This is a genomic window from Acrocarpospora catenulata (genome assembly GCF_018476525.1).
Classification (GTDB): domain Bacteria; phylum Actinomycetota; class Actinomycetes; order Streptosporangiales; family Streptosporangiaceae; genus Acrocarpospora; species Acrocarpospora catenulata.
Window position 1 is genome coordinate 1 of the sequence record NZ_JAHCST010000065.1, and the last position, 52,546, is coordinate 52,546.

The 52,546-nt window shown below is 70.4% G+C and carries 44 protein-coding genes; 26 read left to right on the forward strand and 18 right to left on the reverse strand.

Translation table 11 applies throughout. The features are described 5' to 3' along the window. Positions 1–123: 123 nt before the first annotated feature. Positions 124–1,260, reverse strand: coding sequence for a S1C family serine protease (locus tag KIP79_RS38635; protein WP_214109972.1), 1,137 nt, complete (start codon positions 1,258–1,260; stop codon positions 124–126). A 124-nt stretch (positions 1,261–1,384) separates the two neighbouring features. Between KIP79_RS38635 and KIP79_RS38640 the strand changes: the two genes are divergently transcribed. The 3 genes from KIP79_RS38640 (at position 1,385) to KIP79_RS38650 (ending at position 5,673) form a co-directional block, all read left to right on the forward strand. Beyond that, positions 1,385–2,245, forward strand: a complete 861-nt coding sequence (locus tag KIP79_RS38640; RefSeq protein ID WP_214109973.1) for a hypothetical protein — start codon at positions 1,385–1,387, stop codon at positions 2,243–2,245. A gap of 83 nt (positions 2,246–2,328) precedes the next feature. Next, positions 2,329–4,509, forward strand: a complete 2,181-nt coding sequence (locus KIP79_RS38645) for an acyl-CoA dehydrogenase family protein (protein ID WP_214109974.1) — start codon at positions 2,329–2,331, stop codon at positions 4,507–4,509. 42 nt (positions 4,510–4,551) lie between these two features. After that, positions 4,552–5,673 (forward strand): NAD(P)H-dependent flavin oxidoreductase, encoded by a 1,122-nt coding sequence (locus KIP79_RS38650; RefSeq protein WP_214109975.1) that lies wholly within the window; start codon positions 4,552–4,554, stop codon positions 5,671–5,673. On the opposite strand, the gene KIP79_RS38655 is transcribed toward KIP79_RS38650, so the two are convergent. Further along, on the reverse strand, positions 5,654–6,463 hold the full coding sequence (locus KIP79_RS38655) for a crotonase/enoyl-CoA hydratase family protein (protein ID WP_214109976.1): 810 nt from the start codon (positions 6,461–6,463) through the stop codon (positions 5,654–5,656). The two genes, KIP79_RS38650 and KIP79_RS38655, sit on opposite strands and share 20 nt — an antisense overlap. A 98-nt stretch (positions 6,464–6,561) precedes the next feature. Between KIP79_RS38655 and KIP79_RS38660 the strand changes: the two genes are divergently transcribed. Genes KIP79_RS38660 through KIP79_RS38680 form a run of 5 tightly spaced genes read left to right on the forward strand, consistent with a single transcriptional unit; the run spans position 6,562 to position 12,751 of the window. Next, the gene (locus tag KIP79_RS38660; protein WP_214109977.1) at positions 6,562–8,100 is read left to right on the forward strand and encodes an acyl-CoA synthetase; all 1,539 of its coding nucleotides are present in this window, start codon (positions 6,562–6,564) and stop codon (positions 8,098–8,100) included. Beyond that, positions 8,090–8,989 carry a Zn-ribbon domain-containing OB-fold protein gene (locus tag KIP79_RS38665; protein ID WP_214109978.1) on the forward strand — a complete coding sequence of 300 codons (900 nt, stop codon included), beginning with the start codon at positions 8,090–8,092 and terminating at the stop codon, positions 8,987–8,989. The genes KIP79_RS38660 and KIP79_RS38665 overlap by 11 nt, the downstream gene beginning before the upstream one ends. Continuing rightward, positions 8,989–9,990 carry a thiolase family protein gene (locus tag KIP79_RS38670; protein WP_214109979.1) on the forward strand — a complete coding sequence of 334 codons (1,002 nt, stop codon included), beginning with the start codon at positions 8,989–8,991 and terminating at the stop codon, positions 9,988–9,990. The genes KIP79_RS38665 and KIP79_RS38670 overlap by 1 nt, the downstream gene beginning before the upstream one ends. Beyond that, positions 9,990–11,138, forward strand: coding sequence for a thiolase family protein (locus KIP79_RS38675; RefSeq protein ID WP_214109980.1), 1,149 nt, complete (start codon positions 9,990–9,992; stop codon positions 11,136–11,138). The genes KIP79_RS38670 and KIP79_RS38675 overlap by 1 nt, the downstream gene beginning before the upstream one ends. A gap of 35 nt (positions 11,139–11,173) precedes the next feature. Continuing rightward, on the forward strand, positions 11,174–12,751 hold the full coding sequence (locus KIP79_RS38680; protein ID WP_214109981.1) for an acyl-CoA synthetase: 1,578 nt from the start codon (positions 11,174–11,176) through the stop codon (positions 12,749–12,751). Positions 12,752–12,755: 4 nt separating this feature from the next. Here the strand turns inward: KIP79_RS38680 and KIP79_RS38685 are convergent, their stop codons facing one another. The 5 genes from KIP79_RS38685 to KIP79_RS38705 form a co-directional block, all read right to left on the reverse strand. Then, positions 12,756–15,254: an ATP-binding protein gene (locus tag KIP79_RS38685; RefSeq protein WP_214109982.1), complete on the reverse strand. Its 2,499-nt coding sequence runs from the start codon at positions 15,252–15,254 to the stop codon at positions 12,756–12,758. A 9-nt stretch (positions 15,255–15,263) separates the two neighbouring features. Beyond that, positions 15,264–15,806, reverse strand: coding sequence for a DUF6879 family protein (locus tag KIP79_RS38690; RefSeq protein ID WP_214109983.1), 543 nt, complete (start codon positions 15,804–15,806; stop codon positions 15,264–15,266). A 1-nt stretch (position 15,807) separates the two neighbouring features. Further along, entirely contained in the window at positions 15,808–16,008 is a 201-nt protein-coding gene (locus tag KIP79_RS38695; protein WP_214109984.1) for a hypothetical protein, read from the reverse strand. A 285-nt stretch (positions 16,009–16,293) separates the two neighbouring features. Then, complete coding sequence (locus KIP79_RS38700; protein WP_214109985.1) at positions 16,294–16,602, reverse strand: DUF3817 domain-containing protein; 309 nt, start codon at positions 16,600–16,602, stop codon at positions 16,294–16,296. Between the two features lie 6 nt (positions 16,603–16,608). Then, on the reverse strand, positions 16,609–17,400 hold the full coding sequence (locus tag KIP79_RS38705) for an SURF1 family protein (RefSeq protein ID WP_214109986.1): 792 nt from the start codon (positions 17,398–17,400) through the stop codon (positions 16,609–16,611). 191 nt (positions 17,401–17,591) lie between these two features. Here KIP79_RS38705 and KIP79_RS38710 point away from each other — a divergent pair, with 191 nt between their 5' ends. After that, positions 17,592–17,765, forward strand: a complete 174-nt coding sequence (locus tag KIP79_RS38710) for a hypothetical protein (RefSeq protein ID WP_214109987.1) — start codon at positions 17,592–17,594, stop codon at positions 17,763–17,765. 157 nt (positions 17,766–17,922) lie between these two features. Here KIP79_RS38710 and ggt read toward each other — a convergent pair whose 3' ends face one another. After that, on the reverse strand, positions 17,923–19,659 hold the full coding sequence (ggt, locus tag KIP79_RS38715) for a gamma-glutamyltransferase (protein ID WP_214109988.1): 1,737 nt from the start codon (positions 19,657–19,659) through the stop codon (positions 17,923–17,925). Between the two features lie 146 nt (positions 19,660–19,805). On the opposite strand from ggt, the gene KIP79_RS38720 reads away from it, so the two are divergent. Next, a complete protein-coding gene (locus KIP79_RS38720; RefSeq protein WP_214109989.1) occupies positions 19,806–20,690 on the forward strand; it encodes a sulfite exporter TauE/SafE family protein in 885 nt (294 codons plus the stop codon). A gap of 18 nt (positions 20,691–20,708) precedes the next feature. Here the strand turns inward: KIP79_RS38720 and KIP79_RS38725 are convergent, their stop codons facing one another. The 3 genes from KIP79_RS38725 to KIP79_RS38735 all read right to left on the reverse strand — a co-directional run bounded on the left by KIP79_RS38725 (position 20,709) and on the right by KIP79_RS38735 (position 24,729). Continuing rightward, positions 20,709–21,380, reverse strand: a complete 672-nt coding sequence (locus KIP79_RS38725; RefSeq protein WP_214109990.1) for a hypothetical protein — start codon at positions 21,378–21,380, stop codon at positions 20,709–20,711. Between the two features lie 70 nt (positions 21,381–21,450). After that, positions 21,451–23,271 carry a substrate-binding and vWA domain-containing protein gene (locus tag KIP79_RS38730; RefSeq protein ID WP_214109991.1) on the reverse strand — a complete coding sequence of 607 codons (1,821 nt, stop codon included), beginning with the start codon at positions 23,269–23,271 and terminating at the stop codon, positions 21,451–21,453. 87 nt (positions 23,272–23,358) lie between these two features. Continuing rightward, a complete protein-coding gene (locus KIP79_RS38735) occupies positions 23,359–24,729 on the reverse strand; it encodes a M20/M25/M40 family metallo-hydrolase (RefSeq protein ID WP_250214547.1) in 1,371 nt (456 codons plus the stop codon). A 195-nt stretch (positions 24,730–24,924) separates the two neighbouring features. Between KIP79_RS38735 and KIP79_RS38740 the strand changes: the two genes are divergently transcribed. The 3 genes from KIP79_RS38740 to KIP79_RS38750 all read left to right on the forward strand — a co-directional run bounded on the left by KIP79_RS38740 (position 24,925) and on the right by KIP79_RS38750 (position 30,032). Then, positions 24,925–26,304, forward strand: a complete 1,380-nt coding sequence (locus tag KIP79_RS38740; protein WP_214109992.1) for an aspartate aminotransferase family protein — start codon at positions 24,925–24,927, stop codon at positions 26,302–26,304. A 67-nt stretch (positions 26,305–26,371) separates the two neighbouring features. Next, positions 26,372–27,487 carry an alanine dehydrogenase gene (gene ald, locus KIP79_RS38745; RefSeq protein ID WP_214109993.1) on the forward strand — a complete coding sequence of 372 codons (1,116 nt, stop codon included), beginning with the start codon at positions 26,372–26,374 and terminating at the stop codon, positions 27,485–27,487. 1,585 nt (positions 27,488–29,072) lie between these two features. Further along, the gene (locus KIP79_RS38750; RefSeq protein WP_214109994.1) at positions 29,073–30,032 is read left to right on the forward strand and encodes a tetratricopeptide repeat protein; all 960 of its coding nucleotides are present in this window, start codon (positions 29,073–29,075) and stop codon (positions 30,030–30,032) included. Here KIP79_RS38750 and KIP79_RS38755 read toward each other — a convergent pair. After that, entirely contained in the window at positions 30,029–30,970 is a 942-nt protein-coding gene (locus KIP79_RS38755) for a threonine ammonia-lyase (protein ID WP_214109995.1), read from the reverse strand. The genes KIP79_RS38750 and KIP79_RS38755 overlap by 4 nt on opposite strands. A gap of 151 nt (positions 30,971–31,121) precedes the next feature. Here KIP79_RS38755 and KIP79_RS38760 point away from each other — a divergent pair, with 151 nt between their 5' ends. Together KIP79_RS38760 and KIP79_RS38765 are read left to right on the forward strand one after the other, a co-directional pair. Continuing rightward, the gene (locus tag KIP79_RS38760) at positions 31,122–31,793 is read left to right on the forward strand and encodes a response regulator (protein ID WP_214109996.1); all 672 of its coding nucleotides are present in this window, start codon (positions 31,122–31,124) and stop codon (positions 31,791–31,793) included. Continuing rightward, entirely contained in the window at positions 31,790–32,947 is a 1,158-nt protein-coding gene (locus KIP79_RS38765; protein ID WP_214109997.1) for a sensor histidine kinase, read from the forward strand. The genes KIP79_RS38760 and KIP79_RS38765 overlap by 4 nt, the downstream gene beginning before the upstream one ends. Here the strand turns inward: KIP79_RS38765 and KIP79_RS38770 are convergent. After that, entirely contained in the window at positions 32,889–33,572 is a 684-nt protein-coding gene (locus KIP79_RS38770; RefSeq protein WP_214109998.1) for a hypothetical protein, read from the reverse strand. The two genes, KIP79_RS38765 and KIP79_RS38770, sit on opposite strands and share 59 nt — an antisense overlap. 245 nt (positions 33,573–33,817) lie before the next feature. On the opposite strand from KIP79_RS38770, the gene KIP79_RS38775 reads away from it, so the two are divergent. Next, on the forward strand, positions 33,818–34,408 hold the full coding sequence (locus KIP79_RS38775; RefSeq protein WP_250214548.1) for a LysE family translocator: 591 nt from the start codon (positions 33,818–33,820) through the stop codon (positions 34,406–34,408). Positions 34,409–34,414: 6 nt separating this feature from the next. On the opposite strand, the gene KIP79_RS38780 is transcribed toward KIP79_RS38775, so the two are convergent. From KIP79_RS38780 to KIP79_RS38790, 3 genes are all read right to left on the reverse strand, one after another. Further along, positions 34,415–34,606 carry a tail-anchor membrane protein gene (locus KIP79_RS38780; protein ID WP_214110000.1) on the reverse strand — a complete coding sequence of 64 codons (192 nt, stop codon included), beginning with the start codon at positions 34,604–34,606 and terminating at the stop codon, positions 34,415–34,417. A gap of 103 nt (positions 34,607–34,709) precedes the next feature. Beyond that, on the reverse strand, positions 34,710–35,654 hold the full coding sequence (locus KIP79_RS38785) for an LLM class F420-dependent oxidoreductase (RefSeq protein ID WP_308170110.1): 945 nt from the start codon (positions 35,652–35,654) through the stop codon (positions 34,710–34,712). Continuing rightward, positions 35,651–37,096: a carotenoid oxygenase family protein gene (locus KIP79_RS38790; RefSeq protein ID WP_214110001.1), complete on the reverse strand. Its 1,446-nt coding sequence runs from the start codon at positions 37,094–37,096 to the stop codon at positions 35,651–35,653. The genes KIP79_RS38785 and KIP79_RS38790 overlap by 4 nt, the downstream gene beginning before the upstream one ends. Positions 37,097–37,193: 97 nt before the next feature. On the opposite strand from KIP79_RS38790, the gene KIP79_RS38795 reads away from it, so the two are divergent. Both KIP79_RS38795 and KIP79_RS38800 read left to right on the forward strand, forming a co-directional pair. After that, complete coding sequence (locus tag KIP79_RS38795) at positions 37,194–38,147, forward strand: winged helix-turn-helix transcriptional regulator (protein WP_214110002.1); 954 nt, start codon at positions 37,194–37,196, stop codon at positions 38,145–38,147. A gap of 106 nt (positions 38,148–38,253) precedes the next feature. Continuing rightward, a complete protein-coding gene (locus KIP79_RS38800; RefSeq protein ID WP_214110003.1) occupies positions 38,254–39,894 on the forward strand; it encodes a class I adenylate-forming enzyme family protein in 1,641 nt (546 codons plus the stop codon). On the opposite strand, the gene KIP79_RS38805 is transcribed toward KIP79_RS38800, so the two are convergent. Continuing rightward, positions 39,851–41,860 (reverse strand): S9 family peptidase, encoded by a 2,010-nt coding sequence (locus KIP79_RS38805; RefSeq protein ID WP_256447655.1) that lies wholly within the window; start codon positions 41,858–41,860, stop codon positions 39,851–39,853. The genes KIP79_RS38800 and KIP79_RS38805 overlap by 44 nt on opposite strands. A gap of 71 nt (positions 41,861–41,931) precedes the next feature. Here KIP79_RS38805 and KIP79_RS38810 point away from each other — a divergent pair, with 71 nt between their 5' ends. The 6 genes from KIP79_RS38810 to KIP79_RS38835 all read left to right on the forward strand — a co-directional run bounded on the left by KIP79_RS38810 (position 41,932) and on the right by KIP79_RS38835 (position 48,639). Then, the gene (locus KIP79_RS38810; RefSeq protein WP_214110005.1) at positions 41,932–43,797 is read left to right on the forward strand and encodes an ABC transporter substrate-binding protein; all 1,866 of its coding nucleotides are present in this window, start codon (positions 41,932–41,934) and stop codon (positions 43,795–43,797) included. A gap of 4 nt (positions 43,798–43,801) precedes the next feature. Continuing rightward, positions 43,802–44,761, forward strand: a complete 960-nt coding sequence (locus KIP79_RS38815) for an ABC transporter permease (RefSeq protein ID WP_214110006.1) — start codon at positions 43,802–43,804, stop codon at positions 44,759–44,761. 95 nt (positions 44,762–44,856) lie between these two features. After that, positions 44,857–45,645, forward strand: coding sequence for an ABC transporter permease (locus tag KIP79_RS38820; RefSeq protein ID WP_372453745.1), 789 nt, complete (start codon positions 44,857–44,859; stop codon positions 45,643–45,645). Then, positions 45,642–46,622, forward strand: a complete 981-nt coding sequence (locus tag KIP79_RS38825) for an ABC transporter ATP-binding protein (protein ID WP_214110008.1) — start codon at positions 45,642–45,644, stop codon at positions 46,620–46,622. The genes KIP79_RS38820 and KIP79_RS38825 overlap by 4 nt, the downstream gene beginning before the upstream one ends. Continuing rightward, positions 46,619–47,590 carry an ABC transporter ATP-binding protein gene (locus KIP79_RS38830; RefSeq protein WP_214110009.1) on the forward strand — a complete coding sequence of 324 codons (972 nt, stop codon included), beginning with the start codon at positions 46,619–46,621 and terminating at the stop codon, positions 47,588–47,590. Before KIP79_RS38825 ends, KIP79_RS38830 begins: the two co-directional genes overlap by 4 nt. After that, positions 47,587–48,639 carry a histone deacetylase family protein gene (locus KIP79_RS38835; protein ID WP_214110010.1) on the forward strand — a complete coding sequence of 351 codons (1,053 nt, stop codon included), beginning with the start codon at positions 47,587–47,589 and terminating at the stop codon, positions 48,637–48,639. Before KIP79_RS38830 ends, KIP79_RS38835 begins: the two co-directional genes overlap by 4 nt. Positions 48,640–48,802: 163 nt before the next feature. Here the strand turns inward: KIP79_RS38835 and KIP79_RS38840 are convergent, their stop codons facing one another. Next, the gene (locus KIP79_RS38840) at positions 48,803–49,648 is read right to left on the reverse strand and encodes an arylamine N-acetyltransferase family protein (protein WP_214110011.1); all 846 of its coding nucleotides are present in this window, start codon (positions 49,646–49,648) and stop codon (positions 48,803–48,805) included. 133 nt (positions 49,649–49,781) lie between these two features. Between KIP79_RS38840 and KIP79_RS38845 the strand changes: the two genes are divergently transcribed. Next, entirely contained in the window at positions 49,782–50,471 is a 690-nt protein-coding gene (locus KIP79_RS38845) for a response regulator transcription factor (protein ID WP_214110012.1), read from the forward strand. After that, on the forward strand, positions 50,468–52,546 hold a 2,079-nt coding region (locus tag KIP79_RS38850; protein ID WP_214110013.1), incomplete at its 3' end, for an ATP-binding protein. The genes KIP79_RS38845 and KIP79_RS38850, both read left to right, overlap by 4 nt.

A 52,546-nucleotide genomic window follows, 5' to 3' on the forward strand; every position in this document is an offset into this window, starting at 1 on the left:
GGAGCCGGGCCCCCGACCGGAGGTCGAACAAGGGTGGGTGGGTGGGAGTTCCACGGCAACCACTCGCCCAGGTGGAAGCCGGGCCTGGAGGGTCGGAAGGGTGGGTGGGGCCTCACGGCTGTTTCATGGGCCGCCGGGGAGTTGGCCCAGGGTGACGGTTAGCGTTTCGGTCTGGCCGTTGGGGCGTTGGAGGGTTACTTTTGCCTGTTTGCCGGGGGTGAGGGTGGCGAGGAGTTGGGAGAGGGCGGTGGTGGTGGGGGTGGGGGTGTCGTTTACGGCGGTGATGACGTCTCCGGGGCGGATGCCGGCCTTGGCTGCGCCGCCGCCTGGGGTGACGGTGCCGACTACTACTCCGGCCGGTTCTCCGTTGGAGCCGATGGCTGTGCCGACCCGTACACCGAGCGCGGCCCGCCGGGAGTTGACGACTCGGCCGTTCTTGATCAGCTGATTGGCGATGTCGCTCGCGGTGGCGCTGGGGATGGCGAAGCCGATGCCGGGGGCCGCGCCCAGTTGCGGGTCGACGGCGGCCAGGGTGGGGATGCCGACCACCCGGGCGGACAGGTCCACCAGGGCGCCGCCGCTGTTCCCCCGGTTGATCGCGGCAGAGGTCTGGATGGCGTCGGCGATGGTGGCCCCGGGCACGCCGTTCTCCTCCTCGCCCGACACCGTGCGCCCGAGCGCGGAGACGATGCCTTGGGTGACCGTGCCGGAGAAGCCCAGCGGATTGCCCATGGCCAGCACCATCTGGCCGACCTGAAGCTTGCCGGAGTCGCCGAAAGCGGCCGGGGCCAGCCCCGAGGGATCGGCGACCTTGATGACCGCCAGATCCCCGGCCGGGAACGTGCCGACCAGAGTGGCGGGCCTGGCCTGACCGCCGGTGGCCAGGGACACCTGGAAACGCTGGGATTCGCCCACCACGTGGGCGTTGGTGACGATGTGCCCGTCGGTGTCGAAGACCACGCCGGAGCCCAGCTCGTTGCCGGTGGTGATCTGCACGATGGACGGCAGCACCTTCTTGATCACCTGTTCGTACGCCGCCTCGACCGCCGCCGCCGCGCTGGGCACGTCCACCGGGCTCTGACTGCGGGCCTTACTGTGCGCCTGGCCGGTACGCGGTGAGGCCCCTGCGCCGGGAGTGGCGCCGCCACCGCCGTACGAGCCGGCACAGGCGGCGCAGGCGCCCCCGAGGAGTGCGGCCGTGACCGTCACGGTCAGCGCCGACCTGGCCGCCACCTGGGTGATCGCCGGTGAGAATGTCATAGCGGAGTGTCTATCCAGGTGACCGGCGGGATGCCAGGACCCCCGCCCGGACACCGGAAATCCGGTCTTGATGGAGCGTGACATGGGGCGGGCGTGATCATGACTATTGACGTAATCTGCGGACATGGCGGACGAACAGGGCAACCCCCGGCGGATGTTCATCCGTTCCTATGACGCGCCGACCACGCCGCTTCCGAAAGTCAGCCCCGAGGAGCTGCGCCGGCTCACCTCACCGGAACGGGTGACGCCCCCGTCACGCCGCAATTTCGGCGACATCCCGATGCGGTTCGTCTACGTCGTCTGCGCGGTGACCATGGGCATCGCCGTCGTCCTGTTCGTGTACGCGCTGCGCGCCGACGACGAGCCGCCGGGCTCGGTCAAGGTCGAGCAGGCCCAGGCCACCGCACCGGCCGCGCCCGCCCAGCCCACCCTGGAGCCGGAGCCCAGCCCATCCCCCACCGTCGTGTTACCCAGGGTCCCCACGTCCAGAAATATGACGATCTATGAGGGGCCAGGGTCGGTGGTGGCCTCCGTGGTCAGCGACCAGAAGTCCGGCATCAGCTACGCGAAGTTCGGCGCCCCTTGGCGCAGCGCCAAGCCCGACCCCTTCCAGTTCCGCCAGCGGGCCGGGGCGGCGCTGATCGCCTCCAGCCCGCTCCCTGGCGAGGCCCCCGGCGAGCTCGCCACCCAGGCCGACTACCGCCGGGTGGCCGCCCGCGCCGCCAAGTGGACCCTCCGCCACCAGCCCGCCGGCAGCACCCTGAAGTGGACCGCCTCCCAGCCGCTCAGGTACGGCACCGGCTGGCTGCTCGCCTACCGCGTCACCTACGAGGTGGACGGCGAGGAGCGCACCTCGGACGCGATCGTCGCCCTGGTGGACACGGGCCGGAGCAAACCGGCCATGCTCTTCGCCACCGTCCCCGACACCAGGGACGAACTCCGCCGCGACCTCAACATGCTCTTCTGGACCCTCCGCCCGATCTGAACGATCCAAGCCGCCACGATCTAGCTCGGGGCCGAAGCTTTTTCTAGAATATGATTCTGCATCGGCCGAGGGTGGAGGATCATATGGCGATCGGGCTGAGCGAGGAGCACGAGGCGCTCCGGGAGTCGGTGAGCGGATGGGCCGAGCGGTTCGTCCCCTCCGGCGTGGTGCGAGGCGCGGTCGGCGCCGAGTCCGAGGAGCGCCCGCCCTTCTGGTCCGGCCTCGCCGATCAGGGCCTGCTCGGCCTGCACCTGCCCGAGGAGTACGGCGGCTCAGGCTACGGCCTGCTGGAGGCGGCGGTGGCCGTCGAGGCGCTCGCCGAACGGGCCACCCCGGGGCCGTACGTGCCGACCGTGCTGGCGAGCGCGGCACTGCTGAGCGCCTCGGAGAAGACCCGCCAGGAGTTCCTGCCCGGCCTGGCCGACGGCACGCTGGTCGGCGCGTTCGCCCTGACGGGGAACCTCACCGGGGAACACGCCGATGGCGTGCTGCTCGTCACCGGCACCGCCGAACCCGTGCTCGGCGGCGCCCTCGCCGACGTGCTGGTGCTGCCGGTCGCCACCGACCGGGGGACGGAGTGGGTGGTGGTGGAGTCCGCCCAGGTCACGATCACCCCGATCCCGGCGCTAGACCTCACCAGGGGAGCGGCCAAGGTGGAGGCCGTGGCCGTACCGGTGGAAAGGGTGCTGGACGGGCCGGAGGTACAAGACCTGGCGGCCGTGCTGCTGGGCGCGGAGGCGGCCGGGCTGGCGCAGTGGTGCGTGACCGCCGCCGCCGAGTACGCCAAGGTACGGGTCCAGTTCGGCCGCCCCATCGGCCAGTTCCAGGGCATCAAGCACAAGATCTCCCGGATGCTGGTCGCGCTGGAGCAGGCCCGCGCCACCGTCTGGGACGCCACCCGCGCCGAAGGCGGCGAACGGGCCTTCGCGGTCGCCGTCGCCGGAATGACCGCGCCCGACGCCGCGGTCCAGTGCGCCAAGGACGCCGTCCAGACCTTCGGCGGCATCGGCTACACCTTCGAGCACGACGCCCACCTCTACCTGCGGCGCGCGCTGAGCATCCGCGCCCTGCTGGGCTCCTCGGCGGAGTGGGCCGAGCGGGTGGCCGCGCAGACCATCGCCGGGGTGCGCAGGGAGATGCACCTGGACCTGCCGGACGAGGCCGAGCCGCTCCGCGAGCGGATCAGGGCGGAGTTGGCCGAGATCGGCGCGCTGGAGGGCGTCGAGCAGAAGCGGGCGCTGGCCGCCGCCGGGTTCGTCATGCCGCACCTGGCCCGGCCCTGGGGGAGGGGCGCCAAGCCGCTGGAGCAGGTGCTCATCCACCAGGAGCTCAGGACCGCCGGGATCAAGCTGCCGCAGATGATCATCGGGGCCTGGGTGGTGCCCTCCATCGCCACCTACGGCACGGCCGAGCAGCAGGAACGTTTCCTGCCGCGCACGCTCAGCGGGGAGCTGATCTGGTGCCAGCTCTTCTCCGAGCCGGGCGCCGGATCCGACCTGGCCTCGGTGCAGATGAAGGCCGAGCGGGTGGAGGGCGGCTGGCGGCTGAACGGCCAGAAGATCTGGACCTCGGTGGCGCACGTGGCCGAGTGGGGCATCTGCATCGCCCGCACCTCCAGCGACGGCCCCAAGCACGACGGGATCACCTACTTCCTGGTGGACATGAAGGCCCCCGGCGTGACCGTGCGCCCGCTCACCGAGATGACCGGCGAGAACCTGTTCAACGAGGTCTTCCTGGACGACGTGTTCGTCGCCGACGAGCTGGTGGTGGGCGAGGTCGGCCAGGGCTGGAAGGTGGCCAGGCACACCCTCTCCAACGAGCGGGTCTCGCTCTCCTCGGGGGCGGGCGGCACCGGCTCCTCGGTGCCCGACCTGCTCGGGCTGGCCTCCCGGCTGGGCCGGGAGCTCACCCCCGCGGAGCGGCAGACCCTGGCCCAGGTGGTCGCCGAGGGGCACTCGATCAACGCGTTGTCGCTGCGGGTCACCCTCAAGCAGCTGGCCGGGACCGACCCGGGCGCGGACGGCTCGGTGCGCAAGCTGCTGTCCACCACGCACGCCCAGCACGTGGCGGAGTGCGCGGTGGAGCTGCTCGGCCCGGCCGCGACGACGGCGGCCGACTGGAAGCTCGGCGACGCGGGGTACTGGAACCGGGCGATCCTGGCCACCCGCGCGATGACCATCTACGGTGGCACCACCGAGGTCCAGCTCAACATCATCGGCGAGCGCATGCTCGGGCTGCCCCGCGACCCGGAGCCGGGAAAATAAGAACACGTTGCAGTTCGATCAGCCGCGACCTACCGTGAGGGCATGCGGACGCGGGTCACGGACATGTTCGGGATCGAGTTCCCGATCTTCGCATTCAGTCACTGCCGGGACGTCGTCGCGGCGGTCACCCGGGCCGGGGGCATGGGCGTGCTTGGCGCCCTCTACTTCACGCCGGAGGAACTGGAGTCCGAGCTGCGCTGGCTGGACGCGCACGTGGACGGCAGGCCGTACGGGGTGGACGTGGTCATGCCGGCCTCGTACGCGGGGTCGGAGCTGGGCGTGGACTCCCCGGAGGAGCTGCTGGCCCGGCTGCGCGGGATGATCCCGGACGGCCACCGGGCCTTCGTGGACGACCTGCTGGCCCGGCACGGCGTGCCCCCGCTGGCCGGGGAGGACGCCGGGCGCGCCCTGCTCGGCTGGACCGACGCCACCGCCCGGCCGCAGGTCGAGGTGGCGCTCCGCCACCCGATCGCGCTGCTGGCCAACGCGCTCGGCCCGCCCCCGGCCGACGTGGTCGAGCAGGCGCACGCCAAGGGCGTCAAGGTGGCCGCGCTGGCCTCCACCCCCCGGCACGCGGTCAAGCAGGTCGAAGTGGGCGTGGACGTGGTGGTCGCGCAGGGCACCGAGGCGGGCGGGCACACCGGCGAGATCTCCACGATGGTGCTGATTCCGCAGGTCGTGGACGCGGTTCAGGTGCCCGTGCTGGCCGCGGGCGGGATCGGCGACGGGCGGCAGATGGCGGCCGGCCTGGCACTGGGCGCCGAGGGCGTGTGGACCGGCTCGATCTGGCTCACCGTGGAGGAGGCCGACACCCCCGAGGTGGCCAGGAACCGCATCCTGGCCGCCACCTCGCGGGACACCGTGCGCTCCCGGTCCTGGACCGGCAAGCCCGCCCGGCTGCTGAAGACCGGGTGGACCGACGCCTGGGAGGCCGCCGACTCGCCCGGCACGCTGCCCATGCCGCTGCAGTTCATGCTGGTCTCCGACGCGCTGCGGCGGATCGGGCGCGCGGGTTCTGCCGAGCTGACCACCTTCCCCGCAGGTCAGATCATCGGCACGATGAACCAGGTCAAGTCGGCCAAGCAGGTGGTGTTCGAGCTGGTCGAGGGGTATGTGTCCGCGATGGAACGCCTCGATGACATCACTAACGACCCTCGTACCTAGCCGGGCGCTTCTCCCGGAAGGCCCTGGCTCCCTCCTTGGCGTCCTCGGAGCCGATGACCGGCCAGCCGAGCGCGTCCGAGATGGGCAGCGCCTCCTGCTCGCCGAGCCCGATCGTGTCCCGGTAGACGCGCAGGATGGCCTGGACCGCCAGCGGCCCGGAGGCCGCCACGTCCTCGGCCAGCGCTCTGGCCCTGGTCAGCGCCTCGCCGTCGGGCACCACCTGGTTGACCAGGCCCATCCTGTACGCCTCTGGAGCGTTCACCGGGCGGCCCGTGAGCAGCAGGTCCATCGCGAAGGCGTACGGGATCTGCCGGGGGAGCCGGATCGCGCTGCCGCCCATCGGGAACAGGGCGCGCTTGGCCTCGAAGAGGCCGAGCACCGCGCTCTCGGCCACCACCCGCAGATCGGTCCCGATCAGCAGTTCGGTGCCGCCCGCCACCGCGTACCCTTCCACGGCGGAGATGATCGGCTTGGTGGGCAGGTCCTCGCGGAGCAGGCCCTTCCAGTGGAAGTCGGGAATCTCGGCCGCCCGCCGCCTGACCCGTTCGTCCTCGGAGGGCTGGGCCATCGCCTTCAGGTCGGCGCCCGCGCAGAACGTGCCGCCCGCGCCGGTCAGGATGCCCACCCGGACCTCCGGTTCGGCGGAGATGTAGGCCCACGCCTCGGCCATGCCGACCAGCATGTCGGTGGAGAGCGCGTTCTTCGCCGCCGGCCGGTCCATGGTGACGATCACCAGGTGCCCGTCCCGTTCCACCCGGCAGTGTGCGGTACTGATCGGCAGTAGCTCCACCGGACCTCCTGATAACAAGCGCTTGTTGGGTTACGGGCCCCGAGTTAACCTGCTCGCAAAGTAGAACAGATTCTCGTTCGCGGACAAGGGAGTTCCGAATGGGCTCGCTCGGCTTCTGGCGGCTCGCACAGGACGACCCCGAGTGGATCGCCGCCATCGACCCGGACGGCACGGAGCACACCGCCGGGGATCTGCTCGCCCGGGCCAACCGCCTGGTGCACGGGCTCCGCGAGCTCGGCCTCCGGCGGGGGGACGGCATCTGCGCCCTGGTGCCCAACGGGGTGGACGGGCTCACGCTCTACCTGGCCGCGCTCCAGGCGGGTTGGTACTATACGCCGATCAACTGGCACCTGACCGGCCCGGAGATCGCCCACATCGTGGCCGACAGCGAGGCCAAGGCGTACTTCGTCCACGAAAGGTACGCGGCGGAGGGCGTTCGCGCGGCGGCCGACCCCGCGCGGTGCTTCGCGTTCGGCCAGGTCCCGGGCTTCCGCCCGGCGGCCGAACTGACCGCGGGACGCCCTGACTCCCCGCCCCCCGACCGTACGGCGGGCGTCACCATGCACTACACCTCCGGCACCACCGGCAAGCCCAAAGGCGTACGCCGCCCGCTCACCGGCCTGGACCCGGACGACGCCGCCGAGCTCATGACCGCCCTGCTCGCCTTCTTCGGCATCACCCCGGGCCACCCCAACGCCCACCTGGTCACCTCGCCCAACTACCACACCGCGGTCACCCAGTTCGGCGGCACGGCCCTGCACATGGGGCACACCCTGGTCTACATGGACAGGTGGGACGCCGAGGAGACGCTCCGCCTCTGCGAGCGGTACCGGATCACCAACTCGCACCTGGTGCCCACGCACTTCAAACGCCTGCTCGCCCTCCCCGAGGAGACCCGCCACCGGTACGACCTGTCCTCGCTGCGGTGGATGATCCACGCCGCCGCGCCCTGCCCGATCCCCGTCAAGCAGCAGATGCTCGACTGGTGGGGCGACGTGGTCTACGAGTACTACGCGGCCACCGAGGGCGGCGGCACACTGGCGACCCCCGGGGACTGGAAGGCCCACCCGGGCACGGTCGGCAGGCCCTGGCCGATCAGCGACCTGCTGATCGTGGACGACGCACTCGACGAGGTCCCGGCCGGCACTCCCGGCACGATCTACATGCGGATGCGCGGCCTCGGCTTCGAGTACAAGGGCGACCCCGCCAAGACCGAGGCCAACCGGCTCCGCGACTACTTCACCGTGGGCGACGTCGGCTACCTCGACCAGGAGGGCTTCCTCTACCTGTGCGACCGCAAAGCCGACATGATCATCTCAGGCGGGACGAACATCTACCCGGCCGAGATCGAGAACGAACTGCTGGCCCACCCCAAGGTCGCCGACGTCGCGGTCTTCGGCATCCCCGACGAGGAGTGGGGGGAGCAGATCAAGGCGGTCGTGGAGGCCGCCCCCGGCGCCACCCCGGGGCCGGAGCTGGCCGCCGAGCTCCTGGAGTCGCTGCGGGGCAGGCTGGCCACCATGAAGTGGCCGAAGACCGTCGACTTCATCCCCGAGATGCCCCGCGAACCCAACGGCAAGCTGCTCAAGCGCAAACTCCGTGACCCCTACTGGGAGGGCCGCGACCGTGCCATCTGACCTGTCCGCACGGCACATCCTGGAGTTCCCCGGCGGCTACACCCGGACCACAGGACCGGTGATCGGCCGCTTCCTCACCGAACTCCGCGACGGGCGCATCGTCGGGGTGCGGACCGCCGACGGTCGCACCCTGGTCCCGCCGCTGGAGTACGACCCGCACACCGGCGACCCGGTCACCGGCGAGTACGTCCAGGTCGGGCCCGCGGGCACGGTCGCCGAATGGACCTGGGTGACCGCGCCCCGCGCCGCGCACCCGCTGGACCGGCCCTTCGCCTGGGCGATGATCAGGCTGGATGGCGCCGACACCGCGCTGGTGCACGCGGTCGACACCGGGCACCCCAAGGCGATCCGCGCCGGGCTGCGGGTGTGGCCCCGGTGGCGGGCCGAGCGGGTCGGGCAGATCACCGACATCGAGTGCTTCGTGCCGGAGGTGACGATGATCGTCTCCCCGGTGCGGACCGAGTACACGGTCACCCCCGGGCGGGCGCTCACCCGCTTCCTGGAGGGCGTGCGGGACGGCATCCTGCTGGGCGGGCGCTGCGCCACCTGCGACAAGGTGTACCTGCCGTACCGGATCTCCTGCCCGGAGTGCGGCTCCCCGATCGAGGAGGAGCGCCAGGTGTCCGACACCGGGACGGTCACCACGTTCGCCATCAACAACCTGCCCGACCCGCGGGCCCCCGAGGTGCCGTTCGTCTCCGCGTACATCCTGCTGGACGGGGCCGACACGCCGATGATCGCGCTGGTCGGCGGCGTCCCCGCGCACGAGGTGCGGCAGGGCATGCGGGTGCGCGCGGTCTGGGTGCCCGAGGCCGAGCGCACTCTGTCCATGACGAACATCACCTGGTTCGCGCCCACCGGCGAGCCCGACGCCGAGCTGGAGGCCTGATGCGTGCGGTGGCCGTCGCGGCGTTCGCCCAGACCGTGCACACCGGCCACGACACCGGCCTGAGCGAACCGGAACTCCTGCTGCCGGTGCTGGCCGAGGTCCGCGCGAAGTCCGGCCTGCGCGCCTTCGGCTTCACCTGTTCGGGCAGCTGCGACTACCTGGCGGGAGCGCCGTTCTCGTTCGTGTCCGCGCTGGACGCGCTGGGCGCCTGGCCGCCCATCTCGGAGAGCCACGTGGAGATGGACGCGGCCTTCGCCCTGTACGAGGCGTGGGTGCGCCTCCAGCACGGCGACGTGGACTCCGCCCTGGTGTACGGCTTCGGCAAGAGCTCCCTGGGCGACCTCAGGGAGATCATGACCTTGCAGCTGGACCCGTACTACCTGGCGCCGCTCGGCCTGGACCAGCTCTCCTACGCCGGCCTCCAGGCCGCCGCCCTCGGCGCCGACCGGGCCGAACTGGACGCCATCGTCCGGCGCTGCCGGGCCGACGGCCGGCGCAACCCGTACGCGCTGGACCTGCCCGACCCCACCGAGCAGGACGACGGCCACGCCGCCCCGATCACCGACGGCGCGGCGGCCGTGGTCCTGGTCGCGGGCGACCTGCTCCGCGAGTATCCCCGCCTGGCCTACCTCACCGGCATCGCGCACCGCATCGAGCCCCACTACCTGGGCATGCGCGACCTCGCCCGGTCGCCCTCGGCCGCCGACGCGGCGACGGCGGCGGGGGTCGGCAAGGGCAGGGTGGACGTGGCCGAACTGCACACCCAGTTCAGCCACGAGGAACTCATCCTGCGCGAGGCCCTCGGGCTGCCCCCGGACACGCTGATCAACCCCTCCGGCGGCCCGCTGGCCGCCAACCCGGTGATGGCCACCGGCCTGATCCGCGTCGGCGAGGCCGCCCAGCGCATCCTGGACGGCACCGCCGGCCGCGCCGTCGCGCACGCCACCGGCGGCCCCTGCCTCCAGCAGAACCTGGTCGCCGTCCTGTCCGAGGAGGCCTGATGGGCAACCGCTGCGCGGTCATCGGCGTCGGCCAGACCCACTACACCACCAAACGCCGGGACGTCTCGATGGCCGGGCTGGTCCGCGAGGCCGCGCTGCGCGCACTCGAAGACGCCGAGCTCACCTTCAGGGACATCGACGCCGTCGTGATCGGCAAGGCCCCCGACCTGTTCGAGGGCGTGATGATGCCGGAGGCGTACCTGGCGGACGCGCTGGGCGCGGCGGGCAAGCCGGTGACGCGGGTGCACACCGCCGGTTCGGTGGGCGGCTCGACCGCGCTGGTGGGCGCGTCGCTGATCCAGGGCGGAGTGCACGACCGGGTGCTCGTGGTCGCCTACGAGAAGCAGTCGGAGTCCAACGCGACCTGGGCGCTCTCCACCCACCTGCCGTTCACCGCCTCGCTGGTGGTCGGCGCGGGCGGCTACTTCGCCCCGCACATCCGGGAGTACGTGCGCCGCTCCGGCGCGCCCGCCCACATCGGCGCCCTGGTCGCGGTCAAAGACCGGCGCAACGCTCTCAAGAACCCGTACGCGCACCTGAGGATCCCCGGCATCGACCGGGCCATGGTGGAGTCCACCCCGATGCTCTGGGAGCCCATCCGCTACCTGGAGACCTGCCCGTCCTCCGACGGCGCCTGCGCCCTGGTGCTCGCCTCCGAACGCGCCGCCACCGGCCGCCCCGCCTGGGTGCACGGTACGGCCATGCGTTCAGAACCCATCTTCCGGGCCGGCCGGGACACCGTGAACCCGCGGGCCGGCCAGGACTGCGCCGCCGACGTCTACCGGCAGGCCGGGATCACCGACCCGCGCCGGGAGATCGACGTCGCCGAGGTCTACGTCCCGTTCTCCTGGTACGAGCCGATGTGGCTGGAGAACCTGGGCTTCGCCGACCTGACCGAGGGCTGGAAGCTCACCGAGTCCGGCGCCACCGCGCTGGACGGCGACATCCCCTGGAACGCCTCCGGTGGCGTGCTCAGCAGCAACCCGATCGGCGCCTCCGGGCTGATCCGGTTCGCCGAGGCCGCGCTCCAGGTGCGCGGCCTGGCGGGGGAGCACCAGGTGGCGGGGGCGCGGACCGCGCTCGGGCACGCGTACGGCGGAGGCGCCCAGTTCTTCGCGATGTGGATCGTCGGAGCCGACAAACCCTGATCCCCCATGGCCTGATCCTCACGGAAGGAGTCCGCATGGAGTTCAACCACGCCGACCTGTTCGAGGGGCTCGCCGACGTGGTCGGGGAGCGCGTCGCCGCCGTCTGCGGCAGCGAGCGGGTCACCTACGCCGAACTGGAAGCCCAGGCCAACCGGCTGGCTCACCACCTGGCCGCGCACGGGATCGGCGCGGGGGACCACGTCGGGATCCAGCTCTACAACGGCATCGAGTACCTCACCGGGCTACTGGCCACGCTGAAACTCCGGGCCGTCCCGATCAACGTGAACTACCGCTACGTCGAGGCCGAACTGCGCTACCTGTACACCGACTCCGACATGGCCGCCCTCATCTTCGACGCGGAGTTCGGCCCGCGGGTGGCCGCCGCGGCCGCGCAGGCCCCCCGATTACGGCACCTGATCGCGGTGGGCGGGCCCGCGGAGTCCGCGATCCCATGGCCGACCGCCTTGTCCGGAATGCCGGACACGCGGGACTTCCCGGCCCGGTCCGGCCAGGACGTCTACATCATCTACACCGGAGGCACCACCGGCCTGCCCAAAGGCGTCATGTGGCACACCGAGGACCTCTTCATGGCCTTCGGCGGCGGCAACCCGTGGGGCGCGCCCCTGACCTCCCCCGACGCCGTCATCGAACAGGCCAGGAACGCCGGACCGCTCACCATGATGGCCGCCGCGCCGCTCATGCACGGCGCCGCCCAGATGGGCACCTTCATCACCTGGTGGATGGGCGGAACCATGGTGTACGTCCCGAAGTTCGACGCCCAGGAGGTGCTGGCCGCGATCGAACGCGAGAAGGTGATAACCCTCAACATCACCGGCGACGCCATGGCACGGCCGCTCGCCGACGCCATCGCCACCGGCGCGTACGACCTGTCCTCGCTGTTCGTGATGAGCTCCACGGGCGCCATCCTGACCGGCACGGTCCGCGACCGCCTCCAGGAACTCCTCCCCAACACCATGATCATGGACAGCTTCGGCTCCACCGAATCCGGCTACACCGCCGCCGCCGTCGCCGGCTCCTCCCCGGAATCCGGCCTCAAGTACCAGCCCAACGCCAACTCCACGATGGCCGTCCTGGACGCCGCGCTCCAGCCCGTACGCCCCGGCTCCGGCGAGATGGGCACCGTCGCCAAAACCGGCCGCATCGCCTTCGGCTACTACAACGACCCGCAGAAGACCGCGGAAACCTTCGTCACCGACCCCGCCGGCGTGACCTGGCTCCTCACCGGCGACCTCGCCATGGTCGAGGAGGACGGCACCATGCGCGTCTTCGGGCGCGGCTCCCAGTGCATCAACACCGGCGGCGAGAAGGTCTTCCCCGAAGAGGTCGAAGCCGTGCTCAAAGGCCACCCCGCCGTCTTCGACGCCGTGGTCACCGGCATCCCCGACGACCACTGGGGCCACCGCGTGGCCGCCGTCGTCGAACCCCGCCCGGACCTCCCGGTCACCGCCGACGACCTCACCGCCCACTGCCGCACCCGCCTGGCCAGCTACAAGATCCCCCGCACGTACGCCTTCGTCCCCCAGATCCACCGCTCCCCGGCGGGCAAGGCCGACTACCGCTGGGCCAGAGAACAGGCCCAGGCCGCGAAGTAGGCCATCAACCAAGATCTGCCAGCAGCGCGCCGACGGCGTCCGCCTGCGGGTCTTCGAGGTCGCGGAAGAGTGCGAGGCACTGTTGCCACGCCTCCCGCGCCCGCCCGTCGTTCCCGGACGCCCGGTACGCCTTGCCCAGATCGACCAGGACAACCGCCACGTGCCGGCGGTCACCCAGTTCGCCGAACGTCTCGACGGCCGTCCGGAACATGGCGACCGCGCTGTCGAGATCGTCCGCGGCGGTCCGGACCAGCCCGATCTGGTGGAGACAGAGGGCCTGGCTCCACCGATTGCCGAGCTCTTCGAATATCTGGAGGGCCTCCATGTAGTACGCGTGGGCGACCGCGTACTCCGTCAGGCCCGCGTGACCGCCGGCGATGCTGAGCAGGGCCATTCCCTCACCCCGCCGGTCACCGATCCTCCGCAGCAGCGGGAGCGCCGCCTGGGAGCGTTCGATGGCCCGGCCGTAGTCTCCGGTGGACTGGGCGACCAGAGCACCGCCACGCAGCGAGAACGCCTCCCCCCACTCATCGCCGGAGTCCCGGCTGATGTGCAGGGCGTCTTCATAGTGGACGGCGGCCCCCGGGAAATTCCCCATGTCCCACTTCGCGTCACCCAGCAGGATCAGCACCCACGCCTCGGCGCCACGATCGCCGATCCGCCGGGCGGCGCGCAGCCCCATCTCATGACTGGATATCCAGTCGCTCCAGTACGAGAAACGCTCGAAAAAGGCCATCAACGCGACGGCCATCTTCCACACCAGATCGTCCTGCCCGGCCTCCGCCGCCTGCCGCAGCGCGTCCATGAGGTTCGCCCGCTCGCGCTCACACCAGGCCAGGGCGTCATCGATACCCGAGAACGACATCGGAGGGACGAGCTCGTCCTCCGGATCGAACGGAATGGGCCGCCCCTGCGGCAGCACGATCCGGTAGACGCCCGAGCAACTCCGCAGATACCAGAGCAGAATCCGGCGCTCAGTCGAGGCACGGACCTCGGCCGGCTCCTCGGCCTGCGCCCGCTCGACCGCGTACGCGCGAAGGAGATCATGGAATCGGTATCGTTCCTCGTGCGTCTCCTGAATCATGTGCAGGCCGGTGAGCGCATCCAGCAGCCGGCGCGCCTGGTTCGGCGCGGTGTCGGCGAGCACGGCGGCCGCGGCCAGGCTGACCTCGGAACCGGCGTGCATCCCCAGCAGCCGGAACATGCGCGCAGCGTCCGCCGGCAGGGCGCGATACGACCAGGACAGCACCGATCGCACCTCGGCCAGCTCGTCGTCGCCGGAGGAGAACGCGTCAAGACGGTCGCGCTCCGCGGCCAGCTCCGCCGACAGCCCGCTCAGCGTGAGGTAGCCCCTGAGCACCGCGCGCTCCGCCACGATACGGATGGCGAGCGGAAGGTAGGAGCACTGTTCGGCCAGTCTGAGCGCCGCGGCGGGCTCGGCGTCCACTCTCGCGGCGCCGATGATGCTGCCCAGCAGTCGGATGGATTCTTCGGGTGAAAGAACGTCAATGACCATACGTTTCACACCATCCCTGATCACTAGTCCGGACAGGAGGCTGCGACTCGTGATAACAACCATCGATGTCGGCGACCCGGGCAAAAGCGGACGCACTTGCTCCGCGGTGGCGGCGTTGTCGAGCACCACCAATATGCGTTTTCCTTCCATCGCGGACCGATAGAGAGCGGATCTCGCGTCCAATCCGGCCGGTATCTTCGCAGCCGGAATGTTCAGGTATCGCAGGAGGGTATCAAGCGCCTGCTCCGCCGAGAGCTGCGGCATTCGGTCGTAGCCGCGCAGATTGATATAGAGATCCCCGTCGGGAAACCTGTCCTTGACCCGGTGCGCCCAGTGCACGGCCAGCGCGGTCTTCCCGACACCGGCCTCCCCGGCGATCGCCGAAATTATTATCGGCGCCGGCCGTGCGCTCGCCGGCTCGGCCAACGCGGCCAGATTGTCGTCGAGTTCTTCCAGGGAGTTCTCGCGGTTGACGAAAGGGCTGATCGCGGGTGGCAGCTGCCGGGGAGTGGGCAGGCGCCCTTCCCGGGTGAAGCCGAGCCTCTCGTGCAAGGCGAGCGAGGCCGTGTTGAAGTCGTATATTTCAACGGTGCACTTGTGAAAGCGCCGCTCCGTGAACATGTAGCGCAGCACCAGTCGCGCGGCCTGCGTCGCGAAGCGCCGCCGCTGGTATTCCTGGAGTATCGCGATGCCGTATTTGAAGCTGCCCGCGCGCGGGTCGGCGTCGAACGTGGCCAGCGCACCGGCCAGGCGGGTTTCGCCGAGCGGTTCGATGCCCAACGCGAAGCTGTCCCCATCCGTGCCCCGATCGGCGAGTTCCCTGGTCTCCCGCTGGTAGGTCTCGACGGACTTGGGCGGGCCCAGCGCGCTGACCCCGCGAACCCCTGGGCTGTACTGGTCGAAGGCGTGGTAGTAGGGCCAGTCCGACGCCTCGATCGCGCGCAGCCTGACCAGGTCACCGGCCCAGTACGAGTGAGGCGAATCCACCGCCGGCCCCTATCGGCCCACGGGGAAGGCATCCAGGTACCGGTCGAACGTGAGGGCGTGATGCCAGGTGGCGTCCCGCCATTGGAGGTGCCGCACGACCTCGGCCGGATCCTCGGTGCTTTCGAAGCCGAGAAACCGGTCGTCGGATTCGTTGAATCTCAGGAAAACCAGGAGGCGACTGTCGAATACCCAGTAGTCGTAGTCGGGAAGCTTCAGTTCGTGCGCGGTGTCGCGGAGCAGATAGCGGATGTCCTCGCCGGCGTCGAGATTGAGCCGGGTGTTCGCTATTTCGAACCGGAGAAAGTCGCTGGGTGGATCGTCGACGACCCGGACCCTTTCCACGCGCTTGCCCGTCGCCGTCTGCTCGGACATGAGATCGAGCCAAGGGCGTAGCCATTCGCTGCCCGGGTCCGCTCCGGTGAGAAAGCGCTGGAACGGCGCGTCCTCGCTGGCGACGCCGTACATACGCCGTACTTCCAGCCGGTAGGCGGTGTGTTGGAATCCGGAGAACAGGGAAACAAAGGCATCGTTGTCGGTGATGAGACCGCCCATGTCAGACCGTGAAGTCGTACCCGGCCAAGAGGCTTCGGGGGACGACGACGAAGGTCTCGCCAGGGAGGACGTCACGCAATTGTCCGAGGGCTTCCTCGTCGGTCAGCCGGTAGCCCTGGACAACGATTTCACCGGTATCGGTCTCGTACAGGCTGGGACATGATCCAGCATTGCTGGACGTCGCCAGAAAACGCAGCCTCATGAGCTCTCCCCCACACGGTTTTTGACCTTGCCGCAGATAATAACTTATCCGTGGTTCTTTACCAATGGCCCGCGTAGTAGGTATAGGACTGCCCTAAGGTTGATCATCTAGTTCTAGTGGTGCCCCCGCGCTTTAGGTCTCTTGTGATGGTGTGGCGACCAAAGAGGCTTATGTGCTGCCACCTGTGGCTGGTGCGTGTCCGAGAAATCCGGCCCGCCGCATTCTACTGATTTCGCGCATACCGAATTATTGTTGGAATAATTCCTTCAAATTCGCCTGAACGGTTCAGACGGCCGTGGCCAGTTCGCGGTGGACGCGGTCGGTGACCCTGCGCTCGAAGAGGAAGGAGAGGAAGGGCACGGTTCCGGCGAGCATCACGCCCAGGATGTACGGCCAGGACCAGCGGGCCTTCATGCCGAGGTTGACGGCGGCGACCAGATAGACCATGTAGAGGAAGCCGTGGATGGGGGAGACGACCCGGGAGGGGCCTTCGATGTCGAAGCCGTAGCGGAGGACCATGCAGGTCACCAGGACCAGGAGCATGACGCCGACGACGTAGGCCATCACTCGGAAGGGCTTCAGGGCGGATTCCACGGTCGTTTACCTCGGGAGGGGTTCGGGGTCGGGCACGGAGAGCTCGGGGGCCTTCGACTTCGAGCGGCGGACCTCGTCGCGGACGAAGTGCCACCACATGAAGACGGCGAACAGGGCGAAGATCCACCACTGTGCCGCGTAGGCGAGATTACGCCAGGTCAGCGTGCCTCCCTGGGTGGGCGGGGGCACGGCCACGGCGCGGGCGGTGAGCGGGGGGTCCTGGCTGGTGGCGATCAGGTAGCCGTCGTGCAGGCGGCCTTCCCACAGGTTGAGCAGGTGGGCGGTGGACACCATGGCCACCTGCCCGGCGGGCAACGCCCCGTCGTGCTGCACGGCATCGCTCTGGTCGGGGGGTCGCAGCCGCCCGGTCACCCGTACCGTGCCCTCGGGTACGGCCACCGCCTGGTCGGCGGCGTCGGCCACCCAGCCGCGGACGACCGCCAGCGTGCTGCCGTCGGCGAGTTGCAGCGGAGTGAGCAGCCAGTAGCCCTGACCGCTGTCGGCCCGCCCGCCGGGTGCCTCCACATCCGGCCTGCGGTTGGCGACCAGGAGTTGGTCGGTGGCCGTGTAGCGGCCTTCCGCGGTCACCTGGCGTCCGACGGCCTCGGCGGAGAGCCGCTCGCCGAGCTTGCTCAGGGTGCCGACCGGGACCGGCGCGGGGTCGGCGGTGGAGGCAGGGCGGCCGGAGTCCTCGAAGACGGCCAGCTGCCAGCGGCCGAGCAGGGTGAAGGCGATGAGCACCCCGATCACCAGCAGGTGCAGGGCCACCATGCGGGGGGAGAACAGGGCGCGGAGCATGGCTATCACGGTATCCGGCGGTGGGCGCGGTCCGGTCGGCGGGCGTGGCCTCGCGAGGCGCCGGCGGGTCACGGCCGGGCCGTGGGCGTCGGGCTTTCCGGGCCGGATCGATGATCGACACCCCAGGTGAGCTTTCGCAATTCCGACAAACAGGTGTCATGTGCGCAGGGTGTGTCGCTAGAGTTCGTGGCATGTCCGACCCTCAGGTTGACCCGGCCGGGAACACGCAGCAGTTCAAGGCCTTCGCCCGCCAGCAGGACACGGCGTCCGCCAACGAGCAGCCGTCCCGCCTGCCGATCTGGATCGGCGTCGGTGTCACGCTGCTTGTCGTGATCGCCGTCGTCGCGTACATCGCGATCGGCTGACAACCCAAGAGCAAACCGCCGACGACCGCGCCCGTCGGCGGTTTTGAGCTACCCATTTAATGAGAAACCCGTCCCAGAGACAGCCGCAGAGCCTCCGTTCAGGGGACTCGCCGCTGCGGCTATCCAGATCACGCCTTTCTCATTAAAAACGGCGGAGCTACCCGGCCCTGACCACAAGGGCGCTCCCGCCGCCCCGGCGGACCGGTTCGGCTACGGCCTGGACCCTGCCCCGGCCGAGGAACTCCAGCGCGGTGGCCGCCCCGATCTCCGAGGTGACCGCGAACACGTGGCCCTTGGCGGTGAGTTCGTCCCCGTACTGGGCGATGAACGCCTGTTCGGCCTGGGTCGCGGGGATGTTCCGCTGCGAGGCGCGCGGCGCCTCCACCGCCTCCGGCAGGGACATGCCGAAGTCCAGCCGGTTGAGCAGGATCTGCAGCACGGTCGTGATGATCGTCGCGCCGCCGGGGGACCCGACCGCCAGGAACGGCTTGCCGTGCTTGAGGACGATGGTCGGCGCCATCGAGGACCGCGGCCGTTTGCCGGGCGCGGGCAGGTTGGGGTCGCCCGGCGCCGGGCCGAAGGTGAAGTCGGTCAACTGGTTGTTGAGCAGGATGCCCCGCCCGGGCACCACGATCCCGCTGCCCCCGGTCTGCTCGATCGTGATGTTGTACGCGGCCACGTTGCCCCACTGGTCGGTCGCCACCAGATGAGTGGTCTCCGGGCCCTCCGGCAGCGGCTCGGCCTTGGTCCCGGGGGCGGCGGACGGGCAGGGGCCGTACCGGCCGTCGGGGGAGCCGGGCGCGGCCGGGTTGGGGAGGGCGGTCTCGCCGATCAGGCAGGCGCGCTCCTTGGCGTACTGCTGGGAGAGCAGCTCGCGCAGGGGCACGTTCACGTACGCGGGATCGCCGACGTAGGCGTTGCGGTCGGCGAAGGCGAGGCGGGAGGCGTCCAGGTAGGCGCTCAGGGTGACCTTCCCGGTGGCCTCCAGGATGTTGAGCGCCTCGCCGACGGTGGAGCCGCCCGAGGAGGGCGGGGCCATGCCGTACACGTCCAGGCCCTGGTAGCGCACGTGGGTGGGCTCCGGGGTGAGCGCGCGGTAGGCGCGCAGGTCGGCGAGCTCCATCAGGCCGGGGCGGACGTTCCTGGTGGAACCAGGGGTGACCGGGGGGTTCTTCACGGTGGCCACGAGATCCTGGCCGAGCGGCCCGCCGTACAGCCAGGAGGGGCCGCGCCGGCCGAGCTCGCGGTAGGTGCGGGCCAGGTCGGGGTTGCGGAAGGTGGAGCCGACCGCGGGCGGCTGCCCGCCGGGCAGGTAGAGGGCGGCGGTCGAGGTGAAGTCGGCGAACCTGGCGGCGTTGGCGGCGGTCTGGTCGTAGAAGGTCTGGTCCACGACGAAGCCGCGGTCGGCCAGGTCGGCGGCCGGTTTGAGGGCCTCGCGGAGGGAGAGCGTGCCGTACCGGCGCAGCGCCAGGTCCCACTGGGCGACGCTGCCGGGCACGCCCACCGAAAGGCCGCTGGTGACCGCGTCCGCGAACGGGATGCCCTCGAAGGTGGTCGCGGTCATCGCGGCGGGGGCGGTCTCCCGGCCGTCAATGTTGATCACTTTGTTGCGTTTGGCGTCGTAGTAGACGATGAACCCGCCACCGGCCAGACCCGCGGAGTAGGGCTCGGTGACGCCCAGCGCGGCGGCGCCCGCGACGACCGCGTCCATCGCGTTCCCGCCCTGTTTGAGCACGCCGAGGGCCACCTTGCTAGCGTCTAGGTCCACGGTCGCCACCGCGCCCCCGTACCCCTCGGCGACCGGCTGCTTGACCGCGGGGGCGGCCGTCGCCGGGGGCGCGACGAGCCCGGCGGTCACGACCACTCCGAGAATCGATCCGGCTAAACGCTTCATTGCCGCTCCTCACTAGGAATGATCACTTAGCATGACTCAGCCAGTCAGATCAGCCGACCCTTTGTCCACATCCGGACAATGTCCGTGCCGGACAGTCACAAAACTGTTACTGGTGGCATCCAGGGGACCACGTTACGTTGCGAAGCATGTCGGCCGGCGCACTCTTCGGTAGTGGACTGGCCGCCGGCCTGCTGGCCGGCACAGCGTCGTGCACGGCCATGCAGGGCGGGCTCCTGACCGGCCTCGCCCGGGTTCGCGGGGATGTGGCGCTCTTCCTCGGCGGCCGGCTGGGCGGCCATGTCCTGATCGGCGCCGCCCTGGGCCTGATCGGCTCGGCGGCCAAGATCGGCCCCACGGTCCGCGCGGTCCTGCTCATCCTGGCGGGCCTGCTGGTCCTCTTCTTCGGCGTACGAGCTCTGCGACGCGACCATTGCGCTCCGGCCGACATTCCGGCCACGCCAGGACGGTGGCGGGCATTCCTCCTGGGTGTCGCCACCGTGCTCATGCCCTGCGGCGTGACGATCAGCATGGAGATCGTCGCCATCTCCACCGGTTCGGCCGTCGAGGGCGCCGCCGTGATGGCCGGTTTCGTCCTCGGCTCCACCCCCGGCTTCGCCCTCCTCGGCGTCCTGATCCGCCTCGCCGGCGCCAAACTCATCGCCGTCGCCGCCCTGCTCGCGGCGTTCGTCACCATCGGCGCGGGCCTGCGCCTCGGCGGCTGGCTCCCCTCCTGGGATTCCCCCGCCGTCGCCGCCACCCTCGCCGCCGACGGTTCCCAGCACCTGACCATCTGGGCCACGGAAGCCGGGTTCCGGCCGTCCATAGCCGCCGCCAGCGCGGGTCACCCCATCGAGATCACCTTCCGCACCCAGGACAACACCGGTTGCACCCGCACCCTCACGATCAACGGTCAGGACCTCGCCCTCCCCGAATCAGGCTCCACCGAAATCCGGCTCCCACCCCACGGACCCGGCACCCTCCGCTACACCTGCGGCATGGGCATGTACGCCGGAGTGATCCGGATCAACTGACCTCGCCAAATGGGTAGGTCAGTCGGGGATGGTGTCCTGGCGGGTCAGGGTCTCCAGTTCGTGCAGGCTCTGCCGGGTCAGTTCCAGTTCGGTGCTCAGGTCGTCCAGGGCCAGCGTGCTCTCCGGAGTGAGGGTCGCCGTCATGGTGGACACCTCGACCACCCGGGCGACCAGGGTCTCCAGGCTCAGCGTGCCGGACTGGAGCCGGGCCAGGACGCGCTCGTGCACGCCCCGCAGCCGGGCCACCACCTGCTGCTGCGTGGTCACCGCCGCGAGCGCGTGCTCCAGTTCGGCGGCCACGTCGGGGGCGGCCGACCGGAGGGCCTGCCCGAGCCGGGCGTGTTCCCGGGAGAGGAACACCGGGTCGAAACGGGATAGCGCGGTCGCGGTCAGCGATGCCTGGCCGGCCAGCCGGTGCAGGGTGGCGACCGTGTCGTCGATCTGGGGGCGCATGGTCGCCACCCGGTCGAGCAGGAGCTCGCCGCGCATGCCGTCGGCGAGGTCGGCGAAGCTCGCGGCGGCGCGCCGGGCCCGCAGCAGCCAGCCCTCCTCCGGGCTCCCCTTGGTGACCTTGGGTAGCTCGGCGGAACCGGGCTCGTCGGGGGCGGTGTTCTGCCAGGCCGAGGTGAAGGCCTTGACCGCCCATACGGTGACGCCCACGGTCGCGGCGGCGGCCGGGTGCACGCCCACCGCCCAGGCGGCGCCCGCCGCGGTGGCCCCGATGAGCAGGCCCCACGGGTCGCGCAGCTCCTGGCTGAACCTAGAAATTCGAGATCACCGCCGTGAACACCTGGTCGATACTTCCTGCTTCGCGGGAATCGTATGCTGCGGCGTTGGTGGTCTGCGAGATCTGGCGGAGCACGTCCAGGTCGGCGTCCTCACCGTAGGCGATGGTGAAGATCCGTACGGTGTCCTGGCCCGGCTCCTTGCGCAGGTCGGGGAGGAGGTTGTCCAGGGAGATGGAACCCTCGTCCTCGTTCCGGCCGTCGGTGAGGAAGACCACGGCGTTGATCGCGTCGCTGTCCTGGTTGGCGAGCACGTGGCGGTAGGCGGCGCGGGCGGTGTCGTACAGGCCGGTGCCGCCGCCCGGGATGAGGGATTCGATGCGGGACTTGAGGTTCTTGGTGTTGGTTCGGGAGATGGGGAGGAGTTCGCGGTAGTCGCGGTCGCCGTCCAGTTTGGTGGAGAAGATCCAGAGGCCCACGTGGTCGTTGGGGCCGAACTGCGGGAGGGCGTTGACGGCCGCCTGTTTGGCGAGCTCCAGCTTGCTCTGACCGGTGCCGGACACCTCGGCGGACATCGAGCCGGAGACGTCCATGACCATCAGCACGTTGGCGGGTTTGCGGATGGACGCCCAGCTGGTGAGGACCTGGTCAAGCACGGCGGGCACCGGCACGCTCAGCTTGGTGGCCGGCTGCTTCGGGTCGAGGCCGTTCTCCGAGGTGATGAGTTTCCCGGCTTCACCCTGGTAGGAGCGGAAGGCGTACGAGGCGAACGCGGCCTGCTGGTCGTCCTCATGGAGATATTTCAGGAAATCGGTGGCGGCGGCGCGCTTGGGGCCCTCGGCCCAGGACAGGATCGCGTACGGGTTGTCCGAGAAGAGGGTGCCCTCCTTGGGGTAGATCGCGACAAGCGGGACCTTGGGCTTGGCGTGCTCGCCGAGGGTGGCCGGATCGCCGGTCGGGTTGCCCTGGTTGTAGTCCCAGACCGACTTCTCCTCAACCGTCACCGCCGAGATGTACGACATGGCGGCGCCCGCGTCGTCCGCGCGTTGCAGGTTCGACAGGAAGGTCAGCGTGGTGTCCCCGTAGTGCACGATCGAGCGTTCCACCCCCTTGACGAACGCCTGGGTCTTCGGGTCGGTCACGTTCTGCTTCAGCAGGTCCCCGGAGAGCCCGGTGGCCGCGAAATACGCTCCGACCGTGGCGTTCAGCCCAGAAGTCGAAAAATTGGGATTTGTTTTACCTAACCGGAAGGCCCCCCACTCCGGGTGCCCGTACCTGGCCCAGCCCTTCGGGTCGGCGCCCAGCTCCAGGATGTCCGACCAGCCCAGCTTCTTGCCCGGCCAGCCCATCGCCTCGGCCATCGGCCTGGGCATCGCGATGACCAGCGGCGTGTTGGCGATGGACGGGTTCTCCTCGCCGATCGGGGCGGGCTTGTCGGCGGCCTGGGCGCGCTGCCGGAGCAGGGTGAGCCAGCCGGCGGCGGCCGGGGACCAGACGTCGGGCCGGGGCCCGTCGGCCCGCTCGTCCCAGCCCCGGGCCAGCGCCTGCATGGCGCCGCCGGACGCCTTGGAGTTGACCACCACGTCCACGCAGTGCCCGTCCACCTTCCGGCCGCTGTACTCGCCGGCGATCTTCCGCAGCAACTCGGACTTCTCGCTGGAGGCGGCGACGACCAGCCGCACGCCGCCGTCCCCGCAGGCCCCGCTCGCCTCACCCCCGGAGTCGCCGCCCCCGATCCCAGGAAGGTCCACCCCGCCGAACACGGTACGGAGCACCACGATCAGCGCTCCCGCGAGAATGATCGCGACAATGAACGGGGCTAAGCTGCGCCGTCGTCGTTGCGGCTGCTGGTTCACACGAGCTCCTGTGATCGGAAATGTCAGGCCGACGTCTGAAATTTCCGACGAATGGGGGCCTGCGTTAGTTGCCGATCCTGGCAGAGGTCATTCCGCGGCGCCGTACTCGGCCAGGAAGAGGGCCTCGGCGGTCGCGATCCGACGCAGCTCCGCCAGCACCACCCGCTCGTTGGGCGCGTGGATCGAGGCGTCGTCGTCCTCCGCCCCGTACAGCAGGATCTCGGCGGCGGGGAACTGCCGCACCAGCGTGGCCACCAGCGGGATCGACCCGCCCTGCCCGACGTCGCGCGGCGCCCGCCCGAAGGCGCGCTCCATCGCCCGGTCGAGCGCGGCCCGCGCCCGGCCCCCGGTGTCGGCCAGGTACCCGGAACCCACGGTGAAGTCGGAGAAGCTGACCTGCGCCCCCCACGGCGTGACCTGCTTGAGGAAGTCGGTCACGTCGTTCAGCGCGGTCTTCGGATCCCCGGCCGGGGGCACCCGCACGGTCACCCGCGCCCGGGCCACCGCCTGCACCGCGTTGATCGCCTCGGACACGCTGGGCACGTCCAGCCCGGTCACGGTCACCGCGTACGACGCCCAGAGCCGGTCGGCCATCGAGCCGGAGCCGACCAGGGAGACGCCGTCGAGCACGCCGGCGGTGACCCGGAAGTCGTCGGCCGATTCGCCCTGCCCGCCGAAGGCGCCGCGCGGCAGGCCGGGGACCCGCACGTCGCCGCTGTCGTCGTGCAGCGCGGTGAGCATGCGCATCAGGGCGGCCAGCGCGTCCGGCGCGGCGCCGCCGAAGGAGCCGCTGTGCACGGCCTCGCGCAGGGTGCGCACCTCGACGGTGAAGGCGGCCAGGCCGCGCAGGCTGGTGGTCACGGCGGGGTCGCCCACCCGGGGGTTGCCGGAGTCGGCGACCACGATCGCGTCCGCCCGGACCAGTTCTGGGTTGGCCTCGACGAAGGACTCCAGGCGCTCGCCCGCGTACTCCTCCTGTCCTTCGAGCAGGACCTTGATGCCGACGGGGAAGCGGCCCTGGAAGGCGCGGAGCGCGGCGACGTGGGCGATGAGCCCGGATTTGTCGTCGGCGGCGCCCCGGCCGTACATCGCGCCGTCGATGATCGTCGGCTCGAAGGGCGGGGTGCGCCAGAGCGCGGGGTCCCCCGGGGGCTGCACGTCGTAGTGGGCGTAGAGCAGCACGGTGGGGGCGCCGGGCGGGGCGGGGGCCTCCGCGTACACGGCGGGGAAGCTGCCCTCGATCGGGATGAGGCGGACATCCTCCAGCCCGGCCGAGCGGAGCAGTTCCTCGGCGATGGCGGCGGCCGCCAGCACCGGCTCCTCGGGGTGGCCGGGGAAGGCCACGGACGGGATGGCGACGAGCCGCCTGAGGTCCTCCACCGCCTGGGGCATGCCCGCGCCGACGGCGCTTTCGATCTCCTCGGGTGTCACGTCGTCTTCCTCATGGTGTCTCAGCATTCGGTCGTTCCCATTGGATCACAACACGCGTCAAGGGTCGGAGATGCCCCCGATTCTCCTCACGGATTTCGTTGCTGTTGCAGGAAGACATCACGGAATCCGATGCCTTGCCAGATTGACACCACGCAATCGCTTGGCAATTGGCGAAGTCACGATGCACACTGTGGAGAAGTCAGCGACCGAGGGAAGCATGAGATGACGCACGCCGACGACCTTCAGAAGGCCGCGCAGGACAACCTCTGGATGCACTTCACCCGGCACGGCTCCTACGCCGGCGGAGAAGTGCCCATGATCGTTCGGGGCGAGGGCGCCTACATCTTCGACATCCACGGCAAGCGTTACCTGGACGGGCTGGCCGGCCTGTTCGTCGTCCAGGCGGGCCACGGGCGCAGCGAACTGGCCGAGGCCGCCGCCAAGCAGGCCCAGGAGCTGGCCTTCTTCCCCCTCTGGTCGTACGCGCATCCCAAGGCGGTGGAACTGGCCGCCCGGCTGGCCGAGGCCGCCCCCGGCGACCTCAACCGGGTGTTCTTCACCACCGGCGGCGGCGAGGCGGTGGAGACCGCCTGGAAGCTCGCCAAGCAGTACTTCAAGCTGACCGGCAAGCCGCTCAAGCACAAGGTGATCAGCCGCCAGATCGCCTACCACGGCACTCCGCACGGCGCCCTCTCGATCACCGGCATCCCGCCCTTCAAGCAAGCCTTCGAGCCGCTGGTGCCGGGTTCCGTCCGGGTGCCGAACACCAACTACTACCGGGCCGACGAGATCAGCGGCGTGCCCGGCATGACCCCCGAGCAGTACGGCCGGTGGGCCGCCGACCGGGTGGCCGCCGCGATCGAGATGGAGGGCCCCGACACGGTGGCCGCCGTCTTCGTCGAGCCCGTGCAGAACGCCGGCGGCTGCTTCCCGCCCCCGCCCGGCTACTTCCAGCGGCTGCGCGAGATCTGCGACCGCTACGACGTGCTGCTCGTCTCCGACGAGGTGATCTGCGCGTACGGGCGGCTCGGCACCATGTTCGGCGGCCAGAAGTTCGGCTACGTGCCCGACATCATCACCTCCGCCAAGGGCCTGACCAGCGGCTACTCCCCGCTGGGCGCGATGATCTGCAGCGACCGGCTGTTCGAGCCGTTCAAGGCCCCCACCGAGATGTTCGCGCACGGCTTCACCTTCGGCGGCCACCCGGTCTCCGCCGCGGTCGCCCTCGCCAACCTCGACCTGTTCGAGCGGGAGGACCTGCTCGGCCACGTCCTCCGGAACGAACCGATCTTCCGCGCCACCCTCGAACGTCTGCTCGATTTGCCGATTGTCGGAGATGTCCGCGGGTCCGGGTATTTTTGGGGTATCGAGCTGGTCAAGGACAAGGTCACCAAGGAGACCTTCACCCCCGAGGAGTCCGAGCGCATGCTCCGCGGCTTCCTCTCCAAGGCCCTGTTCGACGCGGGTCTCTACTGCCGCGCCGACGACCGTGGGGACCCCGTCGTGCAGCTCGCCCCGCCTCTGATCGCGGGCCCCGAGGAATTCGACGAGATCGAGTCGATCCTGCGGGGCGTGCTCACCGAGGCCTGGGCGCGGCTCTAAGACTCCTGGCGCACCTTCTTGTCCGGCTCAGGCGCGCCAATCCCATATTTGGAAAGGATCATCCGCCATGAAGATCGGCGTGCCTGCCGAGGTCAAAAATCACGAGTACCGGGTCGCCGCGACCCCTGCCGGGGTCCACGAGCTGGTCCGGCACGGGCACGAGGTGCACGTGCAGCGAGGCGCGGGCCTCGGCTCGCACATCGTCGACGAGGAGTACCTGGCGGCCGGCGGCAAGATCCTGGACAGCGCGGACGAGGTCTGGGCCGAGTCCGACATGATCCTCAAGGTCAAGGAGCCCGTCGCCGAGGAGTACCACCGCCTTCGCGCCGGCCAGGTGCTCTTCACCTACCTGCACCTGGCGGCCTCCCGGGAGTGCACCGACGCGCTGCTGGCCAGCGGCACCACCGCGATCGCCTACGAGACCGTGCAGGCGGGCGGCACGCTGCCGCTGCTCGCGCCCATGTCGGAGGTGGCCGGGCGGCTCGCGCCGCAGGTCGGGGCGTACAACCTGATGCGCTTCAACGGCGGGCGCGGCGTGCTGCCCGGCGGGGTGCCCGGGGTGGCGCCGGCCAAGGTCGTGGTGATCGGCGGAGGCGTGTCCGGGCTGCACGCGGCGCAGATCGCCGTGGGAATGGGGGCGGACGTCACCATCCTCGACGTCAACCTGGACCGGCTGCGGTTCATCGACGCGATCTACCAGGGGCGGCTGAAGACGCTGGTCTCCACCTCGTACGCGATCGAGCAGGCCGTGGTGGAGGCGGACCTGGTCATCGGGGCGGTGCTGATCCCCGGGGCCAAGGCGCCGACCCTGGTCTCCAACGAGCTGGTGTCCCGGATGAAGCCCGGCTCCGTCCTGGTGGACATCGCCATCGACCAGGGCGGCTGCTTCGAGGACTCCCGCCCGACCACGCACGCGGAGCCGACCTTCCTCGTGCACAACTCGATCTTCTACTGCGTGGCGAACATGCCCGGCTCGGTGGCGAACACCTCCACCTACGCGCTGACCAACGCGACGCTGCCGTACGCGGTGAAGCTCGCGAACCAGGGCTGGCAGGAGGCGCTCCGCCACGACCCGGCGCTGGCGGGCGGGCTGAACGTCCACGCAGGCGCCATCACCAACGAGCCGGTCGGGGTGGCGCACAGTCTCCCCTACACCCCGGTCGCGGAGCTTCTCGCCGCCTGATTCCATCCTTTACGGCTGTCGCCACCTCCCGCCGACCGCCGTAATCCCTGCTGGTCCGCGTTTCGGCGCTCCTCCCCGATCCGGGCGGGGCGCCGTTACGTTTCTCGGTCACCAAATGGGTGGGCTTGCGTGAGTCGGGTTGCGTGAGTCGGCTTGCGTGAGTCGGCTTGCGTGAGTCGGCTTGCGTGAGTCGGCTTGCGTGAGTCGGGTTGCGTGAGTCGGGTTGCGTGAGTCGGGTTGCGTGAGTCGGGTTGCGTGAGGTGGCTTGACTGAGTGGGCTTGCCGTTTTCCGCGTATTCGGGGTGTGGGTCAGTGATGCTTCCTGTGTGGGTGATGAGGGGAAGGTGCGGGGGCGGCTCTATGTCGTCTTGATGGGGATTGCGGGGGTTGTTGCGGCCGGGGCGGTGTTGATTCAGCTTCCTGGGGCTTTGGCGGAATTGGTCGTTGGGGTGGTGGGGGTTGTCGCGGCGGGGGCGGTTGGGTCCTTCGTGAGTGAGGTGATCGCGGCGCGGCGGTTGGTCCGGGCTGGGGAGGAGGGGGACGCGGCTGCTCTGGTGGGGCGGCGGGCGGCTGTTGCCGAGGGGCGTGAGCCCGCGTTTGTTGATGAATCGCATGCGTCGTTGCTCCGGCCGGAGCGGGGGGTTGTTCCGTTTGTTGGGCGGGCTGAGGAATTGGCTCGCTTGGTGGATTGGTGTGGGTCGGGGGCGGCGAATCCGGTTTTTCTGCTTACCGGTAGGGGTGGGGTGGGGAAGACCCGGCTGGCCCTGGAACTGGGTGAGGAAATGCGGGGGCGGGGGTGGCAGGTCGACACGGCGGTGCTTCCCGGGGAGGAGGGGCGGCAGCTTTGGCGGGTGCGTGAGCTGGGTGGCCATGCGCTGTTGGTGATCGATTACGCGGAGACCCGTACCGGGCTGGCGGAGCTTCTGGCTGAGATGGCGCGGCTGGTGGCGGGCGGGGACGGGGATCGGGTCCGGGTTCTGCTGGTCGCGCGGGCCGCCGGGGAGTGGTGGGAGCGGCTGGGGGCCGACCTTCCCGGGGTGCGGGCGCTGGTGGAGGCCGCCGCGCACCTGGAGTTGGCGGCGGTTCCGGCCGCGGATCTCGACGAGTCCCGCCTCGTGGAGACGGCGGCCTTCGCGGCGCTTCCTCAGGAGCAGGCCGTCAGCGCGCTCACCGTCCTGACCCGCGCCGGTCTGCACCACCCCGGAGGCGGGCGGCATCCTGGAAGGCGTGCTGCGGCGCGACCTCGCCGGGCTGGCTCCGGCCGCGATCACAGTGGCGGTGGGGACGGGGACGCGCATGGGTACCCTGCTCGAACAGGTCTTCGCCGATGCGCCCGCCGACCTGCCGGACCTGGAGGGGATCGCCGGGGCCCTGCCCTACCCGTCCGTCGTCCTGGCCAGGGCGGAGGCCACGCTGATCCGGCGCATCGTGGACACGCTCCCGGCGAAACGCGACCCCGCCGAGCGGGCGGCCTGGTCCGTACACCTGGCGATCGCCCTGAACCAGGTCGGCCTGCACCGGGAAGCGCTGGACGCGAGCCTGCGCGCGGTGGCCGGTTACCGGATCCTGGCCGCAGCCCAGCCCCGTGCGCACCGCGAACCTGGCCCAGAGCCTGATGACCCTCGGCACCTGCTACGCGGAGCTGGGTCGCCTGGTCGAAGCCCTCCAGGTCACCGAGGAGTCGGTGGTCATCCGGCGTCAGCTGGTCTCCGTCGATCCGGACCGGCACCGGACCCATCTGGCGTTCGCGGTGACCAACCTCGGCACTCGGTTACAACAGCTGGGCCGAGCCGAAGAGGCGATGCGGGCGGCGCGGGACGCCATCGCCGTCCGGCGTGACCTGGCGCTGGCCGACCCTGATCAGCACCTTCCCGACCTGGCGCTGGCCGTGACCAACCTCGCCACCATGCTCACCGGGCTTGGCCACCCGGCCGAGGCGCTGCCGCTCCTTGAGGAGGCGGTGGCCATCCGCCGCGAACTCGCCGCGGCCAACCCCGATCGCCATCTCCCCGAACTGGCCCTGGTGCTGACCAATCTCGGCGTGTGTCTCGCCGAACTGGGCCATCCCGCCGAGGCGCTGCCCGTCGCCCAAGAGGCGGCGGACACCTGCCGGGCACTCACTGCGGTCAACGCCGACCCGTATCGCCCCCACCTGGCAGCCGCCCTGGTCAACCTCGGCGGGCGGCTCGCGGAGCTGGGTCGTCCCGCGGAGGCGGTCGAGGCCACCCGGGAGGCCGTGACGATCTATCGCGACCTCGCCACCACCAGCCCCGACCGCTACCTCCCCGACTTCGCCATGACGTGCACGTCAATGGGCATCCTCCTGCTCGATTCCGCCCGGATCCCCGAGGGCATCCGGTACCTCGCGGAAGGCATGGAAATCGCCCTGGAGCACGGCTGGGACGCCGTCATCGGCTTCGCGGTGCCCGCCCTCATCCAGGCCTACGAGCGCGACCCCGAGAAGTTCGCCGCCGGATGGCGTACGGCCACGGAGTCGGACCTGCCGCCGTGGATATCGGAAGCCCGCAGGGGTGGCGGAACCTAGGCGGACAGCTGGGCGATTTCCGCGGGGCCGGCGTTGCCGCCGGTGCAGATGATGGCGATCTTGCGGTTGGCGAAGGTGGCGGGGTGGGCGAGGAGGGCGGCCAGGGGGGCGGCGCCGGCGCCTTCGGTGAGGGTGTGGGCGTGGGTGGCGAGGAGGCGTTGGGCGGCGCGGATGTCGGTGTCGTCGAGGAGGAGGAAGTCGGTCAGGGTCTCGCGCATGTGGCGTTGCGGGACGGCGAAGGCGGAGCCGGTGGCCAGGCCGTCGATGGTGGTTTTCATGGGGCGGTGCACGAGTTCGCCCAGGCGCCAGGAGTCGTGGGCGGCCGGGGCCTGGGCGGACTGCACGCCGATGATCTGGCAGTGCGGGGCGAGCGAGCGGGCGACCAGGCCGGCCGCGGCGGCGCCGGTGCCGCTGCCGATGGGGACGACGATGGCGTCCAGGTCGGGCTGGCGGGTGAGGACTTCCAGGTAGAGGGTGCCGACCCCGGCGATGATCTCGGGTTCGTCGCCGGGGCTGACCAGGCGGCGGCCCTCGGCGTCCGCCAGGTCCCTGGCGTGGCCGGCGGCCTCGACCATGGTGGCCCCGGCGACCACGACCCGCGCCCCGAGGGCCTCGACGGCGGCCACCTTGGCGGGGTTGGGGTTCTCCGGCATCACGATCGAGCAGGGCACGCCGAACAGCCGGGCCGCGTACGCGATCGACTGGGCGTGGTTGCCGGTCGAGTAGGCCACCACTCCCCGGTCGCGCTCCGGCATGCCCGCCAGCAGCGCGAGGCCGCCCCGCACCTTGAAGGCCCCGGTCGGCTGGACGTTCTCGTGCTTGACGTACACCTCGGCCCCAGCCAGCTGGTTGAGCACCGGGTAGGACCACATCGGCGTTTCCGGCAGGTACCCGGACACCACCCGCCGCGCGTTGAGCACGTCTCGCATTTCCGTCATGCCACCCACCTTGACGTCCGCGCCTCGTGCCTCGCAACAAGGCCACTCAGCCGCGTGACGGAGTCGATCTCCGCCGCCTGGGGGAGGATGACCTCCGGGTCTCCACAGGGCGGGTCGTCCTGACCCGGTATGCCCCGCTAGCCTCCCTTTCATGGGGGGCGAGATCCGACTGGTCATCGCGGACGACCACGCGATGGTCCGCTACGGGCTGCGGCTCGCCGCGCAGGCGCAGGGCCTCGACGTCGTGGGCGAGGCCGCCGACGGGCTCGACGCGCTCGCCACCACCCGGCGGTTGCGGCCCGACGTCCTGCTGATGGACATCGAGATGCCACGCATGAACGGGCTGGAGGCCGCCAGGCAGCTGCTGGAGGACCAGGATCCCCCGAAGATCGTCATGCTGACCACGTTCGACACCGACGCCAACCTGTACGCGTCACTCCGCCTGGGCGTGCAGGGATATCTGCTCAAGAGCTCCTCGCCCGAGCAACTCGTCGAAGCGATCAGGACGGCGGCGGCCGGGGATGCGCTCATCGACCCCGCGGCGACCGCCCGGGTGATCGCCGCGTTCGCCGCCTGCCCCGACCCGGAGCCGCCCCCCGAACTGGACACCCTCACCCAACGGGAGCACGCCGTCCTGGAGTTGCTGGCCCGCGGCCTGTCCAACCCGGAGATCGCCCATGAGCTGGGCGTCGGCGAGGCGACGGTACGGACCCACGTCGCCCAGGTGCTGCACAAGCTGGGCCTGCGCAACCGCGTCCAGGCCGTGGTGTTCGCCTACGAGACCGGAGTCGTCCGGCCCAGCGGGCGCGGTCGGCGCGGATGAGGACGGCAGCCGCCTGGCGGCCGAACCTGCTGGACCTGCTGCTCGCCCCCGCCGTCACGGCCGCCGGGCTGGTCGAGTCGCTGGGCCGCCAAGGTCCCCAGCCCGGTCAGATCGCGGACCCGCTGCCGCTGGCGGCGGGGGCCGTGGTCGCGGGCGTGCTGGTGCTGTTCAGGCGGCGTTTCCCGGCCTCCATGCTGCTGGCGCTGGTCCTCGTCGGCGTGGTCGTGGGGTGGCTCGCCCCTGGCGTCTACTACCCGGCCTGGCACTTCTACTCGACCCTCATCCTCATCCACACGGTGGCGAGCGCGGCCGAGCTGCGCAGCCGGCGCGGGATCGAGGGTCTGGTCTCGGTCCTGGTGTCGTACGGCTACCTGCAGACCCTGCCGGACAACGACGTGCCCGAGATCCTGATCAAGGCCATCTTCGTGGCCACCGCGTACACCAGCGGAATCCTGCTGCGCCGTCAGCTCGACCGGACGCGGCGGCTCGCCGAGGAGACCACCCGCCTGGAAGTGGAGCGCGAGCGCGCGGTGGCGGATGAGCGCGCCAGGATCGCCAGGGACCTGCACGACATCGTCGCGCACAACGTCAGCCTGATGACCCTGCACACGGGCGCGGCGCGGCTGCTGCTCGGCGAGGACCCCGCCCGCGAGCAGGAGCGCGGTCTGCTGCTCGGGGTGGAGCGGGCGGGGCGGGAGGCCGTCGGGGAGTTGCGGCTCATGCTGGGCGTCCTGCGCGAGACGGATGCGGGCGCCGCGGCCGCGCTGCCCGGCCTGGGCCGGCTGGAGGAGCTGGTCGAGCAGGTCGCGGCGTCCGGGCTCGACGTCCGATTGAAGATCGTCGGTGATCGGCGCCCGCTGCCGTCCGCGCTCGGGCTCTCGGCGTACCGGGTGATCCAGGAGGGCCTGACGAACGTGCTGAAACACGCGCAGGCCACCGGTGTCGACCTCGTCGTCACGTACGGCGAGGCCGAGCTGACCGTCGAGCTTGTCGACGACGGGAACGGCGTGCCCGGCGACCGGCCCGTCGCCGGCCACGGCCTGGCCGGCATGCGTGAACGGGTTGCCCAGCACGGCGGCGAGCTGGTCGCCGGTCCTACCGGGCGTGGAGGCTTTGGTGTGACGGCGCGGTTCCCGCTCGCCGAGTCCGGCTGACCGGCCAGGGGCCCGGGGGTTCCTCCCCTGCCCACTCGGCATCGCTCATCCGCAGCATGCCCAGCCCGAGCACGCCCGCGCCGGCCAGGTACAGCAGCCCGCCCACGGCGGTGCCGATCGGGAAGATCGGGGCGGTGAAGATCCCCGCCAGCATCGCGAAGGGCGCCCACCAGGGGGAACGACGGCTGTAGGCCAGGGCCAGGCCGAGCAGGAGCAGGCCGGCCAGGCCGACGAAGCCGGGGATCTGGAAACCAGGCGCCGCCGCCGCGAACGCCTCCTCCGCGAGCCGTGCGCCTTCGGCGGCCGTGGGCATCCCGGCTTCGAGCTTGACGTAGAAGAAGTCGCCGAGCATCAGGCCCGAGAAGTTGACCACGCCGAGCAGCGCCAGGCCGCCGGCGACGTGCCCGAACAGGACGCCGCGGTGCCGGATCAGATGGATCATCCCGATGATGCCCGGGATCAGCAGCACCCAGCTCCAGTGCAGCACGGAGGCGCTGACCGCCACCTGGTCCGGGTACCTGCCGTAGACCCCCAGGGTGTCGCCGCCCTGCCGGATCGCGGGATCGGCGGCCAGGCCCACGACGTACAGGACCGGCGCGGCGATCAGACAGATCCCGGCGGCCATTCGGCGAAACGCTCGCGGATCGGAGAGCACAGACATTGAGACCTTCCCTTGCGTACGCCCGAGTGGGCGAGTTCGTGTAGGGAAAGTCAGGCAGCCGACCTGGCCGGGTGTCGTCCCCCGGCCGAGTTACGGCCCCTCGGCCGATCAACCGAGTCGGGAAAACAAGATGTGGGCCGTGGTCGCCTGTCCGTATTGTCAGGGGCATGCCGGATATAGGAACGCTTGCCGTTTTTGCTGGGGCCTCGTTGGCGTTGTTGCTCGTGCCCGGGCCTGCCGTCGTCTACATCGTGACCCGGAGCGTGGCGCAGGGGCGTGCCGCCGGGCTGGTGTCGGTACTGGGCGTGCACGCCGGGTCGGTCGTGCACGTGCTGGCCGCGGCGCTGGGGATCAGCGCGCTGCTGGCGGCGTCGGCGACCGCGTTCACGGTGGTGAAGTATCTCGGCGCGGCGTATCTGGTCTGGCTCGGCGTGCGGAAGCTGATGGGCGGGTCCGGGCCGGAGACGGCCGAGGTCGCCGCCGTGCCGGTGTCGCGGCTGTTCGGTGAGGGGTTCGTGGTCAACGTGCTCAACCCGAAGACCGCGATCTTCTTCATGGCGTTCCTGCCACAGTTCGCCGATCCGGCCGCCGGGCCGATCGCGCCGCAGATCGTGCTGCTGGGCGCCATCTGGATCGCGCTGGGCATAGCCAGCGACGGCACCTACGCCTTTCTGTCCTCGGCCTTGGCGGGCCGCCTGCGCCGTTCGGCGGCGGCCCGGCGGCGCCTGGACATCGGCAGCGGAATCGTCTACCTGGGTCTGGGCGCCGCCGCCGCACTCACCGGCGAAGGCCGGAAGTAACCTCGGTCAGCGGCCGATCCCCCGGCGCCGGATGCGCCGGAGCCTGGCCCGCTGGGACTCGTCCAGCATGAAGTAGCCGACCGCGGGGGCGGCCAGCAGGCCGATCACAACGAGCCAGGCCAGGAGGCTGGGCAGCAGCCAGAGAGCGATCAGCGAGCCCACGCCCGCACCGATGTAGTACTTGGCAAGTGGCGACATGTCGGCCCCTTCGGTTCGCGATACATCTCAATACTGCCCAACGGACGGGCTCTCCGCGCTCAACGAGGTGAGCCCGTCCCAAAGTTCCGCCAACCGTCTGAGGTCAGGCGAGGGCCGTGAGGGTCTTCGCGCCGCCGGGGTCGGATGCCGTGCTGGCGGGGACCAAGGCCACCTCGTCGACACCGGCCGCCGCGTACTCGGCGAGGCGGGACCGGATGGTGGGGAGGTCGCCGAGGAGGGCGACCGACTCCAGGAGTTTGTCGGGGATGGCGGCCAGCAGTTCGCGGGGGTGCGGGCGGGTCCTGGCGTACTCCACGATGTCGGAGAAGCCGGCTTCGGCGAACATCTCGCCGTAGCCGGGGGCCGCGAGGTAGCCGACCACGCCGCGCCTGATCTGTTCGACGGCGGCGGTGTCCGGGTCCACGGCGGCGGTCACCCAGGCGGTCACCCGCGACGTGGGGGACAGGGCCCGTAGGTCGCCGATGAGCCGGGCGGCGGAGGCCGGAGTGATCAGGTTGAGGACCATGCGGTCGGCGTTGGCGGCGACGCGGACCGCGGCCGGGCCGAAGGCGGCGACGCTCACGGTGGAGCGGGGGGCCGGAAGGCGGAGGCGGTAGCCGTCGCTGCGCGGGTGGGTGGTGCGGTCGCTGGTGGACTTCTCCCCGGCCAGGAGCGGGCGCAGGGCGGCGAGGGCGGCGGCGAGCGCGGCCGTGGAGCCCGCGTGCGGGCGGCCGTGCCAGGCTTCCACGACGAGCGGGCTTGAGGTCCCGATGGCCACGTCCACCCGGCGGCCGGTGAGGTCGGCCACCGAGGCCGCGCCCATGGCGATCATCATCGGGTCGCGGACCGCCACCGCCAGCGGGCCGACGGTCAGCGAGATCCGGGTGGTGCCCAGGCCGATGGCGGTGGCCAGCGCGAAGGCGTCGTAGGTGGCCATCTCGCCGACCCAGAGCTCGGGGTAGCCGAGCTCGTCGGCGGCCCGCGCGGTCCGCAGGGCGTCGTCGGCGGGCCGGTCCTGCCAGAGCCCGAGCGCGACGGTCAGCTTCACGCGGCCCGCCCCTTGAGCTGGTCGGCCCGCACCCAGGTGGCGTGGAAGCCGAGGGGAACCCGCTGCGGCAGCAGCACCCGGGCCAGTGGGCCCGCGCTCAGGTCGGCGGCGTCCAGGATCTGCACCTCGGAGCGGCCCTCGCGCTCGTCGGTGACGAAGGAGACCAGGTAGCCGTCGTCCTCGCCGGTGGCGCCGTCGCGCGGGGCGAAGGGGGCCTCGCTGCCGTAGCGGTGCTCGCCGTAGTAGTACGTCTGCTTGGCGCCGGTGACGTTGTCGTACTTCACCAGGCCGTCGAAGAGGTTGGTGTCGGCCTCCTTGACCGAGACGTTGTAGGCGTACCGGCTGGGCTGCCCGGTGCGGCGGGCGTCGATGGACGGGAACTCGGTGTTGTGGTCGCCGTCCACGTACTCCTCCCGGGTGGCGCCGGTGACCAGGTTGAAGCGGTAGCGGTAGAGCCGGGCGTCCAGCTTCAGGTAGGAGATCATGCGGGCCAGCGGGCTGCCGGTGCCGCTGGGCGCGGGGCGGCTGACCCGGCAGACGTCGAGGATGATCTCCTCGCCGGACTCCCAGGAGTTGACCACGTGGTAGATGTAGCAGGGTTTGGCGTCGAACCAGCGGATCTGGTCTGGGCAGCCGCGCCGGGGGATGACGCCGAAGCGGGACGGCAGCTCCCGGTTGAAGGTCAGCTTGTACCGGCCCTGCCGGGCGGCGTCCAGGTCCTGGTAGAGCGGCAGGTCCATGAGGATGGCGTAGTTCTCGGTGATGGACATGTCGTGCGGCAGCCGCGCCCCCGGTAGCTCCAGCTCCACGCAGTGCTCCACCGCGCCGCCCGCGCCGACCACCCCGTACCGCAGGTACGGCGGGCGGGGCCCGTAGTCGAACCAGAACAGCTCGCCGGTGCGCTCGTCCACCTTCGGGTGGGCCATGAAGTCCCCGGTCAGCGTGTCCAGGAAGGTCTCCACGCCGAGCGTCTCCAGGGAGAGCGGGTCCAGCGCGTACGGCGAACCGCAGAGATACCAGGTGGCGAGCACCTTGCCCCGGTGGAAGATCACGTCGGTGTTGGCCGAGTCCTTGAGGTTCAGCCCCCGGGTGTTGCCGAACGGGTTGGCCTTGGGGTTCTCCATCACCCCGGTCCACAGCGACCGGTCCTTTTCTGTGTGGAACGCCTGAGTGCGGACATACCTATTGCGGTACCGGGCCGTGCCGTTCTCGAAGTGCATGGCGTGGACCATGCCGTCGCCGTCGAACCAGTGGTAACGACCGCGCATGGGGAACCGCGCGTTCGGACCGTTCCGCAGGTACACGCCGTTGAGGTCGGCTGGGATCTGCCCGATGACGGTGAGGTCCTCGGCGGTGATCTCGTCCTGGACGGGGGCGTAGACGCCGAGCAGGTACGGATTCGGTTCGCCGGACTCGTCCATGATCACCACAGGTTGTGCCATGACGTGAAACTATGATAAACGAAGTCAGGTAGTCAATGTGACCCTTAAGGTAGAGTTTTTCGATCTGTAGTCCGCAGTGGCGGGAAAGTACGCACTAATGACCACCGCAGTGCCCTCGCTCGGTCATTCCGAGACGGGCGACCCCGACACCGGTATCCCCGACAAACCCGTAGAACTCAGCGCGATTGGCCAGGCCCTGGCCATTCTCGGCGACCGGTGGGTGCTGCTCATTCTGCAACGCGCCTTCCTGCTGCACGTGCGCACCTTCGCCGGCTGGCGGGACGAGCTGAAGATCTCCGAATCGGTGCTCTCCTCCCGGCTGAAGGAACTGGTCGCGCACGGCGTCTTCAGCCTCGCCGCCTACCGCAACGGCCGCACCCGGTACGAGTACCGGCTGACCGACCGGGGCCTGGACCTCTGGTCGCTGCTGGTCGCCATCTACTCCTGGGAACGCGACTGGACCGACCGGACCGACCTGCCTCAGCTGATCCACAACGGCTGTGGCCAGGAGGCCCGGGCGTACCTGGCCTGCGGGGTCTGCCTGGAGCCGATGAGCGCCCGGGAGACCCGTACGGTGCGCGGGCCGCTGGCCACCTTCGCCAGCGTCGGGCTGCCCAGGCAGCACCGCAGGACGGTGCCGACCCGGACCGACTACGTCGGCTACTGCCACCACTCGATGGAGATCCTCGGCGACCGGTGGAGCACCAGCGTGCTGGCCGCCGCCTTCCTGGGCTCCCGCCGGTTCGGCGACTTCCACGCCGAACTGGGCATCGCGCCCTCGGTGCTGACCGACCGGCTGCGCCGCTTCGTGGACTCGGAGGTGTTCTCCTTCAGCGCGGGCGACTACCGGCTCACCGAGCGGGGCCTGGCGTTCTTCGAGGTCTTCGCGTTCCTGGTGTCCTGGGCGCAGCGGGAGCTCCCGGCTCCGGCGGGTTCGGAGCTGACCATCACCCACCGTTCCTGCGGCTCGGGGCTGGCTCCGGTGCTGCGCTGCACCCCCTGCGGCGAGGTGCTCCAGCGGCGCGAAGTGCATTTCGAGTTGGATATCTGACCCCCATCTGCACAGCCATCCCGACATATCCGTTAAATCGCTCGAATCATTGACCGGTCGGCGGCGTCTTTCGTAAGGTCGCGGAAAATCGAGCCCGGGAGTCGCGATGAAGCTGCACCCGAAAGACCATGTGGAGCGCTACACCAGCGCCGGCTGGTGGACCGCCGACACGATTGACCAGCTGTTACGCACCCGGGCCGTAGAGCGGCCCGACGCGCTCGCGGTGGTGGACCCACCCAACAAACCCGCCCTGATGGGTGGCGTCGCCAAGCGCCTGACCTGGGCCGAGCTGGACGCCGAGGTGGACAGGGTGGCCGGGGTGCTGCTGGCCAACGGGGTCGGCGTGGACGACGTGGTGGCGGTGCAACTGCCCAACAGCGTCGAACTGGCCGTCACCCTGCTGGCCGGGGTGCGGGTGGGCGCCATCGTGACCCCCTTCCCCGTGCAGTACCGGCAGTACGAGCTGACCCAGTTAGGGGTGTTGGCCAACGTCGGCGTCTTCGTCACCGCCGCCGACCGGGCCCAGGGCGTCCGCGAGCTGGTGGTGCCCTCGCTGCGCGCGGTCCTGGCCTGGGGCGAGGAGCTGGAGACCGCCACCCCCGACCCCGCGGCGCTGGACGCGCACCTGAAGAGCTTCGAGCGCGACCCCAACGACTGCGTGACGATCTGCTGGACCTCCGGCACCGAGGCCACCCCCAAGGGCGTGCCGCGTTGCCACTACGACTGGCTGGCGGTGGCCTGGACCTGCGCCGAGGCGGCCGCGCTGACGGCGGACGACGTGGTGCTCAACCCGTTCCCGATGGTCAACATGGCCGGCATCGGCGGGGTCTTCCTGCCCTGGCTGCGCACCGGGTGCACGTTGGTCCAGCACCACCCCTTCGAGCTGCCGGTCTACCTCACCCAGATCGCCGCCGAGCGGGTGACGTACACGCTGGCCCCGCCCGCGCTGCTCACCCTGTTGCTGCACAAGCCGGAGGTGCTGGCCCAGTTCGACATCTCCTCGCTGACCAGGATCGGTTCGGGCTCCGCGCCGCTGCCGCCGCCCATGGTGCGCGGCTGGCAGGAGAAGCACGGCATCGCGATCATCAACTTCTTCGGCTCCAACGAGGGCATCGCGCTGCTGTCCGACCCGGAGACCATGCCCAACCCGGACGACCGCGCCCGGTTCTTCCCCCGCCCCGACGCCCCCGGCACCACCTGGCCGGGCGCCCTCGGCGGCACCAAGGTCAAGCTGGTGGCCTCGGACGGCTCGGAGGCGACGGCGGAGGGTGTGCCGGGCGAGCTGCGCCTGTCCGGGCCGACCGTGTTCGCCGGCTACCTGGCCGGTACGGCGGAGGCCGATCCCTTCGACGATGACGGTTATCTGATCACCGGGGACGTCTTCGAGCCGGTCGGCGACCGGTACCTGCGCTATGTGGACCGCACGAAGGACCTGGTCATCCGGGGCGGCATGAACATCGCCCCGGCCGAGCTGGAGGCGCTGCTCGCCGGGCATCCGGCGGTGGCCGAGTCGGCGGTCGTCGGATACCCGGACGAGGTGTACGGGGAGCGGGTCTGCGCGATGGTGGTGCTCAAGCCGGACGCGGAGATCACGCTGGAGTCGGTGGTGGACTTCCTGCGGGCGGCCGGGATCGCCTCCTACAAGCTGCCCGAGCGGCTCCAGGTCGTGGAGGCGCTGCCGCGGAACGCGGTCGGCAAGATCCTCAAGCGGGAGCTGCGGGAGAGCCTGGGAACGAGCTCAGGATGAACGCGTAGATCTCGGCTTCGTAGTCGAGGTGGGCGTAGCGGCCACTCGGGCCCGTGTGGCCGCCGTCGTCCACCTCGACGCGGAAGAGCACGTCTTTCGCGCCGTACGCGCGGAGTTTGGCGACCCATTTGGCGGGTTCGTGGACGAGCACCCGGGGATCGTTCACCGCCCCCGTCACCAGCAGCGGCGATGAGTCGTGATTTATGGGGATGTTGTCGTAGGGGGAGTAGGCGAGCATCCAGGCGAATTCGTCGGGTTCGCGGGGGTCGCCCCATTCCTCCCACTCGTTGACGGTGAGCGGGATCGAATCGTCCAGCATAGTGGTCACCACGTCCACGAACGGGACCTCGGCGACCACGGCCGACCAGCGGCGTCTGCCGTACACGGCGGCCTGGAGCAGGCCGCCGGCCGACAGGCCGCGGGTGGCGACGGCGGAGGCGCGCTCGTCCAGCCAGGCCGCGACGGCCAGGTGGTCGGTGAAGGTGGCGGGCTTGCGGGCCAGCCGGCCGGCCTGCCACCAGGCGCGGCCAAGTTCGCCGCCGCCCCGGATGTGCGCGTGGGCGAAGATCACCTTTTCGTCCAGCAGGACGGAGAGTGCCGCTTCCCAGGTGGGTTCGAAGACGGCCTCGTACGCGCCGTAGCCGTAGAGCAGGCAGGGGGCCGTGCCGTCGAGCGGGACGTCGCGGCGGCGGACGACGGTGACGGGGATGAGCGCGCCGTCGACGGCCGGGGCCCAGTGGCGTTCGCTGACGTACTCGGCGGGGTCGTAGCCGGGGGTTTCCGCGGTTTTGACCGTCGTACGCTCCCGGGTGGCCAGCATGACCTCTTCCCAGCGGGTGGGCTCGGTGTAGGAGCCGGTCTCGATGAGCACGCTCGCGGCCGCGTAGTCGTGGTTGTGCACGAGTTCGATCCGGCCGGCCGTGGTCTCCGGGTGGATCTCCCAGGGCTCGCCGCCGTCCAGGGGGATCACGCGGAGCAGCGGCTCCCCGCCCCGGCGAAGACTTAGCACGATATATCCGGCGAAACAGTCGGCTCGGTGGATGCGCTCGGTGGGATCGGCGGGCAGCAGGTCCTGCCAGGGCCCGCCGGTGACCGGCGCGTGCACCACCTTGAACTCCGGGAAACCATCGTCGGTGACGATGATCAGGCGGTCCCGCCCGGCGTCGTGGTCCACCCGGTACTCCACCCGCGGGCGGCGTCCCGCGACCGAGACCGGCGGGCGGCCCGGGTCGTCGGCGGGGATCAGCCAGACCTCGGTGGTGTCCCGGTTGGCCGAGGTGATCGTCACGTACGCGCCCGACCGGGTGGCGGCGACGGTGAGCTCGAACCGCCGGTCGGGCTCGGTCAGCACTGTGCCGGACGTTTCCCCCAGAACATGCCGCCGTACCTCATACGGCCGGTAGCAGGCGTCCACCACGGTATAGAAGAAAGAGGACGAATCCGCTGACCAGGCGCCCGTGTAGTACGTGCCCGGTACCCGGTCGGGCAGGTCGTTTCCGGTCTCCAGGTCGCGGAAGCGGAGTTCGTAGACCTCGTCCCCGGTGGTGTCCACCGAATATGCCAGATAACGCCCGCACGGGCTCACCTCCCGTACGCCGAGCTCGACAAAACCCCCGTCGGCCAGCTCGTCGAGATTGAGCAGCACGGAACCACCGTCAGAAGCATCACGCTTTCGACAGAATTCGCCGAACTCCCTTCCGGCTTCAATCTGGGTGTAGTAGACAAAAGCCCCATGACGCCAACTGACTGAAGACTCAGTCTCGGGCGTCCGTCCAGCCATTTTGGCCGCCAGAACCCGGCGAAAGGGGGCCATATGGGCGGTCTCCGCCGCATAGTGCCGCCGCTCCGCGACAAGGGTCTCCCGGGCCGCCGCCGGATCACGCAACCAGTCGTAGTCGTCGATCCGCTCAATCCCGTGCAACCTGTGCGTCATCGGTATACGTGGCGTAATGGGGGGCTGTGTCATGGCAGGACAGTACCCAAGCGGCTGATTGGCCGGTCAATACCTGGGAGCGACTCCCGCCCTCGGAGGACGATATGCACCCCCTCGTCAAGAGAGCCCTGACCGTCGCACTCGCCGCGGGCCTGCTGTCGGCCCCGGCGGCGGGCGCCCTCGCGCGAACGCCGGATCCGTCCCCCTCCCAGGCCCAGAGTTCCCAGGACAAGGTGACCTTCACCATCGGGATCCTCTCCGACGTGGACTCCACCAACCCGTTCACGGGCATCGTGGTGGAGGCGTACGAGGCGTATGCGCTGATGTACGACTACCTGGTCACCTCCAGCCCGAAGGACGTGTCGCCGCAGCCCAGCCTGGCGGAGTCCTACCAGGAGGCGCCGGACAAGAAGAGCTGGACCTACAAGATCCGCTCCGGGGTGACCTGGTCGGACGGGACGCCGCTGACCGCGCGGGACGCCGCGTACACCTTCAACCGGATCATCGACGGCGACTTCGAGCAGACCAACTACGGCAACTACGTCGCCAACATCGAGCGGGCCGAGGCCACCGACGACACCACGCTGGTGCTGCACGTCAAGAAGCCGACGCCGATCATGGAACGGCTGGCCGTGCCGATCCTGCCCGAGCACGTCTGGAAGGACATCGACGGCACCAAGGTCAAGTCGTACGCCAACGAGCCCGAGGACGGGAAGCCGATCGTCGGGTCGGGGCCGTTCCGGCTGGTCGAGCGGCGTAAGGGGCAGTTCCTCCGGTTCGAGGCGAACAAGCAGTACTGGGGCGGCGCCCCCGCGATGGACGAAGTGGTCATGCGGGTCTTCCTCAACGCCGACGCGATGGCCCAGGCGCTGCTCCGCGGCGAGATCGACTTCGCCTACGACCTGCAGAGCAACGTCTTCGAGTCACTGAAGAACAAGCCGGGCATCACCACCAGAAGCTCCAAGTACCCGGGCTTCAACGAGATCGCCTTCAACAACGGAGCCGCCCTCGCCGACGGCACCCCGATCGGCGACGGCCACCCCGCCCTCAAGGACAAGCAGGTCAGGCTGGCCATCTCGTACGCCATCGACCGGGAGACCCTGGTGGCCCGGGTGCTGAACGGCAACGGCGCACCCGGCGACACCTTCATCCCGTCGATGTACCCGGCGCTCCACCTCGACCCCTCGGTCAAGCAGACCTACGACCCGGCCAAGGCCAACCAGCTCCTGGACGCCGCCGGCTACGCCAAGGGGTCCGACGGGATCCGCGCCAAGGACGGCAAGAAGCTCGCGCTCCGGCTCTTCGTCCGGGACGGCGCGGAGTCCCAGGCCACCGGCGAGTTCGTGAAGAGCTGGCTGAAGGACATCGGCATCGACGTCACCGTCAAGGTGATGTCGGAGGACGCGCTCACCGAGATCATCGGCCAGGGCGACTTCGACATGTTCGAGTGGGGTTGGGTGGTCGAGCCCGACCCCGACTACCAGATGTCCACCTTCACCTGCGGCAAGCGCAGCTACAAGGACGGCGACGCCATCTACGCCGACCTGTCCGACTCCTTCTACTGCAACCCCGAGTACGACCAGCTCTACGACCAGCAGTCGGGCGAGACCGACCCGGCCAAGCGGGCCGAACTGGCCAAGCGCATGCAGCAGCTGGTCTACGACGACGCCGCCTACGCGATCACCTACTACTACGACGACATGGTCGCCTACCGCAGCGACCGGTGGACCGGCTTCGTGCCGCAGCCCGACCCGGACGGCTCGATCCTGTTCCAGTACGGCGTGCACTCCTACCTCGCCATCAAGCCGGTCTCCGCCGCGTCGCCGGGGAGCGGCGCCGCCGCCGACACCGGCTCAGGGATGAGCGGGTCGCTGGTCGCCGCGGTCGGCGGCGGGGCCGTCGTCGCGGTGGTGGCCGTGCTGCTGGTGGCCCGGCGGCGGCGCGCGGCCGGCGCGGACGAACGGGAGTAGCCGGATGGCGTTGCTGACCGGCACGCGCGGCTATGTGGTCAGGAAGGTCACCTGGTCGCTCGGCACCCTGCTGTTCGTGCTGGTCTTCAACTTCTTCCTGTTCCGGCTGCTGCCCGGCGACCCGATCAAGATGTACACCCGGGGCAGGAACACGCCGTCCGAGCAGCTGATCAAGCTGCGGGCCGAGCTCAACCGGCCGATCGGCACCCAGTTCCTGGAGTACCTGAGCAACCCGTTCGCCAGCACCATCAACTCGACCCGGTTCAACCGGCCGGTCTGGGAGCTGGTCGCGGAGCGGGTCTGGCCGACCGTGCTGCTGGTCGGCACCGCGATCCTGATCGCCTCGGTGGCGGGGATCTGGCTGGGCATCCGGAGCGGGTGGCGGCGCGGCGGCACCTTCGACCGGTGGACCACGGGCGCCACCAACACGCTGTACGCGATGCCGGAGTTCTGGGTCGGCATGGTGCTGATCATCGCGTTGCCGATGTTCCCCAGCGGCAACATCAACACCCCGGGCGTCTCGGGTTTCCCCGACGTCTTCCTGGACACCGCCTGGCACATGGTGCTGCCGGTGACCGCGCTGGCCATCGTCTACCTGGCCGAGTACACCTCGATCATGCGGGCCTCCCTGGTGGACGAGCTCCGCCAGGACTACCTGCAACTGGCCCGCGCCAAGGGCCTCCGCGAGGACCTGGTCCGGCGGCGGCACGCGGTGCCCAACGCGCTGCTGCCCACCATGACGCTGATCTTCCTCAACTTTGGCTTCGTGATCGGCGGAGCCATCACCATCGAGACCGTCTTCTCCTGGCCCGGGCTCGGCCTGCTCTCCTACGAGGCGCTACGCGGCCCGGACATCCCCCTCCTCCAGGCCACCTTCCTGCTGTTCTCCATCGGAGTGGTGGTCTTCACCCTGCTGGCCGACCTGCTCTACGCGGTCCTGGACCCGAGAGTGAGCAGCCAGTGACCAGCTCGCTTGCCTGGACCCGCCGCCGCAACACCCTGCTGCGTTTCTGGGGGGACTTCCGCGCCCACCACAGCGCGCTCGCCGGGCTGGCCATCCTGGCCTGCTTCGCGCTGGTGGCGATCTTCGCGTCGCTGCTGGCCGACCCGGAGGGCCTCAACGTGGCCAAGGCCACCGCCAAAAGCCACGCCCCGCCCTCCGCCGACTACTGGCTGGGCACCGACGGCAACGGGATCTCCATCCTGACCCTGCTCATCCACGGCACCCGGGTCTCGCTCGTGGTCGGCCTGGCCGCCACCGCGATCGCCATCGTGATCGGCACCGTCATCGGCATCATGGCCGGGTTCTACGGGGGCTGGGCCAGATCGTTGCTGATGGGGTTCACCGACTGGTTCCTGGTGATCCCGTTCCTGCCGCTGGCGATCGTGATGGCCAGCGTGCTCGGCCCGTCGCTGGTCAACATCATCATCGTGATCGGGGTGACCTCCTGGCCCGGCACCGCCCGGCTGGTCTGCGCGCAGACGCTGACCGTGCGGTCCCGGCCGTACATGGAGCGGGCCAAGGCGCTGGGGGCCGGGTCCTGGCACCAGATGACCCGGCACGTGCTGCCCAACGTGATGCCGCTGGTGCTGGCGCACGTGGTGCTGACCGTGTCGATCGCCATCCTGTCCGAGACCACGCTGTCCTTCCTCGGCCTCGGCGACCCCACCCGGCCGTCCTGGGGCAAGATCCTGGACAGCGCGTACGGCACCGGGGCGATGAGCAACGGCGAATGGTGGTACGTGCTGCCGCCCGGCATCTGCGTGGTGCTGGTGGTGCTGGCGTTCACGCTGGTCGGCCGGGCGCTGGAGGTCGTGCTCAACCCGCGCCTGAAGGAGGAGCGATGAGTCTCCTGGAGCTGGACGACCTGCGCGTCACCTACGCAGGAGACGTGCCGGCCGTGCGCGGGGTCTCGCTGACGGTGGCCCCCGGCGAGGTGCTCGGCATCGCGGGGGAGTCCGGATGCGGCAAGAGCACCATCAGCAACGCGGTACTCCGGCTGCTGCCCCGCTCGGCCAAGGTCACCGGGCGGGTGCTGCTGGACGGCGAGGACGTGTACGGCATGTCGTTCGGCCGGTTGCGGGCCATCCGCTGGGCCGAGGCGTCCATCGTCTTCCAGGGCGCGCTGCACTCGCTCAACGCGGTGCACACCATCGGGCGCCAGATCGCGGAGCCGATCCTGCTGCACGAGCCCGCCACCACCCGGCGGGCGGCCGACCGGCGCGCGGGCGAACTGCTGGAGCAGGTCGGGCTGCCGGCCAGGCGGGCGGGGGACTACCCGCACCAGCTCTCCGGCGGGCAGCGGCAGCGGGTGATGATCGCGCTGGCGCTGGCCTGCCGGCCCCGGCTGGTGATCGCCGACGAGCCCACCACCGCGCTGGACGTGATGGTCCAGGCCCAGGTGCTCGAACTGCTCGGCGGGCTGGTCCGGGATCTCGGTCTCGCGCTGGTGCTGATCTCGCACGACCTGTCGGTGCTGGGCACCACCTGCGACCGGGTGGCCGTCATGTACGCGGGACGGGTCGTGGAGCAGGGGGCCGCCGCGGCGGTGTTCGACGACTCCCGGCATCCCTACAGCGCGGCGCTGGCCGGAGCATTTCCCCGGGTGGGGGACGAGCGGTTCCGGTACGCGCCGCGGGGGTTGCCGGGGGATCCGCCGTTTCCTGGTGATCTGCCGGGCGGGTGTGAGTTCCATCCGCGGTGTCCGGTGGCAGTGGAGCGGTGTTCCGGCACCGAGGTCGGGCTGGTGGAGCTGGGTGGGAACCGTGCCGCCGCCTGCCTGCGGGCCGAGGAAGCCGGTCTTGACCTGCGAGGTGTGCGGTGACTTCTGCCGGTGTGGCGTTGGCGGCGCGCGGGGTGGCCGTGCGGTTCGGGGCGGCGCGGGCCGTGGACGGGGTGGACCTCGCGGTCGGGGCCGGGGAGATCGTGGCGCTGGTCGGGGAGTCCGGGTGTGGCAAGACCACGCTGGCCCGGAGCCTGCTCGGGCTGGTCAGGCCCGCCGCCGGGACCGTCGAGTACGGCGGGCGGCCCTTGGCGTACGCGCGCGGGCCGCTGAAGGAGTTCCGGCGGCACGTGCAGCTGGTGCTCCAGGACCCGAGCGGGTCGTTGAATCCCCGGCACACCGTGTACGAGGCGGTGGCCGAAGGGCTGCGCATCCACGGGGTCGCGGGGGACGAGCAGGCGCTGGTGGCGGCGGCACTGGCCAAGGCCGGGCTCCGGCCACCCGAACGATTTTTCCTGAAATATCCGCATGAACTCTCGGGCGGGCAGCGGCAGCGGGTGGTGATCGCGGGGGCCCTGGTGCTGGAACCCGACGTGCTGGTGGCCGACGAGCCGGTCTCCTCCCTGGACGCCTCGGTACGCGGCGAGATCCTGGCCCTGCTGCTCCGGCTCCGCGACGAGCTGGGGCTCTCGGTGCTGGTGGTCACCCACGACCTCGGGCTTGCCTGGAACATCGCCGACCGGGTGGCGGTCATGTATCTGGGGCGCATCGTGGAGTCCGGGCCCACCGGCGAGGTGCTGATGGCGCCCCGGCATCCGTACACCAAGGCGCTGCTCTCGGTGGTGCCCGAGGTGGCCAGGCAGGCGCCGATCGTGCTGGTGGGGGAGGCACCCGACCCCTCGCGCATCCCCGCCGGCTGCCGGTTCCGGCCGCGCTGCCCGGCGTACGCGGCCGGGTTGCCGCAGGAGCTGGCCTCCCGCTGCGAGCGGGAGGACCAGCCCGTGCTGCCCGCCGAACCCGGCCATCAGGCCGCCTGCGTGCTCGCGTCATCCGCTGGAGGGAACCTTTGATCACGTCGGTCTGGTCGCCGGAGACCCTGGCGCACGCGCCGGAGGCCGAGATCTGGATCGGTCTGCGCACGCCGGGCACCGAGGTGGCCGATCGGGTCAACGTGATCAAGGAGGCGCTGCACGGGTCCCGGCTGGTGGAGGCGGTGCCCCATGACGACCGGGTGCTGCTGGCGGTGCACGAACCCGGGCTGGTGGACCACCTGCGGGAGGTCTGGGCGGAGTGGGAGCGGGCCGGCTACCCGAAGGACCACGGGCAGGACCGGGTGGTGCCGTACGTGTTCCCGACCGGGGCCATGCTCGCCGGGATGCCCGCCCGGCGGCCCTTCGCCGTGCACGGGCGGGCCGGGCTGTACTGCTACGACACCATGACGCTTGTCGGTCCTGGCACCTGGCGGGCGGCCAGGGCCGCCGTGGACGCCGCGCTCACCGCCGCCGACCTGGTCGCCGGTGGGGAGCGAACGGCCTACGCGCTCTGCCGGCCGCCCGGCCACCACGCCACCCCCGCCGGGTACGGCGGCTCCTGCTACCTGAACAACGCGGCCATCGCCGCCGAGGCGCTCCGGGACCACGGGTACTTCCGAGTGGCCGTCATCGACGTGGACGCCCACCACGGGAACGGCACCCAGGCGATCTTCTGGGAGCGGCCGGACGTCTTCTACGGCTCAGTGCACATCGACCCGGGAGCCGGATGGTTCCCCCACTACCTCGGCTTCGCCGAGGAGAACGGCGAAGGCTTCGGCCGGGGCACCACCCGCAACATCCCCCTCGCCCCCAAATCCGGCGACGACGCCTGGCTGACCGGCGTCACCCGGCTTCGTGACGCGATCGCCTCCTTCGGCGCGGAGGCCCTGGTCGTCTCCCTGGGCGTGGACGCCGCCGCAGACGACCCGGAGAGCCCGCTACACGTCACCTCATCCGGCTACCACCAGACCGGGGCCATCATCGCCACCCTCGACCTGCCCACCGTGGCGGTGCAGGAGGGCGGCTACCACCTGCCGACCCTCGGCGGACTGGTGACCACCACCCTGCGAGGCCTGGTCGGGCTGTGACAGGGGGGACACGGTTCCCGACGTCGTGCTCTTCGACGAAGAGCGCGGTGGGGTTTGGTGCATCGTTCGGAATGGCCAGCCGCTTGGGCGCCGGTGCGGCGAGAACCTTTTCGCCTGCGTTAACGGCGAGGAGTTGTGATCTCATCATTCTTCGCTGGATGCACTAAGGCGTCTTCGCGGCCAGCCACTGTTCGTGGGCCTGGCACAGGCGGGGCCAGAGGAGGGCGCGTTCGTCCGGGGTCAGGGTGAGGCCGAACAGGTCGGCCATCGCGGCGAAGTAGTCCTGCTCGCGGTCGAGCACCGTGCTGGTCGTGGTGGCGCCCATGCGGCGTAAGGCGAGGCCGGTGAGCAGGTCCACACCGCCGGCGTCGCGGCGCTGGACCACGAAGGTGCGGACGAAGGAGGAGTCGGGGGACGCGGTCAGGTGGACGTGCATGTCGGCGAAGACGTCCATGCCGACCGCGCCGGGCCGCAGGTCCATGCCGGCGAAGCTGCCCCGGGGGTCGTGGTCGAAGCGCCAGCCGCCGGGTTCCACGGTGGAGGGGCGTAAGCCGTACACGAACGGGCCCTGGTGGTAGGAGCCCTCGATCAGGGGGATCGGGTCGTGGATGGCGTCGCCGAGGCCCGCGTCGACCAGCCAGCCGCCGCCGGGGTTGTCGGGGGTGGGCAGGCCGGAGACGGTCAGCACCAGGTGGTTGCCGATGGCGCCGGCCTGGCCCTCCGTGCTGCCCTGCACCGAGCCGTAGTGGCGGGTGACCTGGTAGCCGAGCGCGGACAACAGGGCCCAGAGCGCGCCGTTGAGGTGGAAGCAGTAGCCTCCGCGCCCGCCCACGATACGCGCGACCGACTCCGCCGGGTCGAGGCCGGTAGGCCGCCCGAGCCAGATCTCCAGGTTGCCGTAGGGCACCCGCTCGACATGGGCCCGCTGCAACGCGAACAGCCCGGCCACGCTGGGCGGCCCGGGCGCCCGGAGCCGCAACCGCCGAAGGTATCCCGCGACATCGATCACAGGGACACGCTAACCCGCGCCACCGACATTCCCGTGGCCCGCCCACACCGGCCGGAGCCATCGGTGTCAGGATGCACGATTTCTGCACAACGAGCGGTAAGTGCTCTGCACGTCATGCCTTTACGCTGCCGACATGGCATCTCCCCAGCAGCGACGGATTCTCGTGGTCGAAGACGACGGCACCATCGCAAGCGCGGTCCGTACCCGGCTGGTCGCGGAGGGCTTCGACGTAAGAGTCGCGAGCGATGGCGAGGGTGCGCTCGCGGCCTATGCGAAGGCCGAACCCGACCTGGTGGTGCTGGACCGGCTACTGCCCGGGGTGGACGGCCTGGAGGTGTGCCGGAGGATGCAGGCGGCCCGGCCGGTCCCGGTGCTGATGCTCACCGCGCTCGGCGAGGAGACCGACGTGCTGGTCGGGCTGGGCGTCGGCGCGGACGACTACATCACCAAGCCGTTCAGCATGCGGGAGCTGGTGGCCCGCATCCACGCGCTGCTCCGGCGGGTGGAGCGGGCCAGCCAGCTGGCGCACGAGGACACGGTGATCCGGGTGGGCGCGGTCGAGATCAACACCGCCGAGCGGCGGGTGTTCGTCGGCGGCGTCGAGGCACAGCTCACCCGGACCGAGTTCGACCTGCTCCGGCGGCTGGCCGAACGCCCGGGGCAGGTGTTCGAACGGGAACGCCTGCTCAGCGACATCTGGGGGTTCTCCGAGGCGGCGGCCACCCGCACGGTGGACAGCCACGTGCGGGCGCTGCGCCGCAAGCTCGGGCCCGAGGTGGTGCGGACCGTGCACGGCGTCGGGTACGCGCTGGTCAGGTCATGAGAAGGCCGCTCGACTTCCTGGGCCGGATCAAGGTCAAGCTGGGGCTGGTGATCGTGCTCGCGGTCATCACCGCGTTCGGGGTCAACGAGGTCGGGCGGGGGCTCGACCTGCCCGGCAACCTGCGCGTCGCGATCGCCGTCGTCCTTGCGGTGATCATGGTGCAGATCCTGGCCTGGGGAATGACCAAACCGCTCCGCGAGATGGCCGCCGCCGCGCAGACCATCGCCAAAGGGCGGTACGGCCTGCGCGTCTCGGCCACCTCGCGGGACGAGGTGGGCGAGCTGGCCCGGGCGTTCAACGCGATGGCGGCCGACCTTGGGGAGGTCGACCGGCAGCGCCGCGAACTGGTGGCCAACGTCAGTCACGAGCTCCGCACGCCGATCACGGGGTTGCAGGCGGTGCTGGAGAACGTGGTGGACGGGGTGTCCCCGCCCGATCCCGAGACGCTGGGGACTGCACTGGCGCAGACCCAGCGTCTCGGGCGGTTGGTCGCCCAGTTGCTCGACCTCTCCCGTCTTGAATCCGGGGCCAGGACCATCGAGGCGGAGACCTTCGAGCTCGGCTCCCTCTGCGACCAAGCCGTCCGCGAGGCCGGTCTGGCCCGCGACACCGTCACTGTCCTGAGCAGGGTCCCTTCCGGCCTGTACCTCACCGGCGATCAGGCTCTGCTCGCCCAGGTTCTTGCCAACCTCCTCGACAACGCGGTCCGCCACAGCCCCTCCGGCGGCTCAGTCATCCTCTCCGCCCAACCCGTCGGCTCCCATCTCCACCTCACCGTCGACGACGACGGCCCCGGCATCCCTCCCGCCGAACGCTCCCGTGTCTTCGAACGCTTCTCCCGCCTGGACACCGCCCGCGCCACCGACGCCGGCGGCGCCGGCCTCGGCCTGGCCATCACCAAAGAAATCGTCGAACTCCACCACGGCACCATCCACATCCCCGACCACCCCAAAGGCTGCCGAATCCTCGTCCAACTCCCCACCCGCCCTCCCCTCTCCAACAAGCCCACCGAACTCCCCCCTGCCCGCCCTCATCCGGCCTCCACCCCTCGGGACAAGGAACTAGATCACGCTCCAGCCAACGAAGTCCCCTTCGCCCCGGAGCCTCCCCAAACCGTCGGTTCCGCCAAGGACTCCGCGTCACCGGTAATGACACCCGCCGTATCTCTCGGATCATCGGAGCCGCTCGGCGGTGACCTGCCCCTGGTGCTCCAGCCGGGTCTCGATGGGCCGCTTGCGGGTGGCCGAGGCCGCGCTCTGTGGGAGCTGGCGGCTGGGGGAGACAGAAGAGTGGGCGGGGGAGAGAACCACGTCGACCACGATCCCGCTCGTAGGGGTGCGGGAGCCGCCCAGTCCCGTGCGGGGGCTGCTCTGCCGGGTGGGGATGCTGCCGTGTTTAGTGCGGAGGCTGACTTGCCGGGCCGGGATGCTGCTGTGTCTAGTGCGGGGGCTGCTCTGCCGGGTGGGGATGCTGCCGTGCTTCGCGCGAGGGCTGACCTGTCCGGTGGGGATGCTGCCGTGTCTAGTGCGGAGGCTGGCCTGCCCGGCGTGGATGCTGCGGTGTTTAGTGCGGGGGTTGGCTTGCCGGGCCGGGATGCTGCTGTGCTTCGCGCGGAGGCTGGCCTGCCGGGTGGGGATGCTGCTGTGTTTAGTGCGGAGGCTGGCCTGCCGGGCCGGGATGCTGCGGTGTCTGGTGCGGGCTCTGGCTTGCCGGGCCCGGATGCTGCCGTGCTTCGCGCGGAGGCTGGCCTGCCTGGCGTGGATGTTGGCCTGTCCGGCGTGGAGGCTGCCCTGCTCGGTGGAGCAGGGGCCGACCGAAGGACATCAACGGTGAGTGGACGGGAGTCCCACGGCAAACACGATCCCGCTCATGTAGGTGAGGAGGCCACCTTGCCCGGCGGAGCCGGGTCTGACCGAAGGTCAACAACGCTGAGTGGACGGGAGTCTCACGGTAACCGCGATCTCGCTCATGGAGGCGAGGGGGCCGTCCTGCCCGGCGGAGCCGGGTCTGACCGAAGGCCGCACGAGAAGGACTTCGACGACAATCTCGTCCAGGTGACCGAGAACTACAAGTAC

Coding starts and splice junctions, on each gene's coding strand:
- KIP79_RS38635 (WP_214109972.1), bottom strand. CDS start 1,260: ATGACATTCTCACCGGCGATCACCCAGGTGGCGGCCAGGTCGGCGCTG.
- KIP79_RS38640 (WP_214109973.1), top strand. CDS start 1,385: ATGGCGGACGAACAGGGCAACCCCCGGCGGATGTTCATCCGTTCCTAT.
- KIP79_RS38645 (WP_214109974.1), top strand. CDS start 2,329: ATGGCGATCGGGCTGAGCGAGGAGCACGAGGCGCTCCGGGAGTCGGTG.
- KIP79_RS38650 (WP_214109975.1), top strand. CDS start 4,552: ATGCGGACGCGGGTCACGGACATGTTCGGGATCGAGTTCCCGATCTTC.
- KIP79_RS38660 (WP_214109977.1), top strand. CDS start 6,562: ATGGGCTCGCTCGGCTTCTGGCGGCTCGCACAGGACGACCCCGAGTGG.
- KIP79_RS38670 (WP_214109979.1), top strand. CDS start 8,989: ATGCGTGCGGTGGCCGTCGCGGCGTTCGCCCAGACCGTGCACACCGGC.
- KIP79_RS38675 (WP_214109980.1), top strand. CDS start 9,990: ATGGGCAACCGCTGCGCGGTCATCGGCGTCGGCCAGACCCACTACACC.
- KIP79_RS38680 (WP_214109981.1), top strand. CDS start 11,174: ATGGAGTTCAACCACGCCGACCTGTTCGAGGGGCTCGCCGACGTGGTC.
- KIP79_RS38690 (WP_214109983.1), bottom strand. CDS start 15,806: ATGGGCGGTCTCATCACCGACAACGATGCCTTTGTTTCCCTGTTCTCC.
- KIP79_RS38695 (WP_214109984.1), bottom strand. CDS start 16,008: ATGAGGCTGCGTTTTCTGGCGACGTCCAGCAATGCTGGATCATGTCCC.
- KIP79_RS38705 (WP_214109986.1), bottom strand. CDS start 17,400: ATGCTCCGCGCCCTGTTCTCCCCCCGCATGGTGGCCCTGCACCTGCTG.
- KIP79_RS38710 (WP_214109987.1), top strand. CDS start 17,592: ATGTCCGACCCTCAGGTTGACCCGGCCGGGAACACGCAGCAGTTCAAG.
- ggt (WP_214109988.1), bottom strand. CDS start 19,659: ATGAAGCGTTTAGCCGGATCGATTCTCGGAGTGGTCGTGACCGCCGGG.
- KIP79_RS38720 (WP_214109989.1), top strand. CDS start 19,806: ATGTCGGCCGGCGCACTCTTCGGTAGTGGACTGGCCGCCGGCCTGCTG.
- KIP79_RS38735 (WP_250214547.1), bottom strand. CDS start 24,729: ATGCTGAGACACCATGAGGAAGACGACGTGACACCCGAGGAGATCGAA.
- KIP79_RS38740 (WP_214109992.1), top strand. CDS start 24,925: ATGACGCACGCCGACGACCTTCAGAAGGCCGCGCAGGACAACCTCTGG.
- ald (WP_214109993.1), top strand. CDS start 26,372: ATGAAGATCGGCGTGCCTGCCGAGGTCAAAAATCACGAGTACCGGGTC.
- KIP79_RS38755 (WP_214109995.1), bottom strand. CDS start 30,970: ATGACGGAAATGCGAGACGTGCTCAACGCGCGGCGGGTGGTGTCCGGG.
- KIP79_RS38760 (WP_214109996.1), top strand. CDS start 31,122: ATGGGGGGCGAGATCCGACTGGTCATCGCGGACGACCACGCGATGGTC.
- KIP79_RS38765 (WP_214109997.1), top strand. CDS start 31,790: ATGAGGACGGCAGCCGCCTGGCGGCCGAACCTGCTGGACCTGCTGCTC.
- KIP79_RS38770 (WP_214109998.1), bottom strand. CDS start 33,572: ATGGCCGCCGGGATCTGTCTGATCGCCGCGCCGGTCCTGTACGTCGTG.
- KIP79_RS38780 (WP_214110000.1), bottom strand. CDS start 34,606: ATGTCGCCACTTGCCAAGTACTACATCGGTGCGGGCGTGGGCTCGCTG.
- KIP79_RS38790 (WP_214110001.1), bottom strand. CDS start 37,096: ATGGCACAACCTGTGGTGATCATGGACGAGTCCGGCGAACCGAATCCG.
- KIP79_RS38795 (WP_214110002.1), top strand. CDS start 37,194: ATGACCACCGCAGTGCCCTCGCTCGGTCATTCCGAGACGGGCGACCCC.
- KIP79_RS38800 (WP_214110003.1), top strand. CDS start 38,254: ATGAAGCTGCACCCGAAAGACCATGTGGAGCGCTACACCAGCGCCGGC.
- KIP79_RS38805 (WP_256447655.1), bottom strand. CDS start 41,860: ATGACACAGCCCCCCATTACGCCACGTATACCGATGACGCACAGGTTG.
- KIP79_RS38810 (WP_214110005.1), top strand. CDS start 41,932: ATGCACCCCCTCGTCAAGAGAGCCCTGACCGTCGCACTCGCCGCGGGC.
- KIP79_RS38815 (WP_214110006.1), top strand. CDS start 43,802: ATGGCGTTGCTGACCGGCACGCGCGGCTATGTGGTCAGGAAGGTCACC.
- KIP79_RS38825 (WP_214110008.1), top strand. CDS start 45,642: ATGAGTCTCCTGGAGCTGGACGACCTGCGCGTCACCTACGCAGGAGAC.
- KIP79_RS38845 (WP_214110012.1), top strand. CDS start 49,782: ATGGCATCTCCCCAGCAGCGACGGATTCTCGTGGTCGAAGACGACGGC.